The sequence below is a fragment of the Paenibacillus nasutitermitis genome, assembly GCF_014641075.1.
GTDB classification, from domain to species: domain Bacteria; phylum Bacillota; class Bacilli; order Paenibacillales; family Paenibacillaceae; genus Paenibacillus_Z; species Paenibacillus_Z nasutitermitis.
Genome location: NZ_BMHP01000019.1, coordinates 1 through 46,122, shown reverse-complemented (window position 1 = coordinate 46,122; position 46,122 = coordinate 1). Strand labels below are relative to the sequence as shown.

Sequence of the window (46,122 nt, the reverse complement as noted above, 5' to 3'; positions counted from 1 at the left end):
GATGATAGGTTTATTCTACAAGCCCTTATTTTTTCTGTCCAACTAAGTGTAGACGATCCATCTTCAACCACACTTTACACTCGGTCGTGAAGTAAACCTCTCTCTGCTTTGAACCCTTACCATTAACAATTGCAGAGCCGTTTTCCCAGTTCAGGTCTTCGATGTTTATCTTCTCCACCTCTCCAACTCGGCAGCCGGTACTGTAGAGGAACTCAAGAAGAGCCCTTTCCCTCAGGGATTGACATGAGATTTTCAAGTGGATGACATCTTCCTCGATCAAAAACTTAGGAATTCGCTTTTCCATTTTGGGTTCGCGTAATTTCAGAGAAGGATTTGAGGTTAAATATGTTTCTTCATAGGCAAAGCGGAAAAGGGAACGAGCAAAACGAATGCGATGTCCTAAGCTGCTTGGCTTCAATCGACCGGACTGCTTTGCTAAGTATTCCTTCAGCAAGTTTAGAGTAACATCTGAAATATCCAGGTCACCCAGTTCCGTTACCAGCATCTTGATCTGCAAGGTGTGGGCTTTCAATGTATTTGGGCTAAACCCCTGGATCCGCTTATCAGCTTCATACAGTTTCCATAATTCACTTAAATTCATAAAATAACCTCCCATTAGACCTATTAAATCTAGGTTTGCTTCATATGGGAGATTTTAATCTTTCATTGAACTAGCGTTCCCAGTTTGCTTAACAAACTGCCATTAGTGTAAAGTCAGCATGGTATTGCCCACGACAGAAAATGGCTTTCTTCGTAATTAAAAGTTTGGACCAATTGCATCTACCATTTTACTAAAAACATCTTCCCAGTCTCGGTTTTCATTTTCAATTAAATATGTTTCAAAAGGAAGTAAATCAAGCAGCATTAATTCAATCCGCTTACGGTTCTCCATAAACCTAATGTTTTGTTCAGTGGCGAATTGATGCTTTGAACGGATGGAGGAAATCCAAACCTGTTGCTCTCTTACACTCGGTTGAGCTAAATAAATTAACACAGGATTCATTGCAGCAAGCTGACCTGCAATACCCTTGATATGCTGCTCGATTTGATAATCATCAGCTTGATAATGGCGTAGCAAATCATGGATCTGATGCTGAAAGAACACAGCTTCAAGCACATAAACCTCGCCTGAAGTGCTGGCAAGATTAGCAAAACGTGCCCACTGCCCCTGGATTGAATTTGTAAACTCTGACAGCGTAGCTACGGGAGAAGACGTCCAGCATAGCTCGCGAGACTTCAGCTCGGAATATAGTTCTTTCAATTCGTTACATGGCGCCATGGACTCGGAATCAGATAGTTGCTTCCATTATTTATAGCCCGCGAACTGATTTCGTTAGATGCATTCGGATATCGCTCCAGAAGTTCCTTATATTCCACTTCTCGGAAGAAAGCGTGCCAATTTAAGCTCGTCGGATGCAGCATGGCGCCTTCATTATAAAAACGGGATGATATGTCTTTCTTTACTAGGTAACCGTGCAATCGTTCTGCTAACGTTGATTTGCCCGTACCGCATAATCCTTCAACTAAGATCAACTTGCAATTCCTGCGCATGTAATTCTCTCCTAATTCCTTAAAATCTGATTCCATGTAAGGCAATAATTTCATCTGTTAACCATCAATTAATTTGTCTATTTTGAATTAGGAATAGAATTCGACTGCTTCATTGAACAATCCTGCCCGTTAGCGTAGTGAAGGGCTACCAAGCGGCAGCCCTTCGCATTTAACTATCCTTCTCCGTTAGTCAAATAGGGCATATGGATGCATCTTAATATTTCCAGTAACGAATAATTGTCGACAAACATCCAATGCACGATAAGCCGAGCGTTCTAAGTATGCCAAAATCTCTTCGAACGAAAAAATGCTCAACTTTTGCTCAACCTGTTCAATTGGATAGTTAAAGTCGTCCAATGCATGTTTCTTGAAATCTAATACATTCTTCTCATCAAGTTCTTCAATACTCGGTATGTACACAGCGGAATTTAGGGCTTTGTAAAGTCCATCAGAAGCATATTTTTCATTTAGCTTCGCATTGCACAATCGAAAGTCTTGGTGATAACGCTCGTACAGTGTTGGGTCGTTCTTTAGCCTCTCTTCAAAACCACTAAAATAAGACTTCATTGCCCAAACTTCATCCGCAACCAAATGGGTTAAATAACCCAACATAAAAGGCTCAGTGATACGCTCCTTATATTTCATGATGAACCGACCGTACTCCCATCGCCTGTTGACGCCATACTTAAATCGATCTCCTACGAAATGGGTATCGTTTTTTTCTGATTTTGCATCTCGTGCTATCGCTCCAAGGAGCATTTCACCACGTTGCTTGATTGACAACTCCTTGCATACAAAATCTGAAATCAACAAATGCATAAACCTAGACCCCATTCAATCATCCCCTTTTTATCAATTCCAACTATCTTATCGCAATGATAATACCACATATTGGCAATTAAAGTTCAACAAATCTGTCCGTTAGCGCAACAACAGGCCACGGCGGCAGCCTGTTGTTTATTGTTGAGCTACAGTGTTCCGTTAGTGCAAATTGAAAACATTCATATAGAGAAACTTGGTTGATATTTATAGTAATCTTGTGCATGTACCGCTTTGAATCCAACCGATTCATATAACCCTAGAGCATGGTCGTTTTTCATTTCGACTTCTAAGTGTACGGAGTATCCAGCCGAGCTTTGCTCTTTAATAACTCGGCGCAACACTTTTCTGCCTATTCCTTTGCCTTGGTATTCTGGCAAAATGGCAAATCCATAAATCCACGCTTGCCCCTCTTCACGGCTCACTCGAATTTTCCCTACCGTCCCTTCGTTCACGACAATCATGAGCATATTAGTGTTATCCCCCAAGGCCATGCTTTCCATCGCTCTGGCGTCTTCTTCGTCCACTCCGAACGCCGTAACGGATAATCGTACGCGCATTTCGTAATCTTCTAATGTTGCTTGCCTCAGAAGAATATTATCCGTTCCTTCAAGAGGCTTTTCTTTCCACTCCATTTGATGCTCCGAGAATGCATATTCAGCACCTTGTTTACACAAAAAAGCTTTTGCCGTATCGGATCCCGCAGGCGCGTTCAACAAGATTTTCTTGTATCCGTTTTGTTTGACCTTTTCCATTCCTAGTCGGAACAATCGATGGAAATGCCCCTTTCGTCGTTCACTTGGATTAACCATGCCGCATACTTCGACTGTAGAACCAAAAGCGTACAAACCTAGAAACGCTACAAGCTCGTCATTTTCGTAATGGAAAAAATCCAGTTGATCAGATCCGCGGTTTTCAAGCATCTCCCAGTTAAGCTTCAGTTGTAAATGATCATGAGTCTCACACTCTTTTTGCAATTGTTCAATATCTTTTAATTGTTGTGTCGTTAACATTTTTTCTCCTTTGGCTATCCGCATCAATAAACTCAATTATAACTGTTATTCTACCAGGGTAATTTAAAATGACGGGTTGATCCCTTAGCCGGGTCGAATTGAGAAAGAGCAGCCTCTCAACTTGCCGAAGGGAACCCTTGAATTATTTACGAAAAGCGAAGAATACCCCTACCTCCTTCGTAATATGAATGTTGCCCATTGCATCTATCTGTTCTTTTAGCATGATCTCTAGTTGAGCCAGCCGGCTATCAGTTAGATTTTCTCGGCCTCCAGGAGTTGTTCGGATGTAGTCAATTAGCGGCTGAGCACCAGTTACTTTTAGTGCGTCTTCATACCGTTCCAAGCGGATATCTACGAAACCTACGGCATTAAGTTGATCTGCCCCGTTCTCTAATCCAAACTCACAGGCGAAATCCTGACGCCCAAAATCATAATTTGGATTTATTTGGCTCAAAAACTCCTTTACTTCTAACATATGATGCTTCCCCATCGTGGATGAGATAAGTATGCCTCCGGGCTTGAGAACACGATAAATTTCCTTTAAGGACTGATGACGTTCGGTCACATGATATAGCATATGGTTCGCCAAAATTACATCAAAACTTGCGTCCGGAAAAGGTATCGAGCGTGCATCGGCAGACGAAAACCGAAATCGGTTAGGGGGCACACAATGCTTCAGTCCCTCCCTAGCATCGTTTAACATTCCATCAGAAAGGTCGGTCAGTGTTATATCCCAGCCTTCCGGTATCCGATCTGCATTCCGTTTCCATAGAGCTGCATCCCCGCAACCCAACTCAAGGATCGTACTAGACTCTGGGATAATCATCTTATCGAATAGCCAATGATGCCATTTATATGTATTTACACTAAAGTCGTCATGTAATCGAATCCTTGTCTGCAGGTTGAACGCACTCTCATACTCCTGGTTCACGACTCGGATAATAGATGCGAATAAATCCCAAGCCGGACTGCTTTCGGAAAATCCTATATTGTGCCCATAACTTTCCTGTTCCTTTTGTTCCAAGCTTTCCAGAAGCGAGAGGGTTTCCTTAACCGTTTTCTGGACAAGACGGAGATGTTCCATTTTCTGACCAATAATTGTACTCTGAAGTCGTAATGATTCCTTCAGATCCACTTCGTGCCCGTCTTGATGTATGATACTTCTGATCTCATCAATGGTCATTCCGATATACTTAAGTGTCAGGATTCTTTGGAGCCGAGCCAAATCTTGCTTTGTGTAATATCGGTGCCCGGTGCTCGTTCTATGGCTTGGACTTAAAAGTCCTACTTTATCGTAAAACTGGATGGTCCGTTTCGTTACACCCGCCTTGTCCGCAAAATGTCCCGCGGTCATCCATTCTCCTTGTAATTGCATTCTATTAGCCTCCAGAAAATTATGCATCAAATTGTTCAGGACTCACATAAATCAATCCAAAATGGTGGGCAATATATTGTACAATCCGTCTCGAAGCTTCACCGTCACCAAAAGGATTCACAGCATTTGACATAGTGTTATAAAAATTCATATCTGTAAGCAGTCTTGTCGTTACGGCATATATGGCCTCTTCTTCCGTACCTGCAAGATAAACCGCATTAGCCGCAACAGCTTCAGGACGCTCTGTCGTATCACGCATTAGTACAAGCGGTTTATGGAACACAGGGGCTTCTTCTTGCAGTCCTCCGGAATCACTTAAAAGCAGATAGGAACGGGAAATCAGATTAATCATGTCGGGGTAATCAATCGGATAAAGCAAATGAATTCTTTCGTGACCCGATAGGATATTGATGGCCGTTTCGCGAACGATTGGACTCAAATGTACTGGATAAACAATTGAAACATCAGGATGGTTATCAGCAATACGTCTTATGGCACGGAACATTCGGAGCATTGGGTCACCGTAATTTTCTTTTCTGTGGGCTGTAATTGTTATAATTCTACTATCTTGGTTTAGAATCTCTGTTAATCTTTTATCGTGAAATTTATAATCGGAGCGATTCGTCATGATCGCGGCATCCACAGCTGTTTGTCCAGATACAAAAATATTGTTTTCGCTAAAGCCTTCACGAAGTAGGTTGTCTCTGCTCATAATAGTCGGGGCAAACAAGAAATCGGTAACAACGTCAACTAGCTTTCTGTTTACTTCTTCTGGCCAAGGGGAGTACTTGTTGTACGACCGCAATCCTGCCTCTACATGTCCAACTGGGATTTTATGAAAGAATGCAACCAGACCGCCGCACAATGTGGTTTGAGTATCTCCGTGGACTAAAATTAAATCTGGTCTTTCTTTTACAATAATTTGGTCCAAGCCAGTAATTGCGGTAGACATAATATAGGCAAGGGTTTGTTGTTCTTTCATAAGGGACAAGTCGACGTCGGGCTGGATATTAAAATGCGAAAGTGCTTGATAAAGTTGTTCCTTTTGTTGTCCTGTGACAACCATTTTTGTTTCAAACCATTCGGGATATTTTCTAAGTTCTTGGACTATTGGTCCTAGTTTGGTAGCTTCTGGACGGGTGCCTAATATCACCATTATTTTTTTGCGCTCAGTCATCATTGTAACCTTCCCCCTAATTCATAGTGTCTTGAAACCAAGATTAAGGGATAACGTTACGTCACATGCAAGGGATAGCTGCAAATAAAAAGATTCAACTAAGCTAACCTCACAAATTTATCTACTGGAACTAAACTGCCCTTTAGCTTAATGAAAACAGGGAGCAACTGCTACAGCAAACTGCTCCCTAGAACGATTCAACTATCGTTCTCCGTTAGCTTAGGACTTCTGTGTAATGCAGCTTGAAATTTTGACGACTACCGCCTTCTGGACCATTTGGAATTGACTCCATTTGGGACACAAATCCAAACTTCTGATATAAGTTTCTCGCAGGCCGTCCATCTGGGATATCATCACCAAATGTAGTAACTGATACTTCTGCTGGTAATTCAACAAGTTTCAATATATGTCGCAGTAGTTCTGTTGCTATACCTTTGTTTCTCGCTCGAGATGAAACCGCTAACCATCCAATCTTGTAGCTTGGGGCACCTGCTGACGAAAATAAAACTCCACCCAGTAAGCGTGAACCAGGTAATCCATCGTTTTCCCTGACACAGAATGCGTTACATTGATTAATATTTTTCTCAAGTGCCTGAATAAATTTTGGATCACTTACCATTGGACCAAAGAGGTATTCAACTTCAGAAGCTAATTCCAACCATTCGTTCAGATCATCATTTGTAGCATTCACAACTTTCATTATAAAAGCTCCTTTAAATTGGAGTGAGATGATTCACATTTTCAATACGTTTTTAGCACCCTTTATAATACCACATTTTGTAATTATCCTGCCCTTTAGCTTAATGAAAAATGGAGCTGCTGCTGACGGCAAACTGCTCCTTGGTTCATTAAAACTAACGTTTCCCGTTAGTGTAACGATAATTCTTCATTTTTGATTGTGAACTTGAACCATTATACTGCCAAAAAGTTTTTCACCGATATAAGCATCTAATCTCCAAAGACCAGGTGAAGGTAATGACATTTGTGAAGGAGTGTGTCCGTCAGCTCCATTATTAGGTCCACCTAATTCTAAGGCGTCAATTACAGTGATTTTTTCTCCTGTTTCTTTGCTAATACCCATTACTTTTAATGAACCTTGTAGTTCTTCAGGTTTTCCCCAAAAGTGCCACATATATTTTTGTTTTTTATTCGGATAAAAACGGACTACTTCACCATTATCATAAATAAACCCCAGTTTCCCTTCTTGTCCTATCATCGTATAGGCACCTGATTTGAACAGATGGCTGACTTTCCAATCTTTGTTCTCGGGAATAGGTTTTTCTGCTGAGCATCCTGCGAGTAATAACAATACTGCCATCAGTACAATTTTAGGATAAATCATTTCAACTAAACTCCTTTCTAATGTTTTACATAATCGTACCATTTATGGTTTCGAAGAGGAGATTTATTTAAATATTTGTTAAACTAATCTGCCCGTTAGCTTAATAACTCGTGTAATATTGGCCTACGGCAGTGTATAGAAGTTCTTGTCCTAATACGGCTTTGTATAGAAGTTCTTGTCTTGAGTAAACGACAAGAACTTCTATACAAAAAATTAAAAAACCGCAGTATATGCGACTTCCGTTGTATTGATGTTCTTGTCGTCCGACAGATATATAATACTGCAATAACTCCCCAATAGTTCAATAAGGCAACACCACGCTCTACTGTCCGTTAGCTTAGTCGTTAAGATCTCCACTTTCCTGCATTCCGTCGGGAATGAGATCATGTTCTTGTCAAAATCGGGAATGGGATAAGGTTCTTGTCATTGGGTTTTGACAAGAACCTTATCCCATAAAACAAAAAAGCCGCGATTTACGCCGCCTTCAATGAGATCATGTTCTTGTCACCCGGCAAAAATGCTGAGTCAACTTGCAGTTTTTCAATTGGGTAAATTCCTCTCGCAGGATTTCTGATAATAAGGAATGCACTTCTCTGTTTGAATATCTGTTTCCCCTCCAATTCTCCAATAACAAAAGCACGACCGATTAGGCCGTGCTTGGCAAAATTGGGTAACCCGGCGGTCATCACTAAGATAGTGAGAAGATCCGTGGCTTTGCGTCACTGCCTTTCGACAGTTTTGCCTATGCGAGAGTATCCTTCGATATTTCTAACATAAAAAAATTGAGATAGCTCCCGCACGTATTCCGACTTTCACTCAGCATCCGATAGTGGAAGGCATCGCTTCTGAATCCCGGAATAGAGCCAGCTTCATGTTCATTCTCCTCTCCAAATAAAAGGTGTCAGTAGAGAAAGTAATCAGAGATACGATAGCTTTCTACTCACCATTTCATTTGGGAGGTCAAATCGACTATTATAATTCGGTTTGCCTTTTCAGAAGCTTAACTCAATAAATAATAACTTGAACTCATAAATGAAGCGGTATTACCATATTCCATGTTTCGTCCTCAAATGTGTAAGGGGCAGGCCCGTTGCCTGTTGCGAGAAACAGATGCGTCGGTTTGCCGTTATGAAAAAGTAAATTCGGGCGCTCTAGATTCGCAGGGCAACTGGTTGTCCCGTCATCCCACATAATTGTCCTACTATATGCTTTCGGAGAAGGGTGTACATGCCACTGGATGCATTTTTTGCTTGTAGCATATATTCCCGCCCCCCATTCTCCGGTTAAACCACCGCTATTGTTTTTAAAATCATCCTTCACCAACATATGGAACAATCCGTCGGCATGCCAGATAAAAGGATCTTCCACATGAAAATCCGGGTTGTCAAACTGCAGTATAGTATCGGTCTGCAAACGCCGATACGGCCCTTCAGGCCGCTCCGCTATTGCAATTCCCAGCCTTAACGTGGACATCGCATACTCTCTTGACTTATATATCAAATAGGTCTATATCAAATAGGTCGTTCCGTCCGGCAGAATGGCAGCGGATGGATTCGTTGTAATAGTGCAGTCCCAAAAGCCTGGCCTCCGCGGCTCAAGGAGCGGAACATCCTGTCTTGTCCAAGGCCCCAATACAGAAGGAGCCGTCGCCAATCCTATTCTTTTGTTATTCCATACTTCAACGAATTGAATAACCATTGATGACCAAACCCCAATTCCTTACGCCACCTTGAAGCGAATAGATGAAAACGTCCGTCATCACCATAGACCGGAGAGGCGCACCAAATGTAGTAATCCTCCATCCTGAATCAGCCCTGTCTGGAAGCCGGAAGCAGGTTATTATAAAAGAGATTGCCCATGATTTCACTCCTTAGAATGATCAATGATTCCGATTGCATATTAACAGCTTCACCGGACCAAGAAGCCCCGAGCAAAGATTACCGCGATAACGAGTAGGAATCGTAACATAATGATTGGCCAATGTGTTATAAACAACAATCTCAATATTATTGTTTCCCTCACGCACCCATGATGTAACATCGATTTGCCAAGGAGGAGAAACAAGCGTCTGAACCAAATGACCATTAAGATGAATTTCCGCAGTTGCTGAAACGTTGCCAAGATCCAATTTCACAGTAGATGTAGCTTTAAATTTCAAATCTGTAAAATTGAATTGCTTGCGGTATACAGCGCCTCCTGAGTAACAGGTCAGCGAATCAATCAGTGACCAATCGCCCAGTAATATTTCTCCTTCTCCGCAACGCAGTTGAATCGGCTCTGGGAAAGCAGCCCCGCCGTAAAGAGGTTTGTCATAAAGCATTCTTATAGCGACAACGCTGATGCCTTGTTCCCTCTGCTTCAAGGCTACATGATATACTCTGCTGTCATCCGAACGATTACCCCGTTGTTCAACCTTCCGTTCTACCCCGTTCACCCATACCTGAATGCTACCAAAAGCAACCAGATCAAAGGATTCCAATCCCGGGGCGGCACTGAAACGATACCACCCCGCTCGTGTTTGATTTGGATAAACATCATACCTCATAACACCGGGTTTATTAAACCAGGACATTGCCAGTGGTAGCTGCTGTCGCAAGTGTTCAGGGGAGCTTATGCTTTCGACAATAACGTGTCCTCGACCTGGCATCGAATACTTAATCAGCATATAATTCATACCTGGCAAGACATTCACTGTCACCAAATTATTTTCAACTTCACTTCCATTTAGCCAAATTGTATCCGGAATATTTCCACCTAAGCAAATACGAGCCGTCGTATCGCCTTTTGCATCGAATGAGGACCAATAATAGGTCACTTCTCCAGCTTCCTCTAAACTGTATTCCGTTTCAGTGAAGGAAAACGTTCGATGACCTGTCGCAATAAAATCATCTGACATTTCACCCTTCAATCCATGATATCCTTGGTGCCCAGGATCATGCTCAATTCCGTATCTCATGGAAAATTCGTATCGTGACCATCTGACTTTTTGGTCTCCCATTTGAATATACTGTCCTTCTGGAGAAACGGAGAGAGCAATTAATTCAGCTTCTAATTGATTCGTGCATGCTTCACTAAACAAAGGTCCCAGTTTCCACAAATACGGGCCATAACTGTATGTAACCCGCTGCCATTCGGAATCATTAAACGTTGGAGAGCTCCAATCGTCTTGTGATTCCAGTTCCTCCTCCAATGCAAAACGGAATTGTCGCGCCTCTGCCCCGATTAAATGATTTTCGGGGGGCTGTCTATAGTCTCCGAAACGATTATCCATTGTAGGCCTGAGTCGGAAGCTCCATTCTCCATCCAATTGCACGGTACGCAGATGGTCGCCATAGACTCCTGCAATCACCGCTTGCGGATCTGAAGCATCTTCTTGCGCTTCTGCACGTGGAGTGAATACAATTAACTGCACCTGAAAAGGCCCTAATGGAAGCCGGAGATAGGTTCCCTCAGATGTAACTCGTGCTGCCTGAAGAGGTTCGCTTGAACCGTTCCATGGATTCCACAGCTCTAATTCGCCATGACAGCGGAAGAAGCATTCCGAGTTCACAGCTGCCCCGTAAACTGCATAAATGTGACGGGCACCAATATGACGGTGCTGTATATAAACAAATTGATCCGCCGACTGCTGATCGCTGCAATAAAAGTCACGCGTAATTTGTCGGGAGATCAAGTTCTCCATTTCCATGAATGAGTACGCAACTGCCGAAACTCCTCCGGTATCATTGTGGTTCATCAGTCCCCTGTCATTAAGAGCGGCAGCCTCCTTAGCGGAACATCCGAATAGTACGCTTACCATGTCATCTAATCGGGAATCGTTCCGCCCCTTCCTTTCACTCGCCTCAGGCAGTCGCTCCAAAGCAAGCACCAACCCTCCGGCCTTATAGAATTCAAGTGCTTTTTGTAATGTTGAATAACGTAAGGCACGCATCGCAGGTAGGATTAGAACCCGGTAAGCTTCCCCCGCGACCAGTAATCTTCCGTCATGCGTTTCTGCGCGCTCTAAGGACTCAAAGTCAATAAAGTCAAAATCGATGCCATTTCTGTATAGGTATTCTCCCGCATCAAAAGCAAGATTAACTGAATGCTCTCCATCCATTGCCGCTTCCATACTGGCTACAGGGTACATGACAGCGACATCGCAAATATGCACACCTTGACTGAGCAAATAGCTTAGTCGCTCCGTGCAAGCAAGTAATGGCTGCATATGTTGCCAGTAAGGCATGCGAAAATGATTACAAGGAGGCGCCCACTCCCACCATCCACCGTAAGTCGTATAATAAAGTCCATGGAGTGTCAACAAATTATGACCCGTCACAAAATTCTTGAATATCGCATCCGTTAAATCTGCCGTGCTAGTTCCCCATCCGCTGCCATAGAAGCCTTCCAGCCAAGTACGTGGACGCTCGTAGAGATGAGCAATTGAACTGGCTACTTTGTTCTTAATTAAATCGCATTGAAGCAGCGGTTGATCGCAACCGGGTCCCTGATTCCAACGTTGCGTTCGAAAGTAATCGCCGAATTCCGTAGTATCCTTGCCTCTGCCGCCATGATCGCAGCCATAAATCAATCCTCGTTTACGATGCCATTCATAAATAGGAATAAAGTAATGTTGCTCTGACAAACGAACGATTACATCCGAATAGTCTAAACGAATCTTGGGCGTTCTGGGGCCGATATCCATGAACAATGCCGCCAATTCCGGTACAATATCATAGCCTTTCAATTTCATGAACAACTCGCGAAATTGATCGTTCCACATATTACCTTTAATTCCGAGATCCAATTCATCAGAAAAGAAGAACCCTAGTCGGGCTTGATGCATTCCAGCTAATTTGTCTTCAAATCGCTGAAAAAAATGTTCAATAACCATTGACCCGCTATGTTCATTCATTGGATCAATTGAGTTCAGTTGCCTCTCTGCATATACAATAACAATGTTCCATTCCCCACTAGGTTTTTGCCAATTTAAAGTTGATTCTTTGACAAAGGATGTTAGATCAATAGGGTTTAGACCCGTCTCAAGCTCACCTTCACTCAATAGGGCTGTAATGGAAATTGTATGTTCGGGAAGCTTCCACTCCGTATCATCGTCTTCCACATGATAGACCATATGCTTCAATATCAAGCCGGATATGTCTGGTTTTTTGGCTAAAATCTCATCCGTATACCATCCTTGTCCCGGAGCGCACAATGTATAATCGCTTAGACTGACTGCTATTCCGTATGATCCTGCTTTTTCTGCAAACCAGACAAACAATTCCCACCACTCATCAGAAAATAGAGGTGGTTCGCTGGAAATCGTAAGCCCGTAGGCTTCGCCCCCTTGATCACTGTGTGCATAATTGATTTGTAAAGCTGAAATATGACGATCCTTTAACTGCTCCAATTGCCATGCTAGCCGTTCCTTAGTAAGCGGCTCGCCTACCCACCAATAAAATGCGACTTCCCCATATCCTTCGGGAGGATCAACAAAGCCGGGATAAACATCAAGGTCGGGACTCCGGCTAGGATAGCCCAAATTATGCATCATTTCTGTACACCTCTCATTACATATGATCTAATTACGACAGGTGGGGCGCCAACAGACCGTTCATCCATCTGCGGCGCCCACTACCCTACCTAAAAATCTATTTAGTCATTAATAAAATCAAGATTTTGCAACAGTCGCTTGATGACAACCGCACCCTGGGCACGAGTAACCTCTGTTTGAGGTGCAAACTCGGATTCGCTCGTGCCCCGCAATATACCCAACCCGACAAGAAGCGATACTGCTTCCTTCGCCCAGTCAGCGATCTGTTGTTCATCGAGAAACGCTGTGTGCCCTGTCAGGACGGTCTCATACTCCTGCAACTTTGCGAATGACAAGGCTCTGGATAACATCACGGCCATTTGTTCACGGGATACAAACTCTTCTGGCCTGAAGCGTCCGTCTTCATAGCCCGTAATAAGACCTGCTTCACTTGCCGCATTTATGACTCCAGCATTCCAGTCGGTCGCCGATACATCCAAAAATCGTTGTTCTAAAGCTTTCTCTGCCAGGCCAAGGGCACGTATCAGCAACGCAGCAAACTCAGCTCGTGTCACCTTATCTTCAGGAGCGAATATACCTGTTTGACGCCCCTGAATAATCCACTTGTTTGCCATCACCTCAATTTCTGTCCTCGCCCAATGTTGCGCTATATCTTGAAACGTTCGTTTTGACTGAACAATCATATATATTCCGTTATTCCGAGCCTGCATCGTTACTGTTCGTCCATCCTCCGATAGGGTTGATGGAACAAAATGAGGCTGATCGTTTTCGTCAAACCACAACGTTGTTACTTCATTAGGGTCAACCGATTTAGGTAGAACTATCGTTTGTTCTCGATACATATCTTGCAAATTCTTTTCATTTTTCACGTCCACCTCAATCTTGTACATGACCGGAAACTCCATCACTGCTTTCGCGCCTGCATTGTTAATCACATCGCCGATACTGTCGCTTTCCTCCGTCTGAACCTGACCTATTGCCACTGTCACAATCGCTTCTTTTGGAACCAAAGTTACTGCCTGCAACGGCAGTACTACACCATTCCCATCCACAACTACACGCAAGCTGCTATTAGGATAAATCTCATTCGCCTCGCGAAGATCATCTGCCGACAATTCAAAGACAATTACATCCCCAATTCCTGATGTTTCAATAATTGCCTTCTTTGAAGTACCAAACAGTCCCAGTATCTGGTCTGATGTCAATCGTAATCGCACCATCGTATGACCATCCCGGATTTCTTGTTTCCTTGCATCCACGTGAACCTGTAATCCGTTCAGAATAATGCCAATTGATTCCCGCTCGTTATCCGATTCCTCTTCTTGACTTACACTATTATTGGGATCAGTAGGATTAGGCTCACTAGTTGATGGAGTGTTCGATTGGTATGTTCGATTAAGCAACAACGCAGCACTATTGCCATTACCCGCTGCATCAGTTGCAGCCCCTTCATCAACGCCCACCGTTACTAGTCCATCGGTGATCGGTGTTATTATGAATGTATAGATCGTACCGCTCACGGATTGAAAGTCGCTAGCTGTTCCATTTGTTACTTCCAATTCCGTAATATCAAAGCCCGTTACTTCCTCGTTAAATGTTGCCGTCACCTGAAACGGCGCGTTTATTGATTCACTTGCAGATGTACTTAAACTAATCGTTGGCGCTGTTCCATCGTATACTCGAGCAAATGGCACTGAAGCCGTATTTCCGTTGCCTGCTGCATCCACTGCCGCTCCCGCAGGAACACTCACCCTTACTTCTCCGTCGGAAGCAGGGCTAATCATGATTAGATAGTTCCGTGCATCCAACGCTTTAAATTCGCTTAGCGTTCCATTATCTACTTCAGTTTTACTTGGGTTAAAACCGATTACATCTTCATTGAATTGTACGTTAACCTGAAACGGATGGTTAATGTATAATTCAGCGGTTGCCGTAAGTGTAACTTCCGGTGACGTGGAGTCCACAACAGCAAATGGAAGAGCTTGATATACTTCAAATTCTGCAATGCTCATTAATTCGCCAGGCTGCCCCGATCCATCCGGTTTAATCGCCCGCACTGCGGCATACCGAGCAGTCTTTCCGGCATCAAAATGCGTTTTATATTTTACATCACCCAAAGCGGCTGAAAAAACTTCTTCGGTTTCCCAGTTCACGCCATCCATAGAAGTCAGGAGTTCAAAATCGGTCGCATAAAAACTGGGTCTAAAGATAACGCCAATACCGGCAATCTCTTGTTCTGCGCTCAAATCAATCAGATACGCCCATTTATAAGATCCGTTAGCCGCAACTTCCGTACTTACATCCCCGTCATTTCCATTAACTAACGGATGCCATGTTGCTACATCGGTTTGCATATCCGGTTGTGTTGCGCGGGACATCTTGCCAATCGCGATGTTGGACATTTCCCTGACTGTAACAATGCTTTGAGCAATAAGCCCTGAATTCGTCATAGCCGTAATAATTGCAGAGCCTGGATTGTGTGCGATAACATTACCGTTATCCACTGAAGCAACAGATTGATCGCTTGTATGCCAAGTTACATTCATTGTTGAGGGGATAACTGTTGCAGCCAGAACTGCACTTTCACCCGTTCCAAGCAATAGAGAAGCCTTATTCAAGCTTAGTGTTTCCGTTGCGAGTGAATTTGCATATACCTCGAATTCAGCTATACTCATTAACTCTCCCGGTTGGCTGTCACTATTCGGTTTAATGGCTCTAATTGCGGCATATCGAATCATTTTTCCAGACACAAGATTCGTTGTGTACTTTATGCCACCTTCTGTTCCTGTAAAGCTTTCTGTTAGTTCCCAACTTACTCCATCCATTGAAGTAAGGAATTCAAATTCCGTCGCATAAAATTGGGGAGTGAACGTTACTCCCAGCCCGGTAACAAACTCACTTCTTCCCAAATCAACTCGATAGGCCCAATCATACGTTCCGCTGGCCGCTACCTCTGTATTCAAATTGCCGTCTACCCCTTGCATAACAGGATGATGTGTTCCCGTAGGCTGGCGCAGATCGGAATAAAACGCGGCGGCTTGCTTATGCAAGGCGATATTCGTTGTAATCAAATCTTCTGGACTAACATATACAATAAGATCAAAAACCGCTTCCCTGCTCTCCCCCGGTTCAGTACCAGCCACTAACGTCTGGACTGTAATCGTTACTTTGCCTTTCTTAACTCCGGTCACTACCCCATTCTCATCAACGACGGCTATTGAAGTATCGCTCGAAGAGAAAAGTAATTCTTCTTCTGGTGTTTGTCCTGTAGTTGTCAATGATAACGTTCCGCCCACCGGAACTACATCTGATAATGCTTGTACAATGAGTGGTAGATCCTTTGCAACTCCAGCATCAATATCGGAAAATTCAGTAGTGGAATACCTATCAGGGTCGTGAGAAGTATGTGCGACACCTACAAGCAACTCTTCACCCAAATCGATCGGAATACTGCCAGCTGGCTTCCACTCTGTGCTTTCTTCCTCCCAGTAATGTGCCAGCACCTTGTTATCCCGATACGTCAATCGGATTTTAGCAGGTAACGTAACATCAGGAGTCATAAAATAATCCGTCGCCTGATCGAGCTGACTTCTGTACGTAAACGGGACTGACTTATACAAAGCCCCCCCACTGGCATACACGCGATAATTAACATTTGGAGATCCAGGCGCCAGTGACTGCCTGAACATTAATCCCGTCATTGTTGTTCCTGATATTTCCTCAATGGAGGATACAGAAGTCGTAATGGAGAAACCCAATGGATAATCATCCATATTCACTTCCCGATATACAAATCCAAATTGGTCCGCCGCGCCGTAAATGTCGCTTCCGCGAGCGCTAACGTTCCAGTTTCCATTTTCATATACCGCTTGCCCCGATGCCTCATTCACATTGGCATAATGCCATCCGGAAGGGAATACGCTTACTGGTACTTCAACAGACTTTTGTTGTCCATCCACCTCAATGGTAAGCGTAATAGCCGTTTGACCTTCTCCAATTGCGACAACTTCGCCATGATCATCCACTGTAGCCACCAATCCGTCTGCACTTGCATAAGTCACAGAATCAACAGATGAAGGATCAACCTCAGAACCGGAAGTAAACCACGCTTTGTAAGTCAAATCAGCAGATTCGCCTGGGTGCAAATATTTTTTTGACAAGCTACCATCCACTTGATTCAATAGTTCTGTGTATATGTTAAACACAAGCTGTCGTTCAATTGGTGATCCGCTTTGATTGGAAACTGCTTCAATCCCAGCATTACCCGCACTAACTCCCGTCACTTTGCCCGTTGCATCCACAATCAGCTTCTCCAAATCGTTGGACATGAAAGAGATACCCGCTATGGAAAAAGGCACAACAACTCCATCATCTGATCTTCCTGCAAGAAAAACCTGGACGCTTCTGCCTGCTGCAATGTTAGTTGATTCGGCAATAAGTGAAACATCCGTAAAGTTGCTGACAGCTACTTTAAACTGCCGTCCGGCTCCGCCCCGTTCAGTTAAAATTGCCGTACCTTCGCTAATCCCCGTAATCGTTTCTTCATCTGCCGTTACGTGCAGCGAAGAACTGTCATAAACATTTTGCTGATCAGCTATTGTAAGCATAAATCCAGGGTATAATGGAACAGCTTCGCCCGAGTAATACGCTTCAATCTCCGCAACTGCCATTTCGCCTGTTAGAGAAGTCACTTTAATGTTCCGTATTTCTTTCCCATCCAGTGGAATGATATTTCTTCCACTACTACCCGAAGCATTCATTGCTACCGATTCCCATTGAGAACCATCTCCGGTCGTCTCAACCTTATATGTTGCTGGCGCTTTCCCTTCCGGGAAAGTAACAACAATCGCATCAATAGACATAATATAGCCGATATCAACCATTAGTGACCACGAATCACTTAACGCTGCTGGCAAGAGATAGGTGGTCAAATTGCTATCAACTGCAAGGCCTGCCCCTCCATCCGTAAACTCTCCAACAACTTCACCTAGAGAATTCATGACATAAGCGTTCTTATTGGCTGCTAAATTACCGCTGTGCTCTAATTGCAGCAATTCGAGATATTGTGGTGTTATCCCTGCTTGATTGACAATGGACAGTGGGTAAGCGCCGGGCGGGATGACCTGGTTATTCTGCAAAATACTGTTGCTGAATTGATACATGTTATTGGAGGCAGAGTCCCAGTAATTGTTCTTTATGGTATGATCGCTTCCCTTGGCTAGCAGGTTGCGTTTGTTGCTAAATGCAATATTGTCCTCCATCGTAACATATCTGCTTCCGTCATCCAGATAATAAGCCCCAAAGTCATTTCGTTGATGATGAACCACATTCCCCTTAATAAGCATATCCCTTTGCGCCCCGAGAGAATAGATTCCTCCGCCATCATTCATTTCCTGCATAAAATGATGCACATGATTGTTTAACACTTTATTATCCTTGCTGGTAGAAGGATTGTTCAAGTCGCGATCAACAGATCCCCAACCCCAACCAATTGAAATCCCCGAATATGGGAGATCAAACAATGTATTGTTAGCTATTGTCGTATTCTCGACATAACCAGCCCAGATTCCAACAGCTCCATGAAATTCCGTGCCAATGTCTGTCACAACATTATTGATAATATCGTTGTTTTTCACGACTCTTCTGACATCTGAAGGATGATGATCCTCGTCTTCAACCCCGCCAATCATTAATCCGTTGCCCGAAATATCTCGAAATATGTTCCCTTCAATAAGGTTATTTTGACTACCTTTATCGATGTTTAAAGCTGCAGCCCCAAGATGAGTAAATTTGTTTCGTTTAAACTGTACGGATTTAGCTGCACTCAACGTTACAGCGGCGTCTATTTTTACATCATTGGAGCCGGTTGGTCTCTGACCGTCCCATTGATCTGGTGTATAAAAATTGCCTTGGATTTCGCGAAATCCGTATGGCCCACTTGGTTTTAGCCAGGTGGCATAGGAAAAAGTCAGACCTTCAAAAATGATGTTTTCAATGGGGTTGTCCAGTGTTCCTACGCCACTGACCAACGTTTCCAGCACTGGAACAACGACGTCAGCCGTCTCCAGATCTTCACCAGGTTTCGGTATATAATATATATAATTATTAGCCGGATCCAGGTACCATTCACCGGAATCATCCAGTAGCTCATATGCATTTTCAATCCAGACCGGGTTTCCTTGACCAGCATTCAAATGAGTCCAGCAGGTTGACTTCATCGTGATACTGTTTCCGTCAATGGAATCAAGCGTACAGCGGCTTTCAATCCAGTTGCTGCGGTACACAAATTCGATTTGGTCAATGTTTCTCCAATTCTGCATAGACAAATCCGTTGTCGTATGTCCGATCGCCGTTTTTATGCTTCCCGGCAATTCGCCACCTTTGGCCCGTACTGCCCGCTGCCCATTTACATATAATTGCCGCGTATTCAAGTCGGAGTTTACAGGAGCACGATAGATATTCAATTCAGTATTGTAAAGCTGCCAACCGTCAACTTTTGTACCACCGCTAATTACTGGCACTTCATTCTCGTAAGCGCTATAACTCACAATGTACCCGTTTTTACCCGAATCGGCGTGACTCAACTCAAACGTGTCGGACAGCGAATAGGTACCGCCTCGAAGTTTAATCTCGATATCGCTGCTCATATTTGCAATTAGTAATCTAGCAGCATCACGAGCTTCCAGCAGCGTTAGCGGATCTTCAGGCGTGGAGCCTGACCCTCCGCCTTGCGGAGATGCAAAGATTTGAATGGACGCGGAAGCAGAGGCTGTCTGCCGCGGTACAAATGCATCCGCTAAGAATGAAAGCAGCGTAATACAAAGAAACGCGGAAAGTCCTTTGGACATCATTGAATATCGCATTATAATTCCCCCTGTTCTCGAATTATACATACCTGATCAAGCCTGTTGTCCCGGATAAGCCTTAATAAACTGCACAGCCTTGCGGATATCCTCTTCCGGTTCGCCAACTTCACGTTCAATCGTCAAGTATCCTTCATAGCCAATAGCTTGAAGCGCTCAATTTTCACCGCATCTCTCGTTATATACAAAACATAATTACAACTAAAAACATGTGAATAATGTGTTTTTTAATAGCAACACCCCCACCATCTCGCTAGTGAAGGTGTTGCTATATTAAGAAAATTGCCTCTTGCTATTTGGCGTTTTTCCAAGCATCAATCTGCTTTTGCTTCTCCTCAATTACCTTATTTGCCCCGGACTTTTCTAACTTGTCCAAAAATTCGGGCAGAGTTTTTTCCGGATCGGCTGTACCACTTAACAGAGCATCTTTATATTGTTGAAAAACCGCATTTGACTGAGCCAGTTCTGTCTTCACCAGCTCCGGATCGAAACTGAATCCAAGCAACGGAGACGTTACTGCATTTTTATTCATTTCGATTGTTTGTTCCCAAACGCCAACCATCTCTTTTGATGTGTAATAAGCATTGAACTGATTCCCAAACATCCAATCCGTCCCTGGATTATAGCCATTATTCTCAACAACTTTCTCAATTACATTATCCGATACAATCTTATAATGTTTCCCTTCAATTCCGTTGCTGAGTAAATTGTACAACCCCTTATTGGAATTGATTAATTCAAGGAACATCATGGCCCTTTCAGGATTGTCGGAAGTCGCACTAATTCCTGTCATTGTCGCAATTGCCCGATTGGTCGTAATAATTGCTTCACTCAACGGTTTTACGACGATATCCCGATTAAGCGCCGCTTTAGATTCAGCTTCAACCCCTGGTTTAATTGGAGAGCCTATCCCCATAAACTCTCCTCGTCCTGCTTTCATATTCGCATTAGCCTGGGCCGAAGTCTGTAAAGCTGCATCCTTAGGGAAATAGCCCGCTTTATACCATTTATGCATCAGTTCAACAAAGTTTTTGAATTCTGTCGATTCAAATTGATTGAAGACCTTCATACTTGTATCGTCCAGACTAATCCATCCAACTGAGGAGTCTTCTCCTATGCTATCCATACGGAAATAAGGAGGCTGACTGGTAAAGGGGTCTGCACCGTCCTTTCGATAAACTAGCGGCGGGTAAGATTCATTCCAAGCTTCCAAGTACGGCTCAAAGTCTTCGTACTTGTCGATTTCATCCAGATTTACATTGTACTTTTCAGCATACTTTTTCTCTATGCCTGTTCCGTACGGCATAGCGACGATTTGCCAGTTGATAGCCCCATATATTTTCCCCTTAACTCTGGTCGCATCCCATACAGATGCCGGTACTGTTTCTTTTAATGTAGGTGCATATTTATCAAGCAGTTCATCGAGAGGCAACAACGCTTCCCTCGATACATTCTGGAAGTAATTATTACTCCATGGCGCCGTAAACATCAGATCAAATTTTTCACCAGCGCCAGTCATAACATTCATTTTCTGATCATATGCCCCCCAATCTAGCGGCATCAACTTGATGGTTGCATTAATTTCTTCCTGAATAATTTTATTCATTTCAGCTTGAACCAATTCAATATCCTTCATGTTTTGAATTGTATTTGGAAAGTACCACGTCAATTCTACCGGGTCCAATTTTGCAGTATCGGTCGTTTCAGTACTTTCTGGATTACTTGTTGCCGTTTGACCTTGACCTCCTGTTGGCTGATTTGTTGAATTGTTGCCGCTACATGCGCTTACCATCATAGCAAGCACGAGCACAACCCCTGTCACGAATAGTAACGACGTTCTGCTTTTCTTTCTCATCTCTGAAGCCCTCCTTGGATAATTCGTGTATGTGTCGCCGATGTGTCTGCATCTGCAAGGCACGCTTTAAAGATATCCTCGGAGACCCAAAAACGAAATGACAAAAGCGGATTTTCAACCCATATTTGAATGAATGTTCTGTCATAAAAACGAAACATCAAGCCTCGGAATTGATAATTTTCAATTTATATTCACTAAAAGTCACCCCGTATTTATCTTTAAACAGTTTATAAAAGTATTTTCTATTTTCAATACCACATTGATCCAAAATTTCGACCAAGGGCATATCCCCGTTGCGTATTAACTCTACAACTTTTTCTAAGCGAATATCCCATATATAATCAGCAATGGATTGTCCACAACTGTCCCGAAACACTTTACCCAAATAAACTTTAGACATGTTCATAGTAGTGGCTATACTTTCTCGACTCAGATTGGGATCCGCATAGTTTTGTTGAATGAGCTCAATCATTTTATCAGCCAACACGGAACTTCGTTTCGTCCTTTTGGCTATTACAACATTTGTGATGTGTTGGAATAATTCATAGAATAAAGGATGAATTTCCTCAAGAGTCTCCTGCTTATACACATTTTGAATAAAAGAATTGTAATCGACCTCAAACCGATCCACTCCATTGCTTTCCATTAAATACAAGGTGTCATAAACAGAATAAGTCATATAATTCATATTTGACATAATCACATCATACGGACGGCATTTTAAATCTTCGAGTATCTTGTCATATAATTGTATGACTTCATCTAACTTTCCATTTACTAGTGCCTCGTGGAGCAATCCATCTTCCTGAGATGACACCTTGTAGGGTCCCGTCATCAGATTATTCGTCAAAGCCCGAGTAAGCAGCGCTTGATGTCCTGCAACCAGACGATACTTGGACAGCAGCATTGTATCTTGAAATTGCTGAGGAATGACTGTCCAGTCCTGTTCTGGCGATCCTATCGTTGCTGTAATAGACAACTTCAAATTTTCTTCGCACCATTGTTGAACTTGGAGAGCAAGTCCATCAATCTTGCGAAGTATCTCATCCTGCTCTTCTTCAATTACATTGATGAGAACTACAACCATATCATTTCCCATATCAATAACTTCACAATTGAATGAATTGCTGAACAATTCGTTGGATAAATTGCTAATTGCATATCGTAACAATAGTTGGTCTTTTGCCAAAAAACGTTTAGCAAAGGCCCCATAGTGGTCAATTTGAAAAATGGTCACTACATAGCCTTGCTTGACATCTAATGAAATCTTGTATTTTTCAAACATAGTTGGCATTAGATCAGTGGAGTTATCACTACTAATGAGCAATCCCTTTAAAATAGCGACTTTTCGGCTAGTCATTGTATCCTTCATCACAACATATGCTTCCTTAAACGTATGATCTAAAAAGGCTATCTCATCAGTTGTAATTTCTTTTCCTGGCAGTCTCTGCATGAGTGGCATCATCTGACTCACCAAATTCCGAATAGGTGCATAGAGACTTAGTGAGAGCAGTATCGATGCGATTAGACTTAACCCTAGCAAACATGACGCAACCAGAATCGTTCGATCCCGAATTGCCTTAATATCTGTAATGGCTGCATCATAAGGCTCTGCATGGATGAAGTTCCACCCAAGATCCCCCGTGGTGACATAAGTAACCATTACTATCTGATCTCCCGCTGTTTCCAAAAAATATCCTGAACTTTGATCTTTTGCAGCAACTTTATCGCCGTACATTTGCATGATGTCCGAATCAAGTGTGCCACCTTGAGACGCCCCTATCAACAACCCATTTTTATCCATCACGAAGGTATCCCCAGTAGATGTTCCATCTTTTGCTTTTAGGGAACTCATGATATTCCGTAAATATTCTCCTTTTATATTTACGATAACTGCTCCATCTAACCCATTTGTTCGATTTGCTGTTTCATACATGATATAGGTAAAAACAAGCGTATCGTTTTCAATTACTCTGGGGATGGCAATAAGACGCTCAGGATGCTGAGAATCAAAATGTGTTACCATATTAACGGCTTCCTGATCATAAAAGAAAGCCGCATCCGTTATCGGCTGATTGCCTGATGCTAAAAATCGTTGCAGTTTACTATTATAAATGTACACGGAATGAACAAATGAATTCATCTGTACAAATCGATTAATTCGATCCATTGATTCTATCAATTGTATATAGTCGGTATTGTCTTGATACATAAGGGGTACCGTATCGGCCTCCCCATATGTGGACCAAGTAAAGTTTTTTGCCGTCTCATTAATATAATCAAAACTGTAACTGATGTGAGACAGAAATTTAGCATTGGTTTTCATTACATTTCTAAGCGCCGACTGTTCAAATCCCAAGTAAAGTGTGACAGATAAAGCAATGGTGACGGTTGCAAGTACAAGCATGAAGGAGATCATCATTTTTAGGAACATTCTGGACTGAAGCAACAACTTCATGCTTTCGCTCCCCTTTCTATCCTTTTACGGCCCCAACAGTTAGACCTTTGACAAAATACTTTTGGAAAAACATATAGACAAACGCAATAGGTCCCACCGCAAGTATAGCCATAGCCATTCGAGCAGACTCAGTAGGAATTCTTGCCAGTCCCGAGCTTGCTTGAAAATTGGAAGACATAACTTCAATATTTGTCATAAGTGTCATCAGCAAATACTGCAGTGGCAATAAGTTCCGATTTTCGATAAACAAAAGTCCCAAGTACCAGTCATTCCAGTAAATTAAAGACATGAATAAGCCTACAGTAGAAAGCACTGGTTTGGACAGCGGAACAATAATTTTATAAAAAATGTATAATTCGCCTGCACCATCTATTTTCGCAGACTCAATTAGTGAAGTAGGAATAGCCGAGAAAAATGAACGCATCAACAAAACATAAAATGGTTGAACTAGATAAGGGATAATCAGAGCCCACACTGTATCTCTTAAATGCAGATACTGGCTCACCAATATATAGAATGGCACCAGTCCTCCGTTAAACAACATAGTAAAAAAGATATAAAAAGAAAATGAATTGCGAAAAACAAAATCCTTTCGTGACAATGGATACGAAAGTAATGCAGTAATCGCTAATGCAAAAATTGTCCCCAGTATCGTCACTACGATCGTCACCATATAGGAGTTTATGAGTTGCCCAGCATCATTAAAAATAAAACGATACGCATCAAGGCTGAATTGCGCAGGGATCAAACCATACCCATTAAGCGTCAGCTCGGTTTCCAGAGTAAATGAAGCTGAAAGTACAAGCCACAACGGTATAATACATATAATACTTAAAACCATTAGTAATGAATAAAGTAATCCTTTTGCCAACGTATTATTCATATAATACTCCTCCATAAAGCTATAGTCGATTAGTATATCTAGAAAAGCGCGCTGTCTTTATCAACTTTTCTCACAATTAGATTTGAAATAAACACAAGAACAAAACCAACTATTGCCTGATAGAATCCGGCAGCTGATGCCATACCAAAATCACCAATTTTTCTCAGCATTCGGAACACATACGTATCTATTACGTCCGTTGTTGAGTACAACATTCCCGAATCACGGGTTACATTATAAAACAAACCAAAATCTGCATAAAATATCTTACCAATTTGCAGCAACAGCATAATGGTTATAACTGGCATAAGAAGTGGCAATGTAATACTGATGACCTGCTGCCATTTACTCGCACCATCAAGTTTTGCGGCCTCATAATATTCTGTATTGATCCCCAGCATCCCAGCTAAGTAAATAATGCTTGTATAACCCGCCGTTTTCCATATAGAAACCAATACCAGGATAAATGGCCAGTATTCAGGTGACGTATACCAAGAGATAGACTCCAAACCAAACCAGCTCATTATTTGATTAGCAAAACCTTCAGTTGTAAACATCGCGTAAGCAAAATAGCCAACCAGAACCCAAGAAAGTAAATATGGCAGGAAATAAGTAGACTGATAAAACATGCTTAACACCCTATTCTTGACTTCGTACATTAAGAGTGCAAGTGCTACCGAAAAGACCAAGCCGCAAATAATAAATAATCCGTTCAATAAAAGCGTATTAAACGTTACTCTCCAAACATCTTCTGTCGCAAACAAAAACTTGAAATTATCAAAGCCCACCCATTTGCTCCCCAAGATTCCTTGTGAATACTTATAATCCTTGAACGCTATCAACAGTCCAAACATTGGGATGTAGTTAAAAATGAAGAGAAACATCATCCCTGGCAACGTCATAAAGAGAAGCCATTTACTCTTGCTCACATTTCGCAATCTTTGTTTAAAGGCCACTACCATTATCTTTGCTCCTCTGCGTAATATTTACTTTAAGTATTACTCCACCGGGATAAATTTAAAATGTCAAATCTGAATGATGTTCCTTGAATTGGCCCTTTACCAGACCCAAAAAGAGAATATACGCCCAAATATGCACGAAGATAATGAAATATAGAATGAGGAATGGACAAAAAATTGGAATCCCCCCTCTCGTACGCGTATAGAGGCATCCACTAAGTCATTACCGAACACAAATAGCCCCCTTTGTACATAGTTCAATCTTTTCAGATTCAAATGTACAAGCGGTTTCCTCATCCTCGCTCAAATGAATTGCAGCAAATTAGGGAACAGGTGGTCGAGATGGCCGAGAAATGTGCGCAGAACACCTTTGTACAGGTACACATCACAGACTTGCAGACTCATCCCATTCTGGCGGGATGTTTGTTCGCGTGAAATAACTGCGCTATCCTGCTCGTTAGCTTAGTCGTTAAGATCTCCACTTTCCTGCAGTCCGTCGGGAATGAGATCATGTTCTTGTCAAAATCGGGAATGGGATAATGTTCTTGTCATTGGATTTTGACAAGAACTTTACCCCATAAAACAAAAAAGCCGCGATTTACGCGGCCTTCAATGAGATCATGTTCTTGTCACCTGACATTTAATGTCAGGAGAAGCGTCAACTGATTTTTGAAGTGTTTTATTTTCAACATCTTTGTCACCTCTGATCAGTATTGCAACCGCTTGAGGTGTATAAGACTTCATAGTATAAGTATTACGTATGGCACTTTCGTGTTGATATGGGCAAACATATTTGTAAGTTGGCATTTCTTCATTTTCTAAATGGTGATACTCAACACAACTTGATGAGCTTTTCTCAATAAAATTATATTGAAAAGCTATTATTGGAAAAGACCGATTTCTCATCTCATTTATTTCATTCCAAGAAGGTGCGCTAATTTCGTTACTTCTCTCCCCTGCTATCTCCAGCCAAGCATTGAAAAAATTCTCACTAAATTGGATAATAATTTTTTTCAAAATCCAAAAAAGAATCTTTGTATCAATACATTGTTGAGTTTTCATTTGAAAACTTACAATTTGTTCGGAGAGTCTCACATATCAGTGCTACCGCGTATCATATCTGAGTACAAGAACTTGTACCCATTGACGATTGACGTTGTTCTTCCCTTCATTTTATTATTACTACAAATAAAAAAAACCGTTAATTTTCATCATTTGAAAATTAACGGTTTTTAAAAACTTAATCTTTTCACATATTTATCAACTGACTTTTGTAGCTTTCATCAGGGTTACTCATAACGAGCATCGAGATTTTCAGAGGTGTAAAAGATTTCATGGATTGAATCGCTTCTTTGTTACGCCCATCCTGACGCGGACATGATTCATGCATGCCATCGTGCACAATTCAGTTCATCATGCAACATTTGCGGCATAGCCCTGAGTGTTTTGCAATTCTGTTCTTCAGGAGTAACGTGCGGTTCACTGAGCAGCCAATGTCTGGTCATATTGGAACAGGCATAGGCATGGTAGTTCAAGGAAAATTGCAGATCTTTAATTACAGGAGATTGCCCGCCTTGTGACAGTGAAGCTAGAAACAAATTTGCTGGGTAAGTCTGTGAATGCTCCAATAGGGAATTTTGTCCACTGTCAATCAGGACTTTTTTATAAAATGCTCTTTTCTCATTAAGCTTTTGAAAGAAAAGATAGGTGACTGTGCTCCATGATTCGTTTGCGTTTTCCGCCATCACTTTGTTCAAATCCGAGGAGTAAATCCAATTGACCAATTCATATTTATCATGGAAATGATAGTAGAATGTCTGGCGTGGAACGCGGCAGTGATTTGCCAGCATGGTTACAGTGATTTTCTTAAAAGGCACATGATTTAATAGTTCAATTATGGCTTCTGCAAACATGGTCTTCGTCATATCTTTTGTGGGCATCGTTTATTTCACCTTCAATTCATATCGATAGTCGTTAGTCGTATTAAATGCTAATTATATAATAAAAAATATGCCACCCGATGACAAAATGATGAGCAACGGCAAAAAAATTGTCACTTGCCTTCAAGTGTCTATATTATATAAGACTTAGTTAATTATACAATGCTAATGTATTCAAGTTAATTAGTGGGGTGGATGATTATGAAAACAGAAAATCGTGTTACAGAGATGCTTGGAATACAATACCCGATTGTACAGGCAGCAATGTCCTGGTTGACCGATGCTAAACTTGTCGCAGCCGTATCCAATGCGGGAGGCATGGGAGTAATGGGGCCTCATGCGGGTTATCAAACGCGACCCTCCGGTCCGGACGAAGTTGGTCAAAGGATTCGCAATGAGATTCATAAGATTAAATCATTGACGGAAAAACCGTTTGCGATAAATCTGTATCTACCTCCAGACGGCCAATCAGATCCATATTCCAAAGCTACATTTGAGGCTGCTGTCGCGGAAGGCGTACGATATTTTGTGACCGTTGGTTCTGTGAATAGAGCTATGGTCAAAGAAATCAAGGATAACGATAGCAAGTGGATTCATCGTGAGCTTACTCCTTCCCCGGAAGCAGCGAAAATGGCTGAGCAGCATGGTGCAGATATACTCATTGCAACGGGGTATGATGAAGGTGGAACAATTCCCCAAAACAAAATAGGCACATTCTCGATTGTTCCCACGATCGTGGATGCAGTAAGTATCCCGGTTATGGCAACAGGCGGCATAAATGATATTCGTGGAGTGAGAGCGGCCTTTGCACTTGGAGCTGAAGCGGTATATTTGGGAACACGGTTTATCGCCTCTGAAGAATGCCCTGCTGCTGAGGCAACGAAGCAGGACATTGTTCAATCCAAAGGTTCAGATCTGATTATGGTATCATCGTTTTCACGCTCCACCCCGCATAAATTTGCTCGTGAGTTGGAGGCTATGTATCGCAATGGTGAATCAACTGAAAATATCGAAAAGAGGATCAGTGAAAACGGAGGTGTGTCTAAAAGCATGTTGCATGGGAAGCTGGATGAGGGGACCATCACAACCAATACAGCGATCGATCTGATCACTGAAGTGAAGAGCAGTAAAGAAATCATTCATGAATTGATGGCTGACTTTATTAAGGAGTAGCACAGGTCACCTGGATCATATGATATCAAACAAACCGATAACTGACTTGTTTCAGTTGTCGGTTTGTTTTTCAGATAGGGGCTATGACTAATCGCATGGGGAGGCAGCTCTCTTTTTTTCATCTTCTATGTTCTCTGCTCTTCCTCTGTCAAATCTAGCGGAATAATTCATGATACAAAAAAATCGTTATTTAAGCGAATTCTAAAATTCATATGCTTTTATCTCACCACATGATCTCCATCATGATAATAATTAGATAATTATCTAATCCGAAATGACACATTGTTCTTGTCTTTTTCGGCAATGGTACAATGTTCTTGTCCTCAGCTTGGGACAAGAACTTGGTCCCTTAAAACAGAAAATCCGCGCTGGGCGCGGGCTCTTATGGGACTATGTTCTTGTCCACCGACAAGTTAATGCTATATTATTAAGATTTACGCGGCCTTTACTTATGTTGACGAACAAAAGACGACTTTTGTGAACAAACATACAAAATGTAATAGCAGTAGTATTGCTGTGAGTTAGCTGGTTTTTTTATTTTGTATTTCTCTGGATCTTCTTCACCATCTGTCGGGCTCGCTCTTCAATGATGCTTCGGCGATAACGAACGAGCTCTCGAAGTTCTCGTTGATATCGATTTGGAATGAAGCTAGCTTTCAGTAGTCCATGGCGAAGAAGTTGGGCAATCCATTCCGCATCTTTGACATCCGTTTTACGCCCTGGGAGTGCCTTCATATGTTGAGCATTCAGGACCAAGAATTCAATGTCTTCAGCTTCTAAAAGGTTAACAATGGGCTTCCAGAAAACACCAGTGCTTTCCATCGCTACGTGGTACATCCTTTCTGTTTAATCCAATCTATTAACTGTAAGAGAAAGACCGTTGTAGTGGAAAACGTTTGAATCTCCTTTCCTTCGGGTGTCATGATGCACGCTGTAATGGATTTCTTATGAATATCCATGCCACATGCACGCTCAATGAGTATTTCCATTGAAAAGATCCTTTCTACGGCTACGAGTAGTGGAGGCTGGTGCAAAAACCAAAATAGGATTAATCTACCATGAGTGCTTCCCGTAAGGGAGCTACAGTCTGTGATGCACCGTGGTCGTTGGAGTCAGACTAACGGATGGGCTCTACTGGCACCATAGCGTATCGACCTTCCTCACCCAGCCATAGAATTAGTATAGGATAGTTTGTAACCATTTTCATCCTCTGTGGTGCAGCGTTGGTCTTGCGCTGCATGAGTGGCTAACGGGCAACATTAGATTGTTGTTGTGCATAATCATATTCGATATCCAAGAAGCTTGGCTAGCCGTGCCAAACCGCCCAAGAAAACAGTCTGTACAATTTGCGGTGGACCCTCAATATAACCATCAATACATTCCCAAGCGACTCCAAGCCATAATGGGTTTGAAGGAACTCCCTTCTTGTTCAACTTTCCCTCGCATTCTAATTTATAAATTAACTCAAACATTTTCCAATGATGTCCCGGGGGACGAACTTCGTGCAGTGCAATTAGCCGATCATCGCTTACATTCCAGAACTGATGAACCTGATTGGGATGAATGGTGACCCGTCCTCCTCGTCCCACAATTATTTCTTCGCCGTCAATCACAAACCGCATCCGTCCCTCTTTTACCGTGAAGGTTTCTTGAAGAACCGGATGCCAATGTGGACCATTCATCGAACCTTGCTGAATGATCTTGTGTTCAACCAACAGGTATTGTCCATGCTCGTCAGCGCCGCTATTGAGTAATGTTACGGTTCGACCATCTGGATGAACTAGTGACTGTTTTTTCATACGCTTCACCTCATAATGTAGTTGATTGAGCTCTCGTGTCCTATTAGCTTTCATGGGAGTTCAACGCCAAACAGTACATATGTACAAAATCTTTTATTTTGTGAAGGAGTGATTGCATGAGAAAATATTTAAATCATCGACCTACGAGGTATGCTATTTACTTAGTTACAGTGATAGTGGTTTTGTAGCTTTTGAATTAAGTTTGATAATTTGTAATAAAGTTTGATTAAAACAAAAAAGGCTGAGCCTCTGGAGTGATCCTATGAAGTTTGATAGATCCTTTAAGAACAAAAACCATCATTGACAACAAATAAAGGCTAGGCTGGTGCAACAACCAAAAATGGATTAATCTCCCATGAGTGCTACCCGTATAGGGTGCGACATTCTGTGATGCACCGTGGTGGTCGGAGTCAGACTAACGGTTGGGCTCTATGGCACCATAGCTTATCGACCTTCTTCGCCAGCCATACAAACAGTATAGTACACTGGTATCCATTTTCATCCTCTGTGGTGCAGCGCTGGTCTTGCGCTGCATGGATGACTAACGGGCAACATTAGATTGTTGTTGTGCATAATCATCATCGATGTACTGATGCATAACTGCCTTCATTTCGGATTGTGTGGGCACTTTCTTCACCTCATCAACATTGTTAAGTTATTGTTCACTTGTCTATTATACGCTATATGGATCCACGCTTAGGGTAATATATATACAGAACCTCCCCTACTAAACTACCCATTCCTATGAATATCAAGCATTACATCACAAAACATGCCACTAGCATCACCGCTCTTGCTCATTACGTTACGTCATGTGTTGTAATGGAAATGGAGGTGAAACTTATGGATGGAACAGACAAAATCTATTTGGTCGGCGAACTGGCCGCTGCAACCGGCGTAACCGTACGAACACTTCAGCACTATGACAATATCGGGCTTTTACCGACACCCGGTCGCACGGATGGTGGACGTCGTTATTATACCGAGGAAGATTTGCTCTGTTTAGAGCAGATCATATTTTACAAATCTTTAGGACTTTCCTTACAAGAAATACGTGACAAAGTCGTTAAACGTCCAAAGTTATCTCAAATCGAGCAAACCCTACACGAGCAAGAGGTTGTACTCTATAAAAAAATAGAAGACGCCCATGCAAGCATTGCCGCGATCAAAGCATGTCGTACTGCCATTGCTGCGGGAAACTACCCATCGTGGCAGCTTTTGACCAGCTTTATCCAAACCTTGAGAAACAGTAATCTAACGGATTGGGGTCAATACCCTTTCAGTGACGACCAGAATGGAATCCTCGGCAAGCATTTTGCAAAAGATCAAGACGCCTTCGATTTGTACCATACCTGGAGAGTGTTAGCCTTCAAAGCCGTAACGCTTTCCGAGTCCGGGACGGCACCAGATGATCCAGCTGCGCAAGACTTGGCCAAGGATTATTGGACTATGGTTGTGGATGTAACCGAAGGAGATGCCGAGCAAATCCGCGCTTTTACACAGGTTCAGAAGGATCGAGCCTCATGGCCTGAAGGAGACCGCGAACTCATGGATGCATCTCAATCTTTTATAGATCAGTCGGTGAATCATTATTTAACATCCCAATCCAACCAGAAAGGAGGTTTGTAAGATAATGAATAATTTAACCTATCAGCCAACCAAAGAGTCCCTCAATACTCATCCCGTTCCAGAATGGTTTGAAGATGCTAAGTTTGGTGTGTTCATACACTGGGGACTATATTCTATTCCTGGTTTTGCGCCTTTGGGCAGTTTAGAGGAGACTTTGAAAACAAATTATGATCGTGCACTGCTAGACTACCCATATGCTGAAGGATATTGGAATGCGATCAAAGACCCTGATTCACCATCTGCTAAATACCATAAAGCTAAGTATGGCAACATGCCCTACCAGGGATTCAAACCCATGTTTATGGATGAATTAGAGCATTGGGATCCTTCTGCTTGGGCCAAAATTTTTAGCGACGCCGGCGCAAAATATGTAGTGATCGTCTCCAAACACCATGAAGGTTTTTGCCTATGGCCTACGGAGGTTAGAAATCCACACGAGCAGGACTGGTTCAGCAAGCGTGACATTATAGGGGAATTAGCTGAAGCTGTTCGAAAGGAAGGCATGCGTTTCGGTATATACTATTCGGGCGGAATTGACTGGACGTTTCGGCGAAGGATATCCAGGACGTTTATGGATTATTCCTTCTCTACACCTGGCGGTGATTACCCTGCATACGCCGATGCCCAAGTCCGTGAGTTAATCAAGCGTTATCGTCCGGATATTCTATGGAACGATATCTGTTGGCCTACCGATCTAGATGCACTATTCCGTTTGTTTGCCTATTATTATGAAGTCGTTCCTGACGGTGTGATCAACGACCGCTGGAAGCATACCAGTTCGAGCACGAAGTTTATGAGCCTGAAACCTGTACGAGCCATGATGGACATGATGGTAAAACAAATGATAAAGAAAAATCCCGATATTCACGGTGCCCTTGTACAACCTGCCATTCCCCATAGCGATTTCGCTACGCCGGAGTATACGAAATACACGGATATCCAAGCGAGAAAATGGGAGATGACGCGTGGGATCGGCAATTCATTTGGCTATAACCGCAATGAGAGTGAAGAAGACTATGCCTCCTTTGAGTCATTATTATTAGATTTTCTCGATGCGGTGTCCAAAAATGGGAATTTACTGCTGAATGTAGGTCCTCGTGGTGAAGACGCACAAATACCGGTTGAACAACGAAGTCGTTTATTTAAATTCGGGGATTGGCTGAAACAAAATGGTGATGCCGTTTATGGTACACGTCCCTGGACACGGGCAGAAGCCATTACAGAGACAGATGAGGCGATCCGGTTTACCAAAAAGGACAATAATATTTACCTGATGATTTTAGGTAATCCCAGCGGATTAACCATAAAAGTAAAGGATGTATTCATAGAGGGCGAAGCCTCCCTGCTGGCTGATGGTAGCCCGATAAAGATAGAACGCGATGGTAATGATATGGTTCTGACCTTTACACGGCAACTTCATGATTTATTCGTACCTGTTGTTCTTATACAGTCGTAAAACAATCTCCTAATCAGGGGCTGTCCCAAAAGATCTAAGATCTTGTGGAATGCCCTTTATTTCTGTTCTCAGACGCTCAGCGTACGAATCATTCCTTGCTTTAATGAAATCAACGTATTCCTTCGGATCTTGCGATCCATATCCGCCACTGACTTTATACTGCTCCCTTAGGGGCTCTCCCTTTTTTAAAGTGGTAACGAGACGAGGTTGATCCATCATATATCCGATCTCAAACCCTCTCGTTTTCTCTTTCATCGGAAAAGAAAACGGAGAAGCGGCGTGCGCGATTTCGATTTCTGGCTCTTCGCCCACGTATTCCAATTCCGCATAAAGCTCCACTCTCTCGCCTTCGGCGTAAACGGATTTCTCCGATACGAGTCGATACAAGAAACCGTCCTCGGCCGCCTCCGCCTTCGGCCCAATCTGGGCCTCTTTTACGATGTTTTTCATGGGAGTGAAAGCCTCCAGGGACGGCGTGGAGAATACGTGCAGGATATGGAAGAACATGGGGGAATAGTCTCCCTCTCTATTTCCTCACGCCTCCATGTTGTCCAGGTCTATGAAGTGGTCACCCGAGAGTCCTTCATACATGCCTAACAAGGGTGAAATCCTGCGAATAAGCGAGCATTCGTGAGAAAACTTAATCTTACCGAGGGAGCTTAATAAATCGTGTAATTTGGGCCTACGGCAGTGTATAGGAGTTCTTGTCCTAATACGGCTTTGTATAGAAGTTCTTGTCTTGAGTAAACGACAAGAACTTCTATACAAAAAATAAAAAAGCCGCAGTTTATGCGACTTCCGTTGTATTGATGTTCTTGTCGTCCGACATTTCCCTCCTACATTAGCTGCCTGCTTGGATGATGTGCTTATTTACGATCAAATCTGCATAAGTGTTCGTATATATCTCCTCTTCCAGTTTACATATGGTATGATGGAAAATGAAAATATTAGGCTGAGGTGAAAAAAGATGAGTTTAAAACTTGCTAATTTAGAACGGATTTATGTGGGGAAAACGAAAGATGTTTATACTTATGACGAGAAGTCCATCGTGCTTCACTCAAAAGATAGTGTAACGGGTTGGAAGGTTCAGAATCCTGACGGCACAGTTACTGTGGTTGAAGACCCGGGTGCCAACGAAGTCATTGGCGAAGTGGCGGGAATTGGTCTGAAGAACATCATTTCCAGCGTTCACTATTTTAAAATGTTTGAGGCCGCAGGACTGTCGACGGCATTCTTAGATGCTGACCTTACAGAGAAAAATATTCTGCTCAAAAAAGCTGAGAAAGTCGGACACGGATTGGAATGCATCGTCCGCTTCAAAGCCATGGGTAGCATTCTGCGGACCTATCCTGACTATGTCAAAGAAGGTCAGGAGCTTACCGATTTCTTTGAAGTAACTACCAAACACGATGCTGCTGGAGATCCACGAATTTCAAAAGAATTCTTGACCAACCCAGACTTTGGACCGGCCATGACTTCAAATCAATACGATGATACCAAAGCCCTCTGTCTGAAAGCCGCCGGTATCATCAAAGACGACCTTGCCAAGCATGACCTTGACTTGATAGACATCAAATTCGAAATCGGGATGGTTGATGATCAAATCATTCTTATCGACGAAATCTCCGCCGGTATCATGCGCGTCTTCAAAAACGGCAAACAATTCTCAGAAGAAGAACTAGCAGACTTTTTCGTTGCACAAAGCGCTTAAATTCAAAAACAGCCTGACATGATTGTGCAGGCTGTTTTGATTTTCGAGTTCTATTCGGAAGCTTCAAGATGCGACTTCAAAGTATCCCTTAGTTTTTTAAATTTGGCAAAAAAAGCAACTCAAATGTCTAATCGAAAAAAGAAGCTTGGCCGCGATGCCCGCGGCGGTGCCAGGCACCAACGGTGATCGAGGCGGCTCCGAGCTATAGCCGGCCGAACGCGTCTGTGGCAGGCTCGCGAATAATCTTCTAAATGAGTGAGTGAGAAACATTGTCACCTACGGCAAACAATATAAATTCTTGTCCCTTATCGGCTAACGATATAAGTTCTTGTCAGTGACTTTGGACAAGAACTTATATCGTTTAAACAAAAAACGCCGCAACTATGCCGCGTTCATTCGATATATGTTCTTGTCATCCTACAATTGTTACAACAACATTATATAATGTGTATTTTCGATACATCACAATAATAAGTTCTAAAAGTCCCCCTCGTTGAGTTAACAATTACGCAGAAAAAGCAGCAGTCTTGGAATTAAAGTCCAAGAACTGCTGCTTTTTTAATTCACCTCGTTAATTGAATTAAATTACGAAGCTATTGCTGTTAACAAGTGATAATAATTAATTATTTTCGTCATTCGCTTCTGGCTTTGGTATCTGGGAATATAGACCTGGGAAAAGCTCTCTTAAAGCTCCGTGACTACCAGCATGGTAGAACCCTAAAATGATCCCACCATTCGCATCAATAACCATAAAATTGATGTTTTCTATTGATTTAGTTTTGTTTCCAGTTTTAACAAACCCCTCTACTATGTCAATCCCTGTAACTTCTCTTGCATTTAGTGCAAATTGTAGTGCAAATTCACCGTGGCCACATCCAACACTGCGCCTAAGTAGGTAGTTATTTTATCTGCGAAAATCATTTCAGCCCTCGGTATTATCTCGGATATTCTCGCCCCTGTTTCGAACATAAATCGGGTTATCACTTCATCCAGTAACCGCCATCCGTCGGTGTCCCCAGCTTGATAAATACGATATGGCAGATCCCAATCACCGATGATCTCAGGAACCCATTCTTCATTAATGATCTTAAAGTAAGAATCCGTTTGCTTTCTAAAGGAGAGTGGTTCCTCAGTGCCGGCTGCCTTTGGCATTCTTGGTCGGTTTCCCCTTTCCCCCGGCTGCTCAGAAAGACTATCTTTGAATTCCAAATCGATTAGCGGATTGGCATAGGGATACTTCTTTAAGCGAATCATTGTCTTATAAAACCCTTTTATGGCGGACAGGAACAGTTGAACCGTTTTGGAGCTTTTACTCGTCAAATATACGCCTTCATGTCCGTCTCTTCCTCGGATCTTACAGTGCATCTGATCTAACAAATACTGTCTGACGACTTCCTTAACGGCTTCCGGTTCGTCATCCCAACAGACCTTACTGGCCCTGTAGCGACCTTTGTGCTTTAACCAATAAAAGAACGGTTCAAGGGTGTTCAAATAAGCGATTACGGAACTTTCACTGATCCTTTTGACCTGGTCATTGTAAAACTCAGTCAGAGGAATGAACGCCTCCTTCGAATCGTCAAAAACGATAAGGCGGTATTTGCTGTTCACTCCCTCCGGACGGTATACATGAAAAAACGAAGCCATTTTCTCCCCCCTCCTCCCATATACATTCTCACAAAAAAAGTGGACATATCCGTTTCTTTGAACGGATGTCCACATATGATGTGTAACAATATATGAAAATACAGTAGAATTATAGACTCGTCAACGAAACTTGTAAATTAATATTACGTTGTATTTTATACATATGTATGGAATTGAGGAAAACCTTATTAGTGAACCCTTCTCAAATGAATGCTGTCGGACGACAAGAACTTCTAGCAACGGCGCTGGTTCCCTGAAGGGGTAACCAGTGCCGCAGGAGCAATAATTAAAATTTCAAAAGGATGTTTCCTTTTTTTTCAGGCGCACTAACAGCTTTCACTGCATGGTGGATTTCAGATAAATCAAATTCCGTGTATCTTGATAACATCGTTTTCGCATGGGTTCCAATCTCAATGGCTACTTTCATGTCTTGCATACGCTCTTCTGCCGTTACATCTTCCTGCCAGGTCATGATTGTGACCCCGGCCAGTGTAAGTGCCTTGCCAGAAAAAGCGGTCATGTCTGACGATCCATTTGCTAAAGCGCCGTAGGAAACGATGCGGCCTTTAACAGCCAACAGGTCGCATAGTTCTGCGAGCATGTCGCTCCCAACCCCATCAACGGCCAGAATAATGTCATCCCCAGCTACTTTGCGCACCTCAGCCTGCCAACCATCAACGTCAGTGGAGATCACAATCCCACCAGGCAGCACCCTTTCCAGATGTTCACCAGACTGTTTGGAGCGCACGAGGCGGATGGGGGCGATTCCTAGCTGTAGGGCAAAATAAGTAATCATCTTCGCCACCGAAGATGATGCCCCAGTTTGAATCAGCCACGCCGGGCGTGACTCGAGTTCACCCAATGCTGCCCGAAGCACCTGCCGGGCTGTGATGGTATTAATGAGCACTTGCGTCGCGATCTCATCGGACATATCATCGGGCAAGGCCACCAGAGCCTGGACGGGAACGGTCACATAGCTCTGCCAAGCCCCCGGGTAGAAGAATGCCACGCGCATGCCCACCATTAAACCAGTTCCATCCAGCGCACCCTGTGCGGCATCCTCGATAACTCCTGCTGCCTCGAGGCCAGGCAATCGGCCTTCAGGCAACTTCTCCGAAGGGTTGGAGCCTTTTGCGGCGATCAAATGGAGATCACCCGGATGAATGACGCTTCTTGCAACTCTGACCAATACTTCACCTTCGCCGAGCTTACAGTCAAAAGTCGTGGACTCAACCTCAAGAACCTTTTGAGGATCACCGAAGCGATACTGGATGATGCGTAGCCCTTTGCGTGCCATAGCATGTCCTCCTTGCAAACAACTCAATTTTTTTATACAGAGTTACGTTAGTAACATGCCAGCTTTCAATCTTCAACTTTAGAAAGGGATATTTGTTTTTTAAAGAATTCCTTATATGTCATTGGTTTTCGGCCAATTAGACGTTCAAGATCCCCAGACGTTTCCGAGAATTCTCCAGAGTTGATTGCTCGCACCCAGCCTAATAAGAAATCATTCGTAACAGCAGGCCGGCCCATGACTTCAAGATAATCATTTTCGCTAATGGTCGCATAAGTGATATTTTCCTCACTAATCTCCGAGATGGCTTCAGCGATGTCTGCAAAAGAACTTGCCTCGCTGCCACTTAGATGATATGTATTATTTTCGTGCCCGTTTTGGGTGAGAACAGCCACGTTGGCTGCCGCCAAATCATCCAGAGATGCAGCGGCTACTTTACCGGAACCCTCTGGTACTCGCACACCTCCAAATTTAAGTGCATCTCCAGAGAACGAATTCATGGCTTCAAGATATGGTGGATTCCGCAGGATTGTATAGTCTAATCCGGATGCTTTAAGCGTTTGTTCAGCAAATAAGTCTGACATCGTTACTTCGGGCAAAATAAGATTTGAATTTTCTTTTCGTATGATCGACGTGAAGATCACTTGCTTAACCCCAGCCTGCTTTGCAGCAGCGATGACGTTGAAATGTTGTGTATTGCGATCGGTAAATGCTACCGCGGAAATGAGCATAACTTTTTCAACACCATCAAAAGCTCGTAGAAGAGAGTTATAATCAAAATAGTCGCCACGGTGCGCTTCCACACCTTCTTTAACAAACCTTTCTATTTTTTCAGATTCTGGATCACGTACCAATACAGCGACCTGATTTGACGGAACTTTTTTAAGCAGAAGATCTAGTGTCCTGCTGCCGAGATTACCTGTTGCTCCAGTAATAAGAATTTTACCCATTTTAATTTCCCCTTTTAATTTTGATTTATAATTTGCTTAACCTTACAACCAGAAACTGATCACAAAATTTTCCGAATCCTTTACCAGTTGTATGACCGGCTCAAAGAACAAGATCAACACAGTCAAAAACAATGCCCTCTTTCTATCTGAATATTGTTTGAAGCATTGATACCTGAGCGTTCGATTCGATGTAACCGTAACCGTTACGGTTACATAAAGATCTAAAAAAAAGACATTTATCCGACTGTGCCTTTTTTTATTAAATCATCTACAACATCTTGTATGGTGAAGCTAGCGAGAACATCTTCCATAGAAATTTCAACTTTTTTAAATATAATCGAAAGAACATTTTGAATATTAGCTCCAACAATGCAGGACAGTTCTGTATTTTCATGAATCTGAAACAACTGCCCCTCTTTCATAACATCAACCGCCCGATATACGTCAAGCAAGGTTATCTGGTCAATTGGCTTTAAAAGAGTTGTTCCCCCGTAACCTAAATTTACATTGACGAAGCCTGCTTTTTTCAACATACCGGTTACTCGACGAATAACTACCGGATTTGTTTTTACACTGCTCGCCACCAGCTCAGAAGTACAAATAGTATTTTTTCCTATCGACAACATACTCAGTATATGAATCGCTACAGAGAATCTAGCGCTGATTTTGACTTTGATCACCCCTCTCTTTATGTAATCATAATAGTTACATAAATAATTTTTGTCAAACATTTGAAGACTAAGAATTTCTGTAGGTCTTTATATAATTGGATGATCAGATGACTTTAAAGGATAGCTACACTGTTTCAATTTGAACAATCCGAACGCGTCGTTTAAAGTATTCAGTTTTATAAACATTTAATTATTTGATTTTGAATCCTATGAATTTCTCTTTTCTGTGTTAGAGTTCTAGAATCTATTTTTTGTGGGAATACTAGTGAAAAAGAGAGATTATTAGAGGAGAATTTGAGATGAAAAAAGCTTCTTATGACCACGTTGATAGGAGAAACGAGTCGCGGTTGATCGGTATTAAAGCAAATTACAATACCATTGCACCGGAAAAGCGCAAACAGCTATTTGTTACTGAGTAGGGCGTTCGGGGTCAAAAAACATATGACGACGGCAGTAAAATTTTTGATCCAAATCCATATCAGAATGGCGCTCTGAAGCAAACACTTTTCGGTTATTACAAAAACAGCGATGGAAGCTATACGCCAATTAGCGAAACCAATATCCGCGCCCAGTATGATATGGGCTATCAGGATTACTCGCTGATTGGATATCAATTCAACCCAGAACCCGGTCAGGATCGTTGGCCCCTTCGCCCTGCTTACTACATGGAATGGCTCTTTGGAAATGCAACAAGTGTAGGTTGGCAGGTGCTCGGCTACAACGGCACTTCAGGGGCCAAACTGATCACTCCGTATAAAGGTCCGAATAGCGAATTGACCCTGTTCGCGTTAAGCACCGATCAAGACGCGGCGTCGTTCAGCATCGGAGATTTGCCGGCCAACACGAATTTTATTGTGGTCATTTGGAATGCCGACGGCAGCGGCAAATTGTCGAATGAAGGATTTGTAAACTCCGGTAATACAGGTACGATTTCGGTTAATGCTCCGGCCGTAAGTATGGTTTGTCTGACCACTGTTTTCTTAACGAAACTCCCGTTAAAGCCCAAAATTGAGTGGCCGACCTTCCACACCACCGTACGTACCGTTCGGTATACGGCGGTTCAACCGCTTGAGTGCAATTGACGTAAACGCTCGTACTGGGCAGGGAAGTCATATTACCCTGCCTGTGCGAGCCTTTCGTTTGTTACAGAGCGATTCAATACTGCGCTTCCGGCTATTCGCCAGTAGCCATTAGTAGGCCTGCCCCTCCGGCACTTCCAGCTTTCGCAGGTTTTGCACCTTCGACCTCGGCTTCTTCCATTGCTTCCAGATCTACCTCCGCATCCGTCTTCGCAGCCATTCGTTCCATCCTTGCAGGATTCGTTTCATGTCTGCTACGTAGAAATAGCCGATCCAACCGCGAATATAGACTTTCACGTTCTCTATCACCTGTCGGGCATTTCTCCCTTGACTTCGACTCGTTAGTTCCTTCAGCTTCTTCTTTGCCTTGGTTAGGGATTGGCGATGTACGCGTACGTATACGCCCTTTCCGTTCTTCCCTCACGCGAATCCAAGGAATTTGACATGTTTCTGCGCCACAACACTGACGACCTTGCTCTTCCGCGTGTTCATTTGGAGCTTTAGCTTCTGTTCCAAATACGTCCGGCTGGATCCCAGCAGTCGCATGGCTGCCCGCTTGCTCTTCGCAAGCACGACGATGTCATCCACATAGCGGATGACCCTCACGCCTCGGCTTTCCATCTCCTGATCGAATTCGTTCAGATAGACGTTTGCCAAAAGTGGGGACAACGGCCCACACTGGGGCGCTCCTTCCTCCGTTGCCCGGCGCACGCCGTTCTCCATGACTCCGCTTTTCAGATATTTCTTGATCAGGTCGATGATGCGTTTATCCTGGATTTGTTTGCGCAGCAACTTCAAAAGAAGCTCTGGTTCAACGTGTCGAAGTATTTCGACAGATCGATTTCAACCGCATGGCCGTATCCCTGCCCGGCATACGTTTTGACTTTTCGAATCGCTTGTTGCGCACTGCGCCCCGGACGGTAGCCGTAGCTTCCGTTCGAGAAGAACGGCTCGAATAATAAACAAAGCAGGTCGCCAAGGCTCCTGCTTTGTTTGTCTGTCTTTATGCAGCTAACGTTCTTCGTTAGCGTAGTCGTTAAGATCTCCACTTTCCTGCAGTCCGCCGGGAATGAGATCATGTTCTTGTCACCCGGCACTTAGGATGCAATCTACACGGCGATTCGTCAGCGGATTGACTTACAATGCAAACTTCCCCACTACGACCTCTTTGGTAGATTTGGGGAGTGTCCGATTTAACCTTAGAAAGCAAGAAACATATAAGATCGAGATGTAGGTATGGGTATGGGAGGAACGCCAGCAGGCGTTCCTCCCCCTTCCCTTAATACCAGAATAGTCGTCAATATCTGGACTACATACACCGTCTATCCCTGGACATTATGTAACGTTATTAACAGTTATGTCATTAATCCGGTTAAATCCTTGTCACTATTGAATGAATTGATGGCAGCCTTATCATGACGCTCTCGTGCTCGTTAACAAGCACTGATGATTCTTTCTCCAACAAACAGCCCCTGTTCTCTTCACCTAATCAAGAGGTAAATATGGGCCGATTAAACAAGAATCCGCTTAATAACGGATATTAATGGCTGCTTACTCCCTTCTTCAGTGTCCCGCCGAACCGATGCGGCCGAAACGACACGCCGGGCCAAGAACGAACAGTTTCGACTAGTGTAGTTCCGTCCGTTTTCGCCATAACACCTTCACCTCCCTTTGGCCGACAGCTGCGGCTCAGTCTGTCGGCCCGGATGGATCCGTATCCGGTAATACGCCAGCAATCCCGCATGTAGGATCAGGAAGCCTAAAAACACGTTGGCGTACATTCCGGCGTTCGCACCCGCGGCGAGCGGGTTCCAGCCGCGTGCTTCCATCTCGATCAGTAAGCCGTAGACGATCGCGGCCATGGTTGCAGCGATACCATTCATCATCTGAAACAGCCCCATGCCAACGCCAGCCTGCTCTTTCGACAACGATTTGGATAGCGAGCTGGAAATGGCGACTTGGATGAACGTTTGGCCGACGTTGCCGAATACCAGGAACAACGGAATCGTCCAAACAGGCGCCGTACCGGAAAATGCAGCGAGCAGCACGAAACAGAGCATAAGTAGCCCGGATGCGACCGTGTACAGGCTGGCGTCCCCCCTCCGGTCGGCCAGCTTCCCGCCAATGCGGCTCAGTGCGGACGAGATGACGGCGGCCGGCACGAGCGCGAAGCCGATCCATTCGGACCCGAGCCCGTAGACGTCGGCGAGCAGCACCGGCGGCAATAACGCCATTCCGCTCGCGACGCAGGAAATCAGGGCCGCCATCGCCAATCGGCTCGTGTAGCTCCGGTTCCGGAACAACGCCGGCTGCACGAACGGTTCGGACGCGGTCACAAGCCGCCAAACGAGCAGGCACAGCGTCAGGGCCGCCGCCGCGAACAACCACCCCGACAAATAGGTCGCGCCAAGCAGTGCGAGCGCGACCGTCACGGCAAGTAGCGCCCCCCCGAGCCAATCAAGCTTCCCGGGACTCGGAGCGGGTTCGTCGTTCACGTATTTTCGAAAAAACGGCACCGACACCAAAATGAGGACGGGCGGAACGAACAGCCAGCGCCAATCCAGGACGGCGAGCAGCAGCGCGGCAACGCTGGGACCGAGCGCGGTGCCGAGCGCCAAACCTGCAGCGGTCATGCTCATCGCCCCACCTCGCCGCTCCGGCGGAAAGTAACGGATCGGAATGAGCATCGCCGCCGCCGGAACGACCGACGCGCCGGCCGCTTGCAGGAGGCGACTGGCCAACGCTTGCCAAAACCCCGACGATGTGAAGCCGATCAGCGAGCCGACGGCAAACGCGAGCAGCCCGAACGTGATCAAATTTTTCAGACGGTACCGATTCGCCAGCTTACCGTAAACGACGCTTCCGATCGCATAAACGAGAAGATAGCCGGAGGAAAGCCAACTCGCCTGGGCCAAGTCGATCTGAAATTCTGCTCTCAGTTCCGGCAGCACGATGTTAAACGTTAGCACGCTCATCGCGCTAAAGATGGCTGTAAAAAACATGACGCGCATGATGCGCCGGCCGGCGAGTTCTTTGGTTGAAATCTGCAATGTGGACAACATCCTTTCATTTTAATGTGTGTTAGTACTAACTTTCATTATATGCAAGGAAAAACTAGGGAGCCAACGCCCTAGCGAAAAGATCGACGCTCCGCTCGATAAACGTGTCGAGCGTAACGTCCGAATTTGACGACTCCACCAAGTTGCTGCTGAACGCCCCCAAATTCATCCACATGTACGACATGGCCGTAATTTCCGGATCGACCTGGGCGATTTTCCCTTGTTCAAGGAGCGTCGAGAAATAATTCCTCAGTAGAATCTTCAGTTGGACCGGATGCTGCGAAGCGTGCTTGTGCACTTCCTCGGGCAACCGGATGCCGCCCTTATTCAAGATATTGAGTAGCTTCCGGTTTCGGTTCATGATCGAATGGTACGTCCGTCCGATCAATAGCAAATCCGTCCGCACGTCCCACGTCAGCCGTTCGTTGAACAGCTTCGTCATTTCGCCGGCGTAATGGTACCGCTCGAACGCGGCGACGAGCAGCGCCTCTTTGCTGCCGAAATGCCGAAACAGCGTTACTTCGCTGAATCCGGCCGCCGCTGCGATCTCCTTCGTCGTAGTCCCGTCGTACCCTTGTTCCGAAATCAAGTCGATTGCCGCCAATATCAACTTGTCGCCGGTGTTCACTGCCTGGTTCACGAATCGTTCCTCCCTTTTCCTTTTGTTAGTACTTACTTACATCATATTATTCACAAATCGAATCGCACTGTCAAGCCCGCGACGTCGACGAAAAACTATGATTGCTATCCTTTGTTACTAACCTCCCTCTATAAAGATTAACTTTACTCATGAAAGCTCGCTTATTCAGTAGAAAGTGGTTACTTAGGTAAAGTATGGTTGCACTTATGGATCTCCATATCTCTCATGGAGGTCAACCCTCCCAAGTCTCACAGAGTCTACGCTCCCACATTCCTTCATTCAACCTGTCCATGAGGTGGAAGTCAGATATGCTGCCGTATCTATAACATTTAATCGAAGGATTTCCTGCAACATCTTTACTTCACTGAACTCATGGTCTTTTTTCATGATGTTGAATATCACTCGAATTAATTTGATTCTCAACGCGATTAACGTTTGCATCTTAAAGGCCCTATTCTTCGATACCAGCGGCAGTATGACTCGGAAAAGATAAGCTCGTAGCTTCCTCCTTCCCCGCTTGGTGATCTTGGTCTGTCCTTTGTGCATTCCAGATGTATTCTCTTTCAGATTCAACCCAACAAGCTTTATAAGCTGTTTTTGGTAATGCAAGTTTTCCCATTCTAAATCCACCAACGGGTTTTCATGAGAGTACATTTTTAAGCGCAGCATGCTCCTGTAAAAACCCTTGATCGCAGCCAGAACTGGACTGTTTTCGACTTTTACTTGTCATGTAAATACCTTCATGATTTTCTCTGGCATTTTGTCTAACGGCTTCCTTAACGCCTTTAGGTTCGTCATCCCATTGAACGATGGCTCCCTTATAGCTGCTCTTATTTTCGGCCCAATAAAAGAACGGCTTTAGCGTGTTTAGATCTGCCCGTATATAATGTGTAACACATTGCTATACTGATTTTCGGGACTGAATCATCAAGTATGCAGGCTGAAAGCTGTTTTGAGTACGGATTTAGGGTCGTGGTGTTATTGATGATTGGCGTATTCAAAGACGAACTTGAGGAAAACGAATAGAGCAACATAAAAGATTTGAAAAGTTCCGACTGGTGTCTTTTCTTTTGTCTTTTAGACGGAAAAATATTGAACTTACTTTTTTGAATGGTAAAATAGTTTTATACGTTAGGTCGGCTTTTAAGCAAAGGAGTTACGAATTTATATTTCTAACGGAGGCTAAAGATGGAATTATTAACAGAAAGATTAATTATACGAACTCTAGAAAACACAGATTATCCCAATT

34 protein-coding genes, 4 pseudogenes and 1 riboswitch are annotated in these 46,122 nt (G+C 43.5%); of the genes and pseudogenes, 5 read left to right on the top strand and 33 right to left on the bottom strand.

Annotated elements, in window-relative coordinates:
• Positions 1–25: 25 nt before the first annotated feature.
• The 18 genes and pseudogenes from IEY46_RS35760 to IEY46_RS35675 all read right to left on the bottom strand — a co-directional run bounded on the left by IEY46_RS35760 (position 26) and on the right by IEY46_RS35675 (position 27,768).
• Positions 26–601, bottom strand: coding sequence for a tyrosine-type recombinase/integrase (locus IEY46_RS35760; RefSeq protein WP_229750770.1), 576 nt, complete (start codon positions 599–601; stop codon positions 26–28).
• A gap of 156 nt (positions 602–757) precedes the next feature.
• On the bottom strand, positions 758–1,261 hold the full coding sequence (locus tag IEY46_RS35755) for a P-loop NTPase family protein (protein WP_229750769.1): 504 nt from the start codon (positions 1,259–1,261) through the stop codon (positions 758–760).
• A 476-nt stretch (positions 1,262–1,737) separates the two neighbouring features.
• On the bottom strand, positions 1,738–2,385 hold the full coding sequence (locus IEY46_RS35750; protein WP_229750768.1) for a hydrolase: 648 nt from the start codon (positions 2,383–2,385) through the stop codon (positions 1,738–1,740).
• Between the two features lie 167 nt (positions 2,386–2,552).
• Entirely contained in the window at positions 2,553–3,383 is an 831-nt protein-coding gene (locus tag IEY46_RS35745; RefSeq protein WP_189001033.1) for a GNAT family N-acetyltransferase, read from the bottom strand.
• A 142-nt stretch (positions 3,384–3,525) separates the two neighbouring features.
• Positions 3,526–4,758, bottom strand: coding sequence for a MerR family transcriptional regulator (locus IEY46_RS35740; RefSeq protein ID WP_189001030.1), 1,233 nt, complete (start codon positions 4,756–4,758; stop codon positions 3,526–3,528).
• A gap of 19 nt (positions 4,759–4,777) precedes the next feature.
• Complete coding sequence (gene wecB / locus IEY46_RS35735) at positions 4,778–5,938, bottom strand: non-hydrolyzing UDP-N-acetylglucosamine 2-epimerase (RefSeq protein ID WP_308422876.1); 1,161 nt, start codon at positions 5,936–5,938, stop codon at positions 4,778–4,780.
• 211 nt (positions 5,939–6,149) lie between these two features.
• Positions 6,150–6,635, bottom strand: a complete 486-nt coding sequence (locus IEY46_RS35730; protein WP_189001027.1) for a GNAT family N-acetyltransferase — start codon at positions 6,633–6,635, stop codon at positions 6,150–6,152.
• Between the two features lie 186 nt (positions 6,636–6,821).
• Positions 6,822–7,277, bottom strand: coding sequence for a DUF4871 domain-containing protein (locus IEY46_RS35725; protein ID WP_189001024.1), 456 nt, complete (start codon positions 7,275–7,277; stop codon positions 6,822–6,824).
• Between the two features lie 666 nt (positions 7,278–7,943).
• Positions 7,944–8,030, bottom strand: a riboswitch (cyclic di-GMP riboswitch).
• Positions 8,031–8,303: 273 nt separating this feature from the next.
• Positions 8,304–8,750 (bottom strand): glycoside hydrolase family protein, encoded by a 447-nt coding sequence (locus IEY46_RS35715; RefSeq protein WP_189001018.1) that lies wholly within the window; start codon positions 8,748–8,750, stop codon positions 8,304–8,306.
• Between the two features lie 406 nt (positions 8,751–9,156).
• Entirely contained in the window at positions 9,157–12,810 is a 3,654-nt protein-coding gene (locus IEY46_RS35710; RefSeq protein ID WP_189001015.1) for a glycosyl hydrolase, read from the bottom strand.
• A 101-nt stretch (positions 12,811–12,911) separates the two neighbouring features.
• Positions 12,912–19,673 (bottom strand): S-layer homology domain-containing protein, encoded by a 6,762-nt coding sequence (locus IEY46_RS35705; RefSeq protein ID WP_189001012.1) that lies wholly within the window; start codon positions 19,671–19,673, stop codon positions 12,912–12,914.
• Positions 19,674–19,709: 36 nt separating this feature from the next.
• A pseudogene (locus IEY46_RS36680) lies at positions 19,710–19,829 on the bottom strand (sugar phosphate isomerase/epimerase); the annotation flags it as partial.
• A gap of 136 nt (positions 19,830–19,965) precedes the next feature.
• On the bottom strand, positions 19,966–21,528 hold the full coding sequence (locus IEY46_RS35700; RefSeq protein ID WP_189001009.1) for an ABC transporter substrate-binding protein: 1,563 nt from the start codon (positions 21,526–21,528) through the stop codon (positions 19,966–19,968).
• 157 nt (positions 21,529–21,685) lie between these two features.
• The gene (locus IEY46_RS35695; protein WP_189001006.1) at positions 21,686–23,986 is read right to left on the bottom strand and encodes an AraC family transcriptional regulator; all 2,301 of its coding nucleotides are present in this window, start codon (positions 23,984–23,986) and stop codon (positions 21,686–21,688) included.
• A gap of 16 nt (positions 23,987–24,002) precedes the next feature.
• Positions 24,003–24,869 carry a carbohydrate ABC transporter permease gene (locus IEY46_RS35690; RefSeq protein ID WP_189001004.1) on the bottom strand — a complete coding sequence of 289 codons (867 nt, stop codon included), beginning with the start codon at positions 24,867–24,869 and terminating at the stop codon, positions 24,003–24,005.
• 38 nt (positions 24,870–24,907) lie between these two features.
• Entirely contained in the window at positions 24,908–25,831 is a 924-nt protein-coding gene (locus IEY46_RS35685; RefSeq protein ID WP_189001001.1) for an ABC transporter permease, read from the bottom strand.
• Between the two features lie 615 nt (positions 25,832–26,446).
• Entirely contained in the window at positions 26,447–26,890 is a 444-nt protein-coding gene (locus IEY46_RS35680) for a hypothetical protein (RefSeq protein ID WP_189000999.1), read from the bottom strand.
• Between the two features lie 320 nt (positions 26,891–27,210).
• Positions 27,211–27,768: a TetR/AcrR family transcriptional regulator C-terminal domain-containing protein gene (locus IEY46_RS35675; protein WP_189000997.1), complete on the bottom strand. Its 558-nt coding sequence runs from the start codon at positions 27,766–27,768 to the stop codon at positions 27,211–27,213.
• Positions 27,769–27,969: 201 nt separating this feature from the next.
• Between IEY46_RS35675 and IEY46_RS35670 the strand changes: the two genes are divergently transcribed.
• Complete coding sequence (locus IEY46_RS35670) at positions 27,970–28,941, top strand: NAD(P)H-dependent flavin oxidoreductase (RefSeq protein WP_189000995.1); 972 nt, start codon at positions 27,970–27,972, stop codon at positions 28,939–28,941.
• 546 nt (positions 28,942–29,487) lie between these two features.
• Here the strand turns inward: IEY46_RS35670 and IEY46_RS35665 are convergent.
• Positions 29,488–29,930 (bottom strand): annotated as a pseudogene (locus tag IEY46_RS35665) (IS110 family transposase); the annotation flags it as partial.
• Positions 29,931–30,221: 291 nt separating this feature from the next.
• On the bottom strand, positions 30,222–30,740 hold the full coding sequence (locus IEY46_RS35660) for a cupin domain-containing protein (RefSeq protein ID WP_189000993.1): 519 nt from the start codon (positions 30,738–30,740) through the stop codon (positions 30,222–30,224).
• An 843-nt stretch (positions 30,741–31,583) separates the two neighbouring features.
• Here IEY46_RS35660 and IEY46_RS35655 point away from each other — a divergent pair.
• Together IEY46_RS35655 and IEY46_RS35650 are read left to right on the top strand one after the other, a co-directional pair.
• Positions 31,584–32,369 (top strand): MerR family transcriptional regulator, encoded by a 786-nt coding sequence (locus IEY46_RS35655; protein WP_189000991.1) that lies wholly within the window; start codon positions 31,584–31,586, stop codon positions 32,367–32,369.
• Between the two features lie 4 nt (positions 32,370–32,373).
• Entirely contained in the window at positions 32,374–33,825 is a 1,452-nt protein-coding gene (locus tag IEY46_RS35650; RefSeq protein ID WP_189000989.1) for an alpha-L-fucosidase, read from the top strand.
• Positions 33,826–33,834: 9 nt separating this feature from the next.
• Here IEY46_RS35650 and IEY46_RS35645 read toward each other — a convergent pair whose 3' ends face one another.
• Positions 33,835–34,275, bottom strand: a complete 441-nt coding sequence (locus IEY46_RS35645; RefSeq protein WP_189000987.1) for a hypothetical protein — start codon at positions 34,273–34,275, stop codon at positions 33,835–33,837.
• A gap of 517 nt (positions 34,276–34,792) precedes the next feature.
• Between IEY46_RS35645 and IEY46_RS35640 the strand changes: the two genes are divergently transcribed.
• Positions 34,793–35,536: a phosphoribosylaminoimidazolesuccinocarboxamide synthase gene (locus IEY46_RS35640; RefSeq protein ID WP_189000984.1), complete on the top strand. Its 744-nt coding sequence runs from the start codon at positions 34,793–34,795 to the stop codon at positions 35,534–35,536.
• Positions 35,537–36,155: 619 nt separating this feature from the next.
• Here the strand turns inward: IEY46_RS35640 and IEY46_RS37185 are convergent.
• The 5 genes and pseudogenes from IEY46_RS37185 to IEY46_RS35615 form a co-directional block, all read right to left on the bottom strand.
• Positions 36,156–36,356: pseudogene (locus IEY46_RS37185) on the bottom strand (hypothetical protein); the annotation flags it as partial.
• 17 nt (positions 36,357–36,373) lie between these two features.
• Positions 36,374–37,144, bottom strand: a complete 771-nt coding sequence (locus tag IEY46_RS35630) for a site-specific integrase (protein WP_229750767.1) — start codon at positions 37,142–37,144, stop codon at positions 36,374–36,376.
• A 322-nt stretch (positions 37,145–37,466) separates the two neighbouring features.
• On the bottom strand, positions 37,467–38,477 hold the full coding sequence (locus tag IEY46_RS35625; protein ID WP_189000981.1) for an alcohol dehydrogenase catalytic domain-containing protein: 1,011 nt from the start codon (positions 38,475–38,477) through the stop codon (positions 37,467–37,469).
• Positions 38,478–38,542: 65 nt separating this feature from the next.
• On the bottom strand, positions 38,543–39,424 hold the full coding sequence (locus IEY46_RS35620; protein ID WP_189000979.1) for an SDR family oxidoreductase: 882 nt from the start codon (positions 39,422–39,424) through the stop codon (positions 38,543–38,545).
• A 236-nt stretch (positions 39,425–39,660) separates the two neighbouring features.
• Positions 39,661–40,155: an Rrf2 family transcriptional regulator gene (locus IEY46_RS35615; protein ID WP_189000977.1), complete on the bottom strand. Its 495-nt coding sequence runs from the start codon at positions 40,153–40,155 to the stop codon at positions 39,661–39,663.
• 518 nt (positions 40,156–40,673) lie between these two features.
• On the opposite strand from IEY46_RS35615, the gene IEY46_RS35610 reads away from it, so the two are divergent.
• Complete coding sequence (locus IEY46_RS35610) at positions 40,674–41,177, top strand: hypothetical protein (RefSeq protein ID WP_229750766.1); 504 nt, start codon at positions 40,674–40,676, stop codon at positions 41,175–41,177.
• Between the two features lie 91 nt (positions 41,178–41,268).
• Here IEY46_RS35610 and IEY46_RS36850 read toward each other — a convergent pair whose 3' ends face one another.
• The 7 genes and pseudogenes from IEY46_RS36850 to IEY46_RS35590 form a co-directional block, all read right to left on the bottom strand.
• Positions 41,269–41,394, bottom strand: a complete 126-nt coding sequence (locus IEY46_RS36850; RefSeq protein ID WP_268239564.1) for a hypothetical protein — start codon at positions 41,392–41,394, stop codon at positions 41,269–41,271.
• Positions 41,367–41,528 carry a group II intron maturase-specific domain-containing protein gene (locus IEY46_RS37180; RefSeq protein WP_373288960.1) on the bottom strand — a complete coding sequence of 54 codons (162 nt, stop codon included), beginning with the start codon at positions 41,526–41,528 and terminating at the stop codon, positions 41,367–41,369. The genes IEY46_RS36850 and IEY46_RS37180 overlap by 28 nt, the downstream gene beginning before the upstream one ends.
• A 66-nt stretch (positions 41,529–41,594) precedes the next feature.
• Complete coding sequence (locus tag IEY46_RS36675; protein WP_229750765.1) at positions 41,595–41,966, bottom strand: reverse transcriptase domain-containing protein; 372 nt, start codon at positions 41,964–41,966, stop codon at positions 41,595–41,597.
• A gap of 2 nt (positions 41,967–41,968) precedes the next feature.
• A complete protein-coding gene (locus IEY46_RS36670; protein ID WP_229750764.1) occupies positions 41,969–42,253 on the bottom strand; it encodes a hypothetical protein in 285 nt (94 codons plus the stop codon).
• 582 nt (positions 42,254–42,835) lie between these two features.
• Positions 42,836–44,224, bottom strand: coding sequence for an MFS transporter (locus tag IEY46_RS35600; protein WP_189000973.1), 1,389 nt, complete (start codon positions 44,222–44,224; stop codon positions 42,836–42,838).
• A 64-nt stretch (positions 44,225–44,288) separates the two neighbouring features.
• Positions 44,289–44,873 carry a TetR/AcrR family transcriptional regulator gene (locus IEY46_RS35595; RefSeq protein WP_229750763.1) on the bottom strand — a complete coding sequence of 195 codons (585 nt, stop codon included), beginning with the start codon at positions 44,871–44,873 and terminating at the stop codon, positions 44,289–44,291.
• Between the two features lie 279 nt (positions 44,874–45,152).
• Positions 45,153–45,563, bottom strand: a pseudogene (locus tag IEY46_RS35590) (transposase); the annotation flags it as partial.
• Between the last annotated feature and the right edge of the window lie 559 nt (positions 45,564–46,122).

Bases quoted from the DNA above. Each gene is read 5' to 3' on its own strand.
- IEY46_RS35760 (WP_229750770.1), bottom strand. From the start codon at position 601: ATGAATTTAAGTGAATTATGGAAACTGTATGAAGCTGATAAGCGGATC.
- IEY46_RS35655 (WP_189000991.1), top strand. From the start codon at position 31,584: ATGGATGGAACAGACAAAATCTATTTGGTCGGCGAACTGGCCGCTGCA.
- IEY46_RS35750 (WP_229750768.1), bottom strand. From the start codon at position 2,385: ATGGGGTCTAGGTTTATGCATTTGTTGATTTCAGATTTTGTATGCAAG.
- IEY46_RS35710 (WP_189001015.1), bottom strand. From the start codon at position 12,810: ATGATGCATAATTTGGGCTATCCTAGCCGGAGTCCCGACCTTGATGTT.
- IEY46_RS35745 (WP_189001033.1), bottom strand. From the start codon at position 3,383: ATGTTAACGACACAACAATTAAAAGATATTGAACAATTGCAAAAAGAG.
- IEY46_RS35740 (WP_189001030.1), bottom strand. From the start codon at position 4,758: ATGCAATTACAAGGAGAATGGATGACCGCGGGACATTTTGCGGACAAG.
- IEY46_RS35700 (WP_189001009.1), bottom strand. From the start codon at position 21,528: ATGAGAAAGAAAAGCAGAACGTCGTTACTATTCGTGACAGGGGTTGTG.
- IEY46_RS35650 (WP_189000989.1), top strand. From the start codon at position 32,374: ATGAATAATTTAACCTATCAGCCAACCAAAGAGTCCCTCAATACTCAT.
- IEY46_RS35680 (WP_189000999.1), bottom strand. From the start codon at position 26,890: ATGAAAACTCAACAATGTATTGATACAAAGATTCTTTTTTGGATTTTG.
- IEY46_RS35685 (WP_189001001.1), bottom strand. From the start codon at position 25,831: ATGGTAGTGGCCTTTAAACAAAGATTGCGAAATGTGAGCAAGAGTAAA.
- IEY46_RS35730 (WP_189001027.1), bottom strand. From the start codon at position 6,635: ATGAAAGTTGTGAATGCTACAAATGATGATCTGAACGAATGGTTGGAA.
- IEY46_RS35645 (WP_189000987.1), bottom strand. From the start codon at position 34,275: ATGAAAAACATCGTAAAAGAGGCCCAGATTGGGCCGAAGGCGGAGGCG.
- IEY46_RS35620 (WP_189000979.1), bottom strand. From the start codon at position 39,424: ATGGGTAAAATTCTTATTACTGGAGCAACAGGTAATCTCGGCAGCAGG.
- IEY46_RS35670 (WP_189000995.1), top strand. From the start codon at position 27,970: ATGAAAACAGAAAATCGTGTTACAGAGATGCTTGGAATACAATACCCG.
- IEY46_RS35615 (WP_189000977.1), bottom strand. From the start codon at position 40,155: ATGTTTGACAAAAATTATTTATGTAACTATTATGATTACATAAAGAGA.
- IEY46_RS35675 (WP_189000997.1), bottom strand. From the start codon at position 27,768: ATGCCCACAAAAGATATGACGAAGACCATGTTTGCAGAAGCCATAATT.
- IEY46_RS35695 (WP_189001006.1), bottom strand. From the start codon at position 23,986: ATGAAGTTGTTGCTTCAGTCCAGAATGTTCCTAAAAATGATGATCTCC.
- IEY46_RS35690 (WP_189001004.1), bottom strand. From the start codon at position 24,869: ATGAATAATACGTTGGCAAAAGGATTACTTTATTCATTACTAATGGTT.
- IEY46_RS35715 (WP_189001018.1), bottom strand. From the start codon at position 8,750: ATGTCCACGTTAAGGCTGGGAATTGCAATAGCGGAGCGGCCTGAAGGG.
- IEY46_RS36670 (WP_229750764.1), bottom strand. From the start codon at position 42,253: ATGATCTCATTCCCGGCGGACTGCAGGAAAGTGGAGATCTTAACGACT.
- IEY46_RS35640 (WP_189000984.1), top strand. From the start codon at position 34,793: ATGAGTTTAAAACTTGCTAATTTAGAACGGATTTATGTGGGGAAAACG.
- IEY46_RS35705 (WP_189001012.1), bottom strand. From the start codon at position 19,673: ATGCGATATTCAATGATGTCCAAAGGACTTTCCGCGTTTCTTTGTATT.
- IEY46_RS35660 (WP_189000993.1), bottom strand. From the start codon at position 30,740: ATGAAAAAACAGTCACTAGTTCATCCAGATGGTCGAACCGTAACATTA.
- wecB (WP_308422876.1), bottom strand. From the start codon at position 5,938: ATGATGACTGAGCGCAAAAAAATAATGGTGATATTAGGCACCCGTCCA.
- IEY46_RS35610 (WP_229750766.1), top strand. From the start codon at position 40,674: ATGGGCTATCAGGATTACTCGCTGATTGGATATCAATTCAACCCAGAA.
- IEY46_RS36850 (WP_268239564.1), bottom strand. From the start codon at position 41,394: ATGGCTGCGAAGACGGATGCGGAGGTAGATCTGGAAGCAATGGAAGAA.
- IEY46_RS35725 (WP_189001024.1), bottom strand. From the start codon at position 7,277: ATGATTTATCCTAAAATTGTACTGATGGCAGTATTGTTATTACTCGCA.
- IEY46_RS35625 (WP_189000981.1), bottom strand. From the start codon at position 38,477: ATGGCACGCAAAGGGCTACGCATCATCCAGTATCGCTTCGGTGATCCT.